This is a genomic window from Streptomyces sp. CHD11, from assembly GCF_018638295.1.
In the GTDB taxonomy this organism is placed as follows: Bacteria; Actinomycetota; Actinomycetes; order Streptomycetales; family Streptomycetaceae; genus Streptomyces.
Map to the genome: position 1 here is coordinate 284332 of NZ_JABTTS010000002.1, position 57671 is coordinate 342002.

Consider the following 57671-nt stretch of genomic DNA (forward strand, 5'->3'; position numbering starts at 1 on the left):
AACCCCAGCCGAGCACCAGCACCCGCGCGGCGCCGTCCGGGTCGTCGACCTCCACGTCGGGTACGTCGATGCCGTCGATCTTGGCCTGCCGGGTGCGGACCATGAAGTCGTGGTTGGCCGGGTCGTAGGAGATGTTGCCCGTGCCGTCCTGCTTCTCGATGCCGCCGATCCGGTGTTCCAGACCCGGCGTGCCCGGGACCGCCCACGGGCGCGCCAGGGTCCGGGGATCGCGCTTGTACGGCCAGAACACCTCCGCACCGTCGTCCAGGGTGTGGTTCGGGCCCTGGGCGAACTGCACCCTCAGGTCGGGCAGCTCCTCCAGGTCGGGGATCCGCCACGGCTCCGATCCGTTGGCCAGATACCCGTCGGACAGCAGGAACACCGGGGTGCGGTAGGCCAGCGCGATCCGGGCCGCCTCCAGGGCGGCGTCGAAGCAGTCGGCCGGGGTGCGCGGGGCGACGACCGGGACCGGCGCCTCGCCGTTGCGCCCGTACATCGCCTGCAGCAGGTCCGCCTGCTCCGTCTTGGTCGGCAGGCCGGTGGACGGGCCGCCGCGCTGGATGTCCACGATCAGCAGCGGCAGCTCCAGGGACACCGCGAGACCGATCGTCTCCGACTTCAGCGCCACACCCGGACCGGACGTCGTCGTCACCGCGAGCGACCCCCCGAAGGCCGCACCCAGCGCCGCCCCGATCCCGGCGATCTCGTCCTCCGCCTGGAAGGTCCGCACACCGAAGTTCTTGTGCCGGCTCAGCTCGTGCAGGATGTCGGAGGCCGGGGTGATCGGATACGAGCCCAGGAACAGCGGCAGGTCCGCCTGCCGGGACGCGGCGACCAATCCGTAGGACAGGGCCAGGTTGCCCGAGATGTTGCGGTAGACACCGGCCGGGAACGCCTTCGCCGCCGGGGCCACCTCGTAGGAGACCGCGAAGTCCTCGGTGGTCTCGCCGAAGTTCCAGCCCGCACGGTAGGCCGCGATATTGGCCGCCGCGATGTCGGGCTTCTTCGCGAACTTCGTCCGCAGGAACTTCTCCGTGCCCTCGGTCGGCCGGTGGTACATCCAGCTCAGCAGACCGAGTGCGAACATGTTCTTGCTGCGCTCGGCCTCCTTACGGGTGAGGTCGAACTCCTTCAGCGCCTCCACGGTCAGCGTGGTCAGCGGAACCGGATGCAGGTGGTACCCGTCCAGCGAGCCGTCCTCCAGGGGACTGGTCCCGTAGCCGACCTTCTGCATCGCCCGCTTGGTGAACTCGTCCGTGTTGACGATGATCTCCGCGCCGCGCGGCAGATCGCCGACGTTGGCCTTGAGCGCGGCCGGGTTCATCGCCACCAGCACGTTGGGGGCGTCGCCGGGCGTGAGGATGTCGTGGTCGGCGAAATGGAGCTGGAAGGACGAGACGCCCGGCAGGGTGCCGGCAGGGGCGCGGATCTCGGCCGGAAAGTTCGGCAGGGTGGAAAGATCATTGCCGAAGGACGCGGTCTCGGAGGTGAAACGGTCACCGGTGAGCTGCATCCCGTCACCCGAGTCCCCCGCGAACCTGATGATCACTCGGTCGAGGCGGCGGACGTCCTTCGCACCCGCCGCATTGCGCTGCTCTCCTACGACTGCTCCGTCGGCCTGCTCCGCAGTGCTGCTGACCTGACTGGTCACTGAACTGGACCTCCTCGAGGCGGCTGTCCGGGACGGCCTTCCCGCAGGCCTTCCCCGCATAAACCCTACGTCCGTAAGGGTCGCCTTCCTTGGGTCATTCGCATGTTGGACACGACTTCGAGACGTCCTCGAGCCCGCGGCGGGACACCGCTCGAGGGGAGTTCTAGGAGTTGAGATAGGTGAGGACGGCCAGCACCCGCCGGTGGTCGCCGTCGCTCGGGGACAGCCCCAGCTTCAGGAAGATGTTGCTGACGTGCTTCTCCACGGCGCCGTCGCTGACCACCAGCTGCCTCGCGACCGCCGAGTTCGTCCGCCCCTCGGCCATCAGGCCCAGCACCTCCCGCTCGCGCGGGGTGAGCCCCGCGAGCACGTCCTGCTTGCGGCTGCGGCCCAGCAGCTGCGCGACGACCTCCGGGTCCAGTGCCGTGCCACCCTCGGCCACCCGCACCACCGCGTCCACGAACTCGCGTACCTCGGCCACCCGGTCCTTCAGCAGATAGCCGACGCCCCGGCTGGAACCGGCCAGCAGCTCCGTGGCGTAGCGCTCCTCCACGTACTGCGACAGCACCAGCACCCCGACCCCCGGATGCGACTTGCGCAGTTGCACCGCGGCCCGCACTCCCTCGTCCGTGTGCGTCGGCGGCATCCGTACGTCCGCCACCACCACGTCCGGGAGCATGTTCCGCCCGTCCAGCTCGGCGATGGTCTTGATCAGCGCCTCTCCGTCACCGACACCGGCCACGACGTCGTGTCCCCGGTCGGTCAGCAGCCGCGTCAGACCCTCCCGCAGCAGCACCGAATCCTCGGCGATGACCACCCGCACCCTGTCCTCCACGTCCCTCGGCCCCCACACCCCGCTCCCGGGCCGCCCTCCTGGCGGGCCCGGTCAACAGGTCCAGCATTCCAGCATCCGGCGGGGGATGGGCCGGGGCGACGCGATCGGGGGTGCCGTCGAGGCACGTCGTCCGTCCGGTGCGTCCCGCCGGTCCCCGTCTCAGTTCCGCATCCGGTCGCCATGGCCGCCATCCGGCCCGGTCCGGGTCCCGCTCCGGTCCTGGTCCGGGTCCCTCGCGGGTCCCGGTTCCGGTCCCGGTCCGGGGCCGCGTGCGGTTCCGGTTCCGGTCCTGCGCATCCGCTCCCGGCCCACCGCCCGGCGGTCCCGCTCACGGATCTCGGGGCGCGGTCAGCGGGTCCACTCCGCGCGCCACGGCAGCTCGGCCGTCACCCGGGTCGGGCCGCCGGCCGGCGAGTCCACCACCAGGATTCCGTCCACCGCCTTCAGCCGTTCCGCCAGGCCCGACAGTCCGGAACCCCGGGAGGTGTCGGCACCGCCCACCCCGTTGTCGACGACCTGGAGCATCAGCCGGTTCTCCGTCCGCCACACCTCCACGGCCGCACCGGTCGCCCGCGAGTGCTTGCTGACGTTCTGCAGCAGCTCCGAGGCCGTGAAGTAGGCGATGCCCTCGATGGCCGGCGCGGGCCGCTCCGTAAGGTCCACCTCCACCTGCACCGGGACCGTGCAGCGCGAGGCCACCGAGGACAGCGCCGCGTCCAGACCCCGGTCGGTCAGCACCGCGGGATGGATACCGCGGGCCAGGTCCCGCAGCTCCTGCAGCGCCGTCTTCACCTCGCCGTGCGCCTCGTCCACCATCTGCGCCGCGACCTGGGGATCCTCCCGCAGCTTCTCCTTCGCGAGCCCCAGATCCATGGCCAGCGCCACCAGCCGGGCCTGCGCCCCGTCGTGCAGGTCGCGCTCGATGCGCCGCAGGTCCGCCGCCGCCGTGTCCACCACGACCCCGCGGTCCGACTCCAGCTCCACCACCCGCGTCGCCAGCCGGGACGGCCCGAGCAGCCCGTGCACCATCACCCGGTCCACGGTCGTCAGCGCCCGTACGATCCACGGCGTGGCGAGCGTGACCAGCAGACCCACCCCCGCCGTCACCGTGATCTCGAACGGGTTGTCCAGATAGATCTGGTGCCGCTCGTCGCCGTACAGCTGTATGCCGTCCTGCCCGGTGTACATCGGGAAGACCCAGAACCACAGCGGATACGTCAGCAGCGACCAGCCCACCGACCAGAGCGTCACGGTGACGGTGAAGGACAGCACCGCCCACGGCAACTGCAGCACCGCGTACAGCAGGGACCGCCAGGAGACGCCGCTCTTGAGCAGGGCCCCCACCCACGCCATGAACCCCCGCCGCCTCACCCGCAGCGGCTCCGGCTCGCCCACGTCGAGGCCCAGCAGCCCCCGCGCCCGTGCCCGCTCCACCGACCCGAACCCGCGGCAGCCGGCGAGCGCCGCCGCCAGCACCGGGACACCCAGGAACGTCACCAGCAGGCCCGCCCCCAGCGACACCATCGTGACCGCGTAGGTGAACAGCAGGATGCTGATCGGCAGGCTCAGCAGCACATAGCCCAGCTCGCGCCAGGTGCGCCCCTCGACCGGCGCCCGCAGCGCGGCCGGCAGCCGGTGCCGCCGTTCCCCGGCGTTCCCGGGCTGTCCGGGGCGGGTGGGGAGCCCGTAGCCCTGTCCGTACTCCGTGGCCATCGGCGTCGTCCTTAGTCTCGTGCGGAGGCTGTGCTGTCGTACCTCCAGACTGCTCCGCCGCAGGTCCGCGGACCATGGAGTCCGTCGCAGTCTTGGCCGGGGGGTTTTCCCTACCTCCGGCCGCGGGCGGACGCCCTCTCGGCCGTCCGCGTCTGCGGGGCGAGGACACCGGAACGGTCCCGCCACGGCAGCTCCGCCGTCACCGTCGTCGGACCGCCCTCCGGCGAGTCCACGACGAACAGACCGTCCACCGCGCCGAGCCGGTCGGCGAGGCCCCGCAGACCGGACCCGCCCTGCAGGCTCGCGCCGCCACGCCCGTCGTCCCACACCTGGAGGAACAGCCGGCCCTCCGACCGCCACGCGTCGACCGAGGCCGACCGGGCCCCGCTGTGCTTGCTGACGTTCTGCAGCAGCTCCGAGACCGTGAAGTAGGCGATGCCCTCGATGGCGGCGGCGGGACGCTCGTCCAGGTCGGCCGTCACCTTCACCGGCACCGTGCAGCGCGAGGCGACCGACGACAGGGCGGCGTCCAGACCCCGGTCGGTCAGCACCGCGGGATGGATGCCGCGGGCCAGGTCCCGCAGCTCCTGCAGCGCCAGTTTCACCTCACCGTGCGCCTCCTCGACCATGGTGGCCGCGGCGTCGGGATCCTCCAGCAGCTTCTCCTTGGCCAGGCCCAGACCCATCGCCAGGTTCACCAGCCGGGCCTGTGCCCCGTCGTGCAGGTCGCGCTCGATGCGCCGCAGGTCCGCCGCCGCCGTATCGACCACCACACCCCGGTCGGACTCCAGCTCCGCGATGCGCCGCTCCAGCTCGTCGGAGGGCGACAGCAGGCCGCGCACCATCGCCCGGTCCACGTTCGTCAGGGCGCGCACCACGAACGGCAGCACCGGCCACAGGACGAACAGCCCGGTCAGTGTGACGGTGAAGGTGAGCACGGCCCACGGCAGCCGTATCAGCTCGTACAGCACCGTGCGCCAGCCGACCGGGTCCCTCAGCGCCAGCCACAGCCCGGGCCAGAATCCCCCGGCCCCGTGCGGCAGCGGGCTCGGCTCCTCCACCCGCACCCCGAGCAGCCTCCTGGCCCGCGCCCGCTCCAGCCTGCCCAGCTGCCGCGCGCCCAGCAGTCCGGCGGCGAGCAGCGGCAGCCCGATCACCGTGACGGTCAGCCCGGCACCGGTGAACAGCATGGTCACCGTGTAGGTGAAGCCGACCAGCGACACAGGAAGGTTCACCAGGAGATGGGCGATCTCCTTCCAGGTGTGCGCGTCGTAGGCGAAACGGGCCGGCGGGGGGCGGTCGCCGGGCCCGGCCGGGGCCGCGACCGCTGTCACGTGCGCGCCCTGGGGCGGAAAGGGTTCGGTCATGCGCCCAGCCTGCCCGGAGTCGGGGGGCCCGCGCCATGAGGCGGACCGCCCGGACGCACTGAGGAAAACCCCACCCTTGGTATCCCGAGTGGTGACAGGCTGCTTACCGCTCCTTTACGAGGGCCTAGACTCCCGTGCGTACAGATCGTCGAACCGTGGCGTTCGGCGTTCACCGGCACGGATCACGGGCACGGGACGGACAGGGGCCCGGGTGCCGATCCGAGGGAGTGAGGGGCGGACGTGCGGGAAACGACCGTCGTCGCGGCGGACTACTTCCAGTCCTACTCGGTCGTCGGACTGCTCGCCGTCGTCGGCCTGCTGTTCGTCGCCGTCGCCTTCGGAGCGGGACGCCTGCTGCGGCCGGTGGTCCCCACACCCGAGAAGCTCCTGACGTACGAGTGCGGAGTCGACCCCGTCGGCGAGGGCTGGGCCCACACCCAGGTCCGCTACTACGTCTACGCCTTCCTCTATGTGATCTTCGCCGTCGACTCGATCTTCCTCTTCCCCTGGGCCACGGTCTTCGCCGCCGACGGCTACGGCGCGACCACCCTCGTGGAGATGTTCATCTTCCTCGGCTTCCTCGCCGTGGGCCTGCTGTACGCATACAAGAAGGGCGTCCTGACATGGACGTGAACCCTGCCGCCTCCGAACCGGTTCTCCTCCCGGAGCCGAAACGGCTCGGCGCGCTCTCCCGGCTGGCGCCCGAACCGATGAAGGTCGTCCTGAACTGGGGCCGCCGCTACTCGCTCTGGGTCTTCAACTTCGGCCTGGCCTGCTGCGCGATCGAGTTCATCGCCGCGTCGATGGCCCGGCACGACTTCATCCGCCTCGGTGTCATCCCCTTCGCACCGGGACCGCGTCAGGCCGACCTGATGGTCGTCTCCGGCACGGTCACCGACAAGATGGCGCCCGCGGTGAAGCGGCTGTACGAGCAGATGCCCGAGCCGAAGTACGTCATCTCCTTCGGAGCCTGCAGCAACTGCGGCGGGCCGTACTGGGACTCCTACTCCGTCACCAAGGGCGTCGACCAGATCATCCCGGTCGACGTCTACGTCCCCGGCTGCCCGCCCCGGCCCGAGGCGCTGCTCCAGGGGATCCTGAAACTCCAGGAGAAGATCGCGCGCGAGTCCCTCGGGGAGCGGTACGGATCCGCCGGCGGGCGGCCTTCGGCGGCGGCGCTGCGGAGCGGGCTGGTCCGGCCGCCGGCGCCCGCGGCCGGTGAGGGGGAGGACCGGTGACCGCGGCCGGCTGGCTTCCCGCCGATGCCGCGGAGTTGTTCGGTGCCGAGGCCACGGCGGAGGAGTCGTACGGCCTCCTGACCGTCGACGTACCGCCCGCCTCCTGGATCACCGCCCTGGAGACCGCACGCGTCCGCCTCGGCTGCACCTTCTTCGACTGGCTGAGCGCGGTCGACGAACCCGGCACGGGTTTCCGCGTCGCTGCCCATGTCGCCGCCCTGCACCCCGTACGGCGCCTGCTGCTGCGCACCACGGTGCCGCACGACGCCCCGGTGCTGCCGTCCGCCGTGGACGTCTACGCGGGCGCCGCCTGGCACGAACGGGAGACGCACGAGATGTTCGGCGTCGGCTTCACCGACCACCCTGGCCTGGACCACCTCCTGCTGCCGGACACCTTCGAGGGCCACCCCCTGCGCAAGGACTTCGTCCTCGCCGCCCGGGTCGCCAAGGCCTGGCCCGGCGCCAAGGAGCCCGGTGAATCCGAGCACGGCGGTCCCAGGCGCCGCCAGATGCTGCCCCCCGGCGTGCCCGACCCCAACGAATGGGGCCCGCTGAAGGGCCAGCTCCCCCCGGCCCCCTCCCGCCCGGCCCGAGGCACGGCCAGAACGGCCGCGGGCGCGACCCGCACCCCCACCGACCGCCCACCCCGCCGCGCGCGTTCGGCGGCGGAGGGTTCCGCGAGTCAGGCGTCTGGACCGGAGTCGGCGTCTGGACCGGAGTCGGCGGTTGCGCCGGAGTCCGGGGTTGCGTCGCGTCGTGACCGTCCGGCGGCCGAAGGCTCCGCGAGCCCGTCGGCGGAGGCGTCCTCACCCGAGCCGCCCGCCCCCTCCCGCCCTCCCGCCCGACGTGCGCGGAGTGCGAGTGAGGGATCGGCGTCGCAGCGTTCCGGTACGCCTGCCGCCGGAGGCCCTCGCCGGGCGCGCAGCGCCTCCGAAGGGTCGGCGAGTCAACGCGCGGCGTCGGACGAGGCCCCACCGGCCGGTGACGAGCCCACTCCCACGCCCACCGACACCGGTGGGCCGGACGCGAGTCCCCCGGCCGGCCCCCGCAGCCCGGACGCCCCCTGGCACCACGCCCGTCCGGCGTTCACGGAACCGGCGGTGGAGTCCGCCGCCCCTCCCGAGGCCGCGCCGGCCCCCGGGACCGGTGCCGGACCCGGGGACGATGACGCAACCGATCCCGCGCAGGCGCGCCCGGCGGGAGGGACCCCCGGGCCCGGCGCCGGACGGGCCACCCGGGACGAGGCGCCCCCCGAGCGCGGTGCCCGGCCGGGGACCGCGGCCTCCGCCGCCGGCACGGAGCAGGAAGACAGCACCGGTCCCGACACCGACGCCGATGCCGATGCCGGTCCCGACACCGACGCCGATGCCGGTCCCGACACCGATGCCGACACCGATGCCGGTCCCGACACCGATGCCGACACCGACACCGACGCCGGTCCCGATCCCCGCTCCGGAGCCGGGACTCAGTCCGAGCCCGAGCCCGGGTCCGGGACCGGTACCGGGACCGGTATCACCCCCGACGATCCCTCAGGAGGCCCGCGGTGAACGACGTGCTCGACGTCGCCCTGCGACTCCTCGTCGTGTTCGTCGTCTTCCTCACCTTCCCGCTGATCGTGGGTCAGACCGAGCACAAGGTGATGGCCCACATGCAGGGGCGCCTCGGCCCGATGTACGCCGGCGGCTTCCACGGCTGGGCCCAGCTCGTCGCCGACGGCGTGAAGTTCGTGCAGAAGGAGGACGTGGTCCCGGCCGGCGCGGACCGCCGCGTCTTCCAGATCGCCCCTGCCGTCGCCCTTCTGCCGTACCTCCTCGTCCTGCTCGCCATCCCGGTCGGCCCGGGAGAGGGCGCGGTCGGCCAGGTGATCGACGCGGGCGTGTTCTTCGTCCTGGCGGTCATGGGTGTCGGCGTCCTCGGCTCGCTCATGGCCGGCTGGGCCTCCGCCAACAAGTTCTCCCTCCTCGGCGGCCTGCGCACGGCCGCCCAGCTGCTCGCCTACGAACTCCCGATGCTGCTCACCGCCGCCTCCGTGGCGATGGCGGCCGGCACCGTCTCCCTCATCGGCATCCTCGACGCCTTCGAGTGGTGGTGGGTCCCCTGGCAGATCACCGGCGCGCTCGTCTTCTTCATCGCCGGCCTCGCCGAACTCCAGCGCCCTCCCTTCGACGCGCCGGTCGCCGACTCGGAGATCATCTTCGGTGCGTACACCGAGTACACCGGTCTGCGCTTCGCTCTCTTCCTCCTCGCCGAGTACGCCGGAATCGTCGTCCTGTGCGGCCTGACCACCGTTCTCTTCCTGGGCGGCTGGCACGGCCCCTGGGGCGCCGACGGACTCGGCTGGGTCTGGACCCTGCTGAAGACCGCGGTCCTCGCCTTCGTCATCATCTGGCTCCGCGTCACCTACCCCCGGCTGCGCGAGGACCAGCTCCAGAAACTCTCCTGGACCTTCCTCGTCCCCCTCTCCCTCGCCCAGATCGCCCTCACCGGCATCGTCAAGGTGGTGTTCCTCTGATGGCCCCGATCCCCGGCTCCGGTCTGGCCAAGGGCCTTGCCGTCACCCTGCGGACGATGACGAAGAAGTCCGTCACCGCCCCGTACCCGGACACCCAGCCCGAACTGCCGCCCCGCTCCCGCGGTGTGATCGGCCTGTTCGAGGAGAACTGCACGGTCTGCATGCTGTGCGCCCGTGAGTGCCCGGACTGGTGCATCTACATCGACTCCCACAAGGAGACGGTCCCGCCGGCGGCCCCCGGCGGCCGTGAGCGCAGCCGCAACGTCCTCGACCGCTTCGCCATCGACTTCTCCCTGTGCATGTACTGCGGTATCTGCATCGAGGTCTGCCCTTTCGACGCTCTCTTCTGGTCCCCGGAGTTCGAGTACGCCGAGACCGACATCCGCGACCTCACCCACGAACGCGACAAGCTCCGTGAGTGGATGTGGACCGTCCCGGCCCCGCCCGCGCTCGACGCCGGCGCCGAGGAGCCGAAGGAAGTCGCCGCCGCCCGCAAGACCGCCGACAAACTCGCCGCCGCCCAGGCCGAACCGCAGGAGGAGGAGAAGTCGTGATCCTCGCCGCAGCCGCAGGTACGGCCGCGCACGCCACGACCACCGCCGCCGCCGAGACGCACGGCTTCCTCTCCCCGACCGGAGTGGAGATCGCCTTCCTCCTCGTCGGTCTGGTGACCCTCGGGGCCGCCGTCATCACCGTCACCACCCGGCAGCTGGTACACGCCGCCCTGTGGCTGGTGGTGGCCCTCGGCGGTCTCGCCGTCGAATACCTCCTGCTCACCGCCGAGTTCATTGCCTGGGTGCAGGTCCTGATCTACGTCGGCTCCGTTGTCGTCCTCCTCCTGTTCGGGCTGATGCTCACCCGGGCGCCCATCGGCCGCTCACCGGACGCCGACTCCGGCAACCGGTGGGTCGCCCTCGGGGTGGCCGGCGTCGCCGGCATCGCCCTGGTGTGGGTGGTCGTCGACGCCTTCCGGACCACCTGGATCGACCTGGACGGAGCCCCCGCCGGCTCCACCGAGGTGACCGGCGCGAGCCTCTTCCAGCACTGGGTCCTGCCCTTCGAGGCCCTCTCCGTCCTCCTCCTCGCCGCGCTGGTCGGCGCGATCGTCCTGTCCCGCAAGGCGAAGGCCGGGCAGGCGGCGACCGTCACCGCGTCCTCACCGGCCGCCCCTCCCGGCGCCCCCGGGCCAGGGGAAGCCCGGAGCGACACGGAGGGGACCCGCTGATGCACCTCGCCTATCCCGCCGTGCTGTCCGCCCTCCTCTTCTGCACCGGCCTGTACGGCGTCCTCGCCCGCCGCAACGCGATCCTGGTCCTGATGTCGGTCGAGCTGATGCTCAACGCCGTCAACCTGAACCTGGTCGCCTTCGACGTCTGGCTCAGCCGGGCCGCCGAGGAGACCCTGCACTCCGGCCAGGCCCTGGCCCTGTTCACCATCGCCATCGCCGCCGCGGAGATCGGCATCGGCCTGGCGATCGTCCTCGCCGTGTACCGCAACCGGGGCACCTCGGACATCGACAGGCTCCGTGACACCGCCGAGGACCATGATCCCGACGGCCCCGGCAGCGGCGTGTCCGACGGCGACGCCTCCGCCCCCGGGGCGGCCGCCGAGAAGGCCGAGGCCACCGCGTGACCACGACCACCCTCGCCGTCCTCGTCCCCCTCCTTCCGTTCCTCGGCGCTGTCGCCGGACTGCTCCTGGGCCGCACCGCCCCCGGATTCGTCCGTCCGCTCGCCGTGCTGCCGGCGCTCGCCTCCCTCGTCCTGGCCGCCCTGGTCGCCGAGCGCCAGGGTGGCGACGGGGCCGTCGACGCCGCCACCGAACTCACGCCGACCGGCTCGGTCCCGATCGAACTAGCCCTCCACATCGACGGCTTCGCCGCCCTGACCGCCGTCCTGGTCACCGTCGTCGCCACCTGCGTGCAGATCTACTCGACGGGCTACCTGCGCGACGACCCGCGTTACCCCTCCTACGCCGCTCTCGTCTCCCTGTTCACCTCCGCGATGATCCTGGTCGTCTACTCCGGCGACCTGATGGTCCTGCTGGTCGGCTGGGAAGTCATGGGCATCTGCTCCTACTTCCTCGTCGGCCACTACTGGGAGACCCCCGAGGCCCGCGCCGCCTCCCTCAAGGCATTCCTGGTCACCAAGCTCGGGGACGTCCCCTTCCTCATCGGCCTGTTCGCCCTGGCCACCGAGGCCGGATCGTTCCGCATCACCCGGATCCTGGACGCCGTCGCCGACGGAGGCATCGAACACCCCACGCTGATCGCCCTGCTGCTCCTGGCGGGCGTGGCCGGCAAGTCGGCGCAGTTCCCGTTGCACACCTGGCTCCCCGACGCGATGGCGGGCCCCACGCCCGTCTCCGCGCTCATCCACGCCGCGACCATGGTCGCGGCCGGTGTCTACTTCATCGCCCGCCTCCTTCCGCTCTTCGAGGCCTCACAGGCCGCGATGACCGTCCTCGCGGTCATGGCCGCCGTGACGATGGCCGGCTCCGCGCTCGCCGCTCTCGCCCAGGACGACATCAAACGCGTCCTCGCCTACTCGACGATCGGTCAGCTCGGCTACATGACCGGCGCCCTCGCCGTCGCCGACCGCGAAGCCGCCGTCTTCCACCTCCTGTCCCACGGCGCCTTCAAGGCGCTGCTGTTCCTCGCGGCCGGCGTGATCATCCACGCCGCCGGCACCAACTCGCTGGCCGCCATGTCCCGTATGAGCCGCCTGCGCGACCGCGTCCCCGACGCCTACTGGACGATGACCGTGGCGCTGCTGGCGCTCGCCGCGATGCCGCCGTTCAGCGGCTTCTTCTCCAAGGAGTCCGTCCTCGGTGCCGCCGAACACGTCGTCACCGGCCACACCGGGCACACCGGGCACACTTCCGCGGCGGCGGGCTGGATCGTCCTCCTCGCCGGCCTCGTCACCGCCCTGCTCACCGCCGCGTACGCGACACGGCTGTGGCTCCTGGCCTTCCGGGGCAGCGGTCCCGAAGCCCCCGACCACGGCAGGCAGCCGCTGACGATGACCGTGGTGCTGTGGGTGCTCGCCGTCCCGTCCCTCGCGCTCGGCGGACTCGCCTTCCGCGTACTGCCCGACTGGTTCGACGGCCACGGCCTGGCCCCGACCCTCACCACCTCCGTGCTCGGCACGGGCGTGGCCCTGGTCGGCGGCATCATCACCTACGCCACCTGGCGGCACACCACCGCACACGCGGACCGCGTCCCCCTGGGTGCCGTCGCCGCCCACCCCGAAGCCGACGCCGCACTGGTCGAGGCGGAGGCCATCGCCAGCCACGAACCGGCCTACGGGGACATCGCCTACGCACCCGACCCCTCGGACCCGGGCCGGCTGCTGCTCGGCCCGCTGCACCGTCCCGCGGCCGCCGGCTTCCACCTGGACGCCCTGTACACGGCCCTTTTCGTCCGCCCGGTCCGGGCCGGCGCGAGTGTCGTACGGTTCCTCGACCGCGAGGTCGTCGAGACCTACGTACGCGGCGCGGGCACACTGCCCCGCTGGCTCGGTGCCGCCGTACGACGGGCCCAGACCGGCAATCTGCAGACCTATGTGAGCGCGCTGCTCGCCGGCACCGTCGTCCTCACGGTCGCCGTCGTCCTCGCCGCCACGGGAGCGTGAGCAGGCGTGATCGATATCAACGAGTCCGTGATGCAGTTCCTTCTGGCGTTCCTCGTCGTCGGACCGCTCCTCGGCGCCGTCGCCGCTCTGCTGCCGGCCCCGCCGGGGCTGAAGGGGAAGTCGCCCGGACAGGCCGTGCTCCGCCACGGCGTGACCGTCACCGGCGCGATCCTCGTCGCGGCGGTCATTCTCGCGCTCGGCTTCGACCACGACCAGCCGTCGACGATGCAGGCCACGACCGACATCAGCTGGATCCCCGCACTCGACGTGCGCATCCACCTCGGCACCGACGGCATCTCGCTCCCCCTTCTGGTCCTGACCGCGCTGCTGACCTTCCTCAGCGCCCTCTACTCGTACTTCAAACCGCCGGCCGGGCCGTCCCCGAAGGCCTTCGTCGCCCTCCTGCTGGTCCTCGAGTCCGGCACGCTCGCGGCCTTCGCCGTCCTCGACCTGATCCTGTTCTTCCTCGCCTTCGAGATGGTCCTCATCCCGATGTACTTCCTCATCGCCCGCTGGGGCGGCGAGGGCCGGGCCGAGGCCGCCTGGAAGTTCATCCTCTACACGCTGCTCGGCTCCGTGGTCATGCTGCTCGGCCTGCTCCTGATCGGAATCAAGGCGGGCACATTCGACATGGTGGCACTCGCCACTGACAACGGCCGGTCGCTGACCGCGTCCGTGCAGGTCATCGCCGTTCTGGCGATCGGGATCGGGCTCGCGGTCAAGACTCCGATGTGGCCGCTGCACAGCTGGCTGCCCGACGCCCACACCGCCGCGCCGACCGTCGGGTCCGTCCTGCTGGCCGGTGTGCTGCTGAAGATGGGCACCTACGGGTTCGTACGCATCCTGCTGCCCGCCGCACCGGACGGATTCAGCACCTTCGCGCCCTATCTCGCCGCCTTCGCCGTCGTCGGCATCATCTACGGATCCCTGGCCTGTCTGGCGCTGGTCAGACGGGGCGCGAACGGCGACCTCAAGCGGCTCATCGCCTACTCCTCCGTCGGCCATATGGGCTTCGTCCTCCTCGGCATCGCCACCATGACCCCGGCCGGCGTCAACGGCGCCCTGTTCGCCAACGTCGCCCACGGGCTCATCACCGGCCTGCTGTTCTTCCTGGTCGGCGGCCTCAAGGACCGCACCGGCAGCACCGACCTCGACACCCTCGCCAAGGAGGCGGGCGCCGCTCTCTACGGCAGGGCCCCCCGCCTCGGTGCCCTGCTCGCCTTCGCCGCCGTCGCCTCCCTCGGACTGCCCGGCCTCGCCGGCTTCTGGGGCGAGATGCTCGCCCTGTTCGGCGCCTTCGAACCCGCCGAAGGGCTCAGCCGGCCCGCCTTCCTCACCTTCATGGCGATCGGCGCGTTCGGAACCCTGCTGACGGCCGCGTACCTGCTGATCATGGTCCGCCGGGTCTGCATGGGCGCCGTGCCCCAGGACGCCCCGGCTCTCACCGACGTGCGCTCCTACGAGTTCGCCGCCTGGACCCCGCTCGTCGTCCTCACCGTCGTCGCCGGCCTGTGGCCGAAGGCCCTCCTCGGGCTGACCGACCCGGCCGTGCAGCAGCTCCTCGCAGGAGGCACCCGATGAGCTCCCTGGTCCAGTCCGTCGACTGGCTGGCCATCGCGCCCCCGGCCATCGCGGCGGTCGTCGGACTCGTCGTCCTCGTCGCGGACCTCTTCGCCGGCGAAACGAGGAAACCGCTCCTGGGCTGGATCTCGGTGGCCGGACTGGCCGCGGCCACCCTCATGCTGCTGCCCCTCCTGGACGCCGACCGCAGCACCTTCTGCCTGGTCGGCGACACCGGCGTATGCAGCTACACCGCGGACCGCTTCACCCTCGTCATCCAGTTCCTGGTGCTCGGCGGCGCCCTGCTGACCGCGCTCCTGTCCGTCACCACCCTGAAGGACGAGGGCAAACGCCTCCCCGAGGGCGAGTACTGGTTCCTGTTCCTCTCCTCCGCGGCCGGCGCCGCCCTCCTGCCCGCCTCCCGCGATCTCGCGACGCTCGTCGTCGCCCTGGAGGTCGCCTCCCTGCCCGCCTTCGCCCTGGTCGGCCTGCGGCAGGGCGACCGGAAGTCCTCCGAAGCCGCCCTGAAGTTCTTCCTGTCCTCCGTCACCGCCACCGCGGTCAGTCTGCTGGGCATCAGCTTCGTCTACGCCGCCACCGGAACCCTCCACCTCACCCTGGTCGCCGAGCGGATCCAGACCGTCGACGGGCAGTTCCACACCCTCGCCCAGACCGGTGTCGTCCTCACCCTCGTCGGTTTCGCCTTCAAGACCGCCGCCGTCCCCTTCCACTTCTGGGTCCCCGACACCTACGTGGGCGCCCCCCTGCCGATCGCCGCCTACCTGTCGGTCATCGGCAAGGCGGTCGGCTTCTCCGGCCTGATCCTCGTCACGGTCGTCGCCCTGCCGTCGTACGCCGACGTGTGGGGTCCCGCCCTCGCCGTCCTGGCCGCCCTCACCATGACCGTCGGGAACGTGGGCGCACTGAGGCAGCAGACCACGCGCGCACACAGCGCGGTACGCCTCCTCGCCTGGTCCTCCGTCGGCCAGGCCGGCTACCTGCTGGTGCCGATCGCCGCCGCCGCGTACTCCGACGACCCGGAGAAGTCGATCGGCGCCACTCTCGCCTACGCCCTCATGTACGGCGCCGTGAACCTGGGGGCCTTCGCGGTGGCCGCCCTCGTCGGCCGCGCACACCGGCTCAACCGGGTCGCCGACTACCGCGGCCTGTACGCCTCCCATCCGCTCGCCGCGCTCCTCCTGGGCTTTTTCCTGCTCTGCCTCGCCGGCCTCCCGCCGGGCATCATCGGCCTCTTCGCCAAGGTGACGGTGTTCGCCGCGGCCGTGGACGCCGGCCTCGGCTGGCTCGCCGTCGTCATGGCCGTCAACGTCGTCATCGCGCTGGTGTACTACCTCCAGTGGACCGCGCTGCTGTTCCGCACCCCCGAGGGCGGGCCGGTCCGCCACCGCCTCCCCGCCCCGCTCACCGCCGCGATCGCCCTGACCGGCGTCATCGGCATCGCCCTGTCCGGCGCACCCCAGCTGGTCCTCCGCTTCACCGACACCGGACTGTTCTGACCGCAACGGACCGCAACGGACCGCATCCGACGCGGCGCATCGGAGGGCGTCCCGTACCCGCGCGCACGGCCGTCGGAAGCCCCCGCGCGACTGCCTTCCCCGACCGACACGGAGCGTCCGTCACCCGGTCGGTTGACACGCGCCACCGCGCGCACAAGGGAACTAGTGCCCTTCGTCTGGCGTTGACCGATGCGGGAGGGTCCACTGGACGTGGCACACCACGAACACCAGTGGCAGCGCAGGTCAGAAGGAAGATCAGCAGACAAGGGTCCCCCTGCCGCACGACTTGGAGGGCGTACCGTGCACCGCCGGCACAACGGGCTCAGGACCGCAGTCCTCCTCGGGGGACTGTCCGCGCTCATCATCGTCATCGGCAGCTTCTTCGGCCGTACGGGGCTCGTCGTCGCCGTCCTGATCGCCCTGGGCACCAACGCGTACGCGTACTGGAACAGCGACAAGCTGGCCCTGCGCGCGATGCGTGCCCGCCCGGTGAGCGAGTTCGAGGCCCCGAAGCTCTACCGCATGGTCCGGGAGCTCTCCACCCAGGCCCGCCAGCCCATGCCCCGTCTGTACATCTCCCCGACGGAGGCGCCCAACGCCTTCGCCACCGGCCGCAACCCGCGCAACGCCGCGGTGTGCTGCACCGAAGGCATCCTCCGCCTGCTCGACGAGCGCGAGCTGCGCGGCGTCATCGGCCATGAGCTCAGTCATGTCTACAACCGTGACATCCTGATCTCCTCGGTCGCCGGAGCCCTCGCCTCCGTGATCATGTTCCTGGTCAACTTCGCCTGGCTGATCCCGATCGGCCGTTCGAGCGACGACGACGGCCCCGGCCTCCTCGGCATGCTGCTGATCATGATCCTGGGCCCGCTCGCGGCGTCCCTCATCCAGCTGGCCATCAGCCGCTCCCGGGAGTACGAAGCGGACGCCTCGGGCGCCCAGCTCACCGGCGATCCGCTCGCCCTCGCAAGCGCCCTGCGCAAACTGGAACACGGGACGAAGCAGCTTCCGCTGCCTCCCGAGCCCCGTATCGAGACGGCCAGTCATATGATGATCGCTAACCCGTTCCGTCCGGGGCAGGGTCTTACGAAGATGTTCTCCACCCACCCGCCGATGGCGGAACGCATCGCCCGGCTAGAGAAGATGGCAGGTCACCACCAGTGAAGACCATCCTGAATCTCATATGGCTCGTCCTGAGCGGCTTCTGGCTGTTCCTCGGCTACGTGGTCGCCGGCGCGCTGCTCTGCATCACGATCATCGGCATCCCCTTCGGCGTCGCCGCGTTCCGGATCGGTGTCTACGCCCTCTGGCCCTTCGGCTACACGACGGTCGAACGCCGGGACGCGGGAGCCCCTTCCTTCGTCGTCAACGTGCTGTGGCTGCTCCTGGCCGGCTGGTGGCTGGCGCTCGGCCACATCCTCACCGGCATCGCCCTCTGTGTGACGATCATCGGAATTCCGCTCGGCATCGCCAACTTCAAGCTGATCCCGGTCTCCTTGTTCCCGCTGGGCCGCGAAATCGTGCGGACGGACCAGGCGTTCACGTCCACGTCGCGCTGATAGGCGGGCCGGCCGGTCCGCCATCGACCGGGGAGTTGTCCACAGCCCCGAGGCTGTCCACAGGCCCGCACGCCCGTCGGTCGTTGCACGCAGGATGAGCCCATGACCGAGCACGAGCAGTGGCTGACACCAGCCGGCGGAGAAGCCCCGCACCACACCCCCACCTGGCCGGCCTTCCCTCCCCGAGCCCGTCGACGCGGCCCCGCCGCCACCCTCCGGAGCCGGCCCGCCCCCGGGCAGCCCCCGCTCCCGACGAGCCGTCCGCTCCACACCCCGGGACACACCCTCGCTCCCGTCGGAGCACGACGAAGGCGCGTGCCCGGCCCCCCGGTCCGGCACCCGGCACCCGTGACACCGACACCGCCCGTACGCCCCGACCCGGCCGGCGCCACCGCCGACGACCGCCGTCCCGCGCGCACCGGTCGGCGCCGCCCACCGGCCGTCGGGGCCCGCCACGCGTCGGCTACCGCCCGCCACCCAACCTCCGCAGCGCGTAAGCCGCCACACCCACCGTCAGCACTCCCGCCCCCACGCCCACCGAGACCCACGGCAGCGAGAACGCCAGCACCAGGCACCCGGTGAGCCCCACCGCCGGCAGCACGCGCGCCCTGGGCCCCGCCCCGAGTGTCCAGGCCGACGCATTGGCCACCGCGTAGTACACCAGCACGCCGAAGGAGGAGAATCCGATCGCACCCCGCACGTCCACCGTGGCGGCCAGCACGGCGACCACAGCGCCCACCACGAGCTCCGCCCGGTGCGGCACCCCGAACCGCGGATGCACGGCGGCCAGGGAGCCCGGGAGATGGCGATCCCGGGCCATGGCGAGCGTCGTCCGCGAGACGCCGAGGATCAGGGCGAGCAGCGAACCCAGCGCGGCCACCGCCGCGCCCACCCGCACCACCGGCGCCAGCCCGGGTACTCCGGCGGCCCGCACCGCGTCGGCGAGCGGCGCGGTGGCCTCGCCCAGACCCTCCGGCCCCAGAACGGAGAGAACAGCCATGGCGACAGCCGCGTACACGACCAGAGCGATGCCGAGAGCCGTCGGAATCGCCCGGGGGATGGTGCGTTCCGGATCCCGGACCTCCTCGCCGAGAGTCGCGATACGGGCGTACCCGGCGAAGGCGAAGAACAGCAGCCCGCCCGCCTGAAGCACCCCGCCGGCACCTCCCGACACCCCGATGCCGACCCGCCCGGCACCGGCCTCACCCGACGTCAGACACGCGACCACCACGGAAGCGAGGACCGCCAGCACCACACCCACGATCACCCGGGTCAGCCACGCGGACCTCTGGACACCGCCGTAGTTCACCGCGGTCAGCAGCACCACGGCGGCGACGGCCACCGCATGCGCCTGCCCCGGCCAGCCGTACGTGCCGACGGTGAGCGCCATCGCCGCACAGGAGGCCGTCTTCCCGACGATGAACGCCCAGCCCGCGAGGTAGCCCCAGAAGTCCCCGAGCCGCTCTCTCCCGTACACGTACGTGCCGCCCGAGGCCGGATACCGGGCGGCGAGGCGCGCCGACGCCGTGGCGTTGCAGTAGGCGACTGCGGCGGCGAGCGCCAGTGCGGGAAGCAGTCCGGAACCGGCCGCGTGCGCGGCGGGCGCCAGGGCCGCGAAGATCCCGGCTCCCACCATCGAACCGAGACCGATGATCACGGCATCCCCGACACCGAGCGTGCGAGGCAGTGAGGGAGGACCGGCGGAGTCTGGCATGACGCCGCAGCCTACTGATCAGGTGCAACCATCACATGTACGTGTGACGTCTGTCAGGGTGCAAGGACGACGGGAAATGGGCAGGGGCTCGACCATGACGATCATCAGCTGGATCATCCTCGGACTGCTGGCCGGGGCGATAGCCAAGTTCCTGTTGCCCGGCCGCGACCCGGGCGGCCTCATCGGCACGACCCTGATCGGTGTCGCCGGCGCCTTCATCGGCGGCTGGGTGTCGGCCCGCCTGCTCGACCACCCGATCACCAAGGACTTCTACGACGGCACCACCTGGGTCGCCGCGATCGGCGGCTCACTCGTCCTCCTGATCGCCTACCGCATCCTGTTCGGCCACTCGCGCGACTGACCCGCGCCGTACGCGGCGGTGCGACAGCAGGCGGACGAGGGGTGGGCGAGCGCCCGCACGAGGCGCCCGCCCCCCTCGTCAATACCGTCGGCTCTACCGGTAGTTCACGAACTGCAGCGCGAATTCGAAGTCCTTGCCCTTGAGAAGGGCGATGACGGTCTGGAGGTCGTCGCGGCTCTTCGAGCTGACGCGCAGCTCGTCACCCTGCACCTGAGCCTTCACACCCTTCGGGCCCTCGTCCCGGATGACCTTCGCGACCTTCTTCGCGTTGTCCTGGGAGATGCCCTCCTCGATCGACGCGAAGATCTTGTACTCCTTGCCCGAGAGCTGCGGCTCACCCGCGTCCAGGGCCTTCAGGGAGATGCCCCGCTTGATCAGCTTGGACTGGAAGACGTCGAGAACGGCCTTCACCCGGTCCTCGGAGTTCGCCTCCATGAGGATCTTCTCCCCGGACCATGAGATCGAGGCACCGACGCCCTTGAAGTCGTAGCGCTGCGAGATCTCCTTGGCGGTCTGGTTGAGGGCGTTGTCGACCTCCTGCCGCTCGACCTTCGAGACGATGTCGAAACTGGAGTCGGCCATGTCCTGTGGCTCCTTGGATCGGGGTGCGTATCGGGCTGCGCACCGACTGCGTACCGGATGCGTTCCGGCGTGTGCGGGACGGCTCCGAGCGCGGCATCGGCCCGGACCGCATCGGCCCAGCCTAGTCATCCCCCCGTCCCGGGGTGGCGATCAATCAGGTGGCGAAGCACCCCTGTCCATCGGGTATTGTTTACGTCGTTGCCACGGAGCGCCGCCGCAAGGCGGTTCGAGGGCAGCAACCCCGGCGGTGTGCCCGAGCGGCCAAAGGGAGCAGACTGTAAATCTGCCGGCTCAGCCTTCCCAGGTTCGAATCCTGGCGCCGCCACACTGGGGAAGAGACCCCTTCCGGACTGCGGAAACGCAGTCCGGAAGGGGTCTCTTCGTGTTCGCGGGCGCCGGCCCCGGGGCAGACTGGCCGTATGTCGTCCCGTCGCCGTTCGTGTCCCGTGTGCCGTCGTGAGATCGCTGTCGTCGCCGGACGGTACGCGCGGCACGACCCGCCCGGTGCGCGGGGGAGCGGGGACCTGACGTCCTGCCCCGGATCGCGCAGACAGGCTCCGATCGGGGCGGAGCAACCGTCGCTGGACGGCTACACGGTGCCGGAGTTCCCGGGGCAGATGTCTCTCTTCTGACCCCGGGCGGCGTTCAGTTGCCCGCCACCGACTTCACGGCCACCGACACCGGCGCGGTGCCGCTGATCAGTTCCAGCGTCAGTCCGGTCGTCGCCGGCGTGTCCACCAGTTCCGCCAGGACGGCGGCCACATCGTCACGGGGGACCGCGCCACGACCCGTGTGGGCCTCCAGGCGGACCAGGCCGGTGCCGGCGTCGTCGGTGAGCCGGCCCGGGCGCAGGATCGTCCAGTCCAGGCCGTCCAGTCCGCGTACGTACGCGTCCGCCTCGCCCTTGGCGCGCAGGTACACGTCGAAGACTTCGTGGCCCTCGTGGGCCGCGTCCGCGCCCATGGACGACACGATCACGAAGCGCCGTACGCCCGCGCGGACGGCCGCGTCGGCGAAGAGTACCGCCGCGGCCTTGTCCACCGACTCCTTGCGCTCCACCTCACTGCCCGGGCCGGCGCCCGCCGCGAACACCGCCGCGTCCGCGCCCTCGAGTCGCGCCGCGACCTCGTCCACCGACGCCGACTCCAGGTCCAGGACGACCGGCTCGGCGCCCAGCCGGCGGAGTTCGTCAGCCTGTTCGGGTTTGCGGATGATGCCTGCCGCCTCGTCCCCGCGCGCGGCGAGCAACCGCTCCAGCCGCAGCGCGATCTGACCATGACCACCAGCGATGACAATGCGCATGTCTCCGACCGTACGCCGGAGCGACCGCGTTCGCGCCGTGACTCCCGCGACGCGCCGTGCGGTGCCCGCCCGCACCCGGCCGCGGAGGCCCGATCGGTGCTGCCCGCAGCGCCCTACGCGGGGCCCCGTGCCTGACGGGGCAGGCCCGGTGCCACCGTGCCCGTCGGATCGCGGTACTCCCGTACGGCACTCGTCCGCGCCACCACCCGCCCACCGTGGATCACGATCCGGCTGTAGGCCGGCGACAGCGCGTCCGGGAGTCCGGCGCCGCGGACCGCCAGCAGTTCGGCCGGGAAGCCCGCCTCCACGCGGACCTCGGGCAGCCCGAGGGCCGCCCGCGCCGACGTGCTGACGGCGGCATAGGCGTCCTCGGCGGACAGGCCCTGGCACGAGGCCAGCAGGTACGCCGCCTCCAGCGGATCGCCGCGGCCGACCGGGTTCGACACGTCCCTCAGGGCGCCGCTCCCGGCGGCCACCCGCACTCCGGCCGAGCGCAGCAGCCGTACCGGGGCCACGCCGCGGCCGTCGACCGAGCCGCAGCCGCCCTGGGGGAGGCACACCACCGTCACCCCGGCTGCCGCGAGCCGGTCCGCGGTCCGGGCGGCCGGCTCGGCCGGCAGGGTGGCGAGAGCGCCACACGGACCGAGGGTGACCCCCGGCCGCAGCCCGCCGGCCATGGCCGCGAAGCGGGCCAGCCGGGCGGGGTCGGCGGCGTCCGTGTGCAGGTCGACGGGACACCCGTGTTCGGAGGCGACCTCCAGGACCGCCTCCACATATCCCGTGGGGTCGGGGTCGAGGTCCGGGCAGCCGCCCACCACGGACGCGCCCATCTTCAGCGCGTCACGCAGCACGGCGAGCCCGTCCGCCCCCGCCACCCCGGTCAGCACCCGCGGCACCGCCACCGTCGTCAGCACGGCCAGCCCGCGCAGTGAGCGTTCCGCCCGCAGGACGGCGGTCAGCGCGCCCAGACCGGCCAGGTCACCCACCCTCACATGGGCCCGCACCGCCGTCGCGCCGTGACCGAGCTGGAGCAGGGCCGCCTCCGTCGCGCGGCGCTGGACGTCCTCGGAGTCGTACGAAACCGGTCCGCCGGTGTCGGCGGACAGAGCGGTGTCGGCGTGGGCGTGGGGCTCGGCGGGGGCGGGCAGCAGCAGATAGCCGGTGAGATCGACCCGGGTGGCGGACACCCGCGTGCTGCCCGCCGCCAGGCTGCCGGCCGTACCGACCGCCTCGATGCGCCCGCCGCCCAGCCGTACGTCCACGGTCCGGCCGTCGGTCAGCCGCGCGCCGCACAGCAGCAGGGGGGCCGGACCGGCCGGCCCCGGATCCGGGAGCGACGGCCACGGGTCGGACGGCGGCTGCGGCTGGCTGTCGGGCATCACACTCCTGGGGCTCCGGCTGCGCACGGGGACATACATCACACTGAGGCAGGTCACGCAGAGTGAGACGAGCCTAGGACGGCCGCCCGCCGGGGGCCGGGAGGAGCGCAATAGTCGTACCGGCGTGGTCCCTCCGACGAGGGGACAAGGGCCCGAAACGGATTTGGGTGAACGGCGGCGGACCGTGTAATGTCTTCATCGCTCGCCCCAATAGCTCAGTCGGCAGAGCGTCTCCATGGTAAGGAGAAGGTCAACGGTTCGATTCCGTTTTGGGGCTCTGGTGCGTGAGGTTCCCGTCGCGAGGCGGGGCCCGATCGCATCAAAGCGGTGTAGCTCAGTCGGTAGAGCAAGCGGCTCATAATCGCTGTGTCACCGGTTCAAGTCCGGTCACCGCTACAGACAGTAGCCGATTGCGGGGTCGGTCCTTCGATCGGCTACTCTTCTTGCGTAAATACAGTCAATCCGTTCGTCAAGGAGCACTCACGTGGCTGCCACCGACGTCCGCCCGAAGATCACGCTGGCCTGCGTGGAGTGCAAGGAGCGGAACTACATCACCAAGAAGAACCGGCGTAACAACCCGGATCGTCTCGAGATGAAGAAGCACTGCCCGCGTTGCAATGCGCACACCGCGCATCGCGAGACGCGATAAAACAGGCTCGTACACGAGGCCGTCCCCCCACTCGGGGGGCGGCCTCGTGTCGTTTCTCCACCGAGGGCCGGCCGCGGGCCCACCGCGGGCCTCCCGCAGGCTCCGCAGCCCGGCCACCGGCAGACCGCAGTCCGTCCTCGTGGCAGACCCCGGGGCCGGCCGCCGGCGGACCGGGCCGGCCTCGGCAGACACAGTCCAGCAGCAGGCAGACACAGGAGGTGCCGCGCGCATGGCGCTCGACCAGTCCTTCGTGGGGCGGAGCTACCCGCCCACCGAGCCCTATGAGGTGGGCCGGGAGAAGATCCGTGAGTTCGCCGAGGCGGTGGGGGACGCCAACCCGGCGTACACGGACGTGGAGGCCGCCAAGGCGCTCGGCCACCCCGATGTGATCGCCCCGCCGACCTTCGTGTTCTCCATCACCTTCAAGGCCGCGGGTCAGGTCGTCGCCGATCCGCGGCTCGGTCTCGACTACAGCCGGGTGGTGCACGGCGATCAGAAGTTCGCCTACACCCGCCCGGTGCGGGCCGGTGACCGGCTCACCGTCACCTCGACCATCGAGACGGTCCGGTTGATGGCGGGCAACGAGGTCCTGGACATCCGCGGTGAGGTGCACGACCAGGACGGCGAGCACGTCGTGACCGCCTGGACCAAGCTGGTGGCCCGCGCGGCCGAGGAGGCGTGAACAACACCATGACGGCGAAGATCTCCCACGCCGACGTCGAGGTGGGCACCGAACTGCCCGCCCGGACGTTCCCCGTGACCCGCGCCACCCTCGTCCAGTACGCGGGTGCCTCCGGCGACTTCAACCCCATTCACTGGAACGAGAGGTTCGCCAAGGAGGTCGGCCTGCCCGACGTCATCGCGCACGGCATGTTCACCATGGCCGAGGCGATCCGGGTGGTGACCGACTGGGTGGGCGACCCGGGCGCGGTCCTCGAGTACGGCGTCCGCTTCATCCGTCCGGTCGTGGTCCCCGACGACGACCAGGGCGCCATCATCGAGGTCAGCGGCAAGGTCGCCGCCAAACTCGACGACCACACGGTCCGTGTGGACCTCACCGCGACCAGCGCGGGCCAGAAGGTCCTGGGCATGTCGCGGGCCGTCGTCCGGCTGGGCTGAGCCGGAGGGGCCGGGGGAGCGGGCCCGCCGGTGCCGTCTCGTAGTCTTGAGCCCGTGCAGGAACTCCACGACGCCCCCCTCGCCCCGCTGACCACCTTCCGGCTGGGCGGGCCCGCGACCCGGCTGGTCACCGCGACCACCGACGACGAGGTGATCGCTGTCGTCCGCGACGCCGACGACAGCGGCACCCCACTGCTGATCATCGGCGGCGGTTCCAACCTGGTCATCGGCGACAAGGGATTCGACGGCACCGCCCTCGTCATCGCCACCCGGGGCCACACCCTGGACGGCACGCACCTGGAGCTGGCGGCCGGCGAGGTGTGGACCGACGCCGTCGCCCGCACCGTGGAGGCGGGCCTCGCCGGGGTGGAGTGCCTGGCCGGCATTCCCGGCTCGGCGGGCGCCACCCCGATCCAGAACGTCGGGGCGTACGGCCAGGAGGTGTCCTCCACCATCACCGAGGTCGTCGCCTACGACCGCAGGACGCGCCAGACGGTCACGCTGAGCAACGAGGAGTGCGCCTTCTCGTACCGTCACAGCCGCTTCAAGTCGGATCCCGAGCGCTATGTCGTGCTGCGCGTCCGCTTCGCCCTGGAGGACGCGGGAGGTCTCTCCGGTCCCGTCCGCTACGCCGAGACGGCCCGTGTCCTCGGAGTGGCCCCGGGGGACCGGGTGCCGCTGACCACGGCCCGCGAGACGGTCCTGAAGCTCCGGGCGGGCAAGGGTATGGTCCTGGATCCCGAGGACCACGACACCTGGTCCGCCGGTTCCTTCTTCACCAACCCGATCCTCGACGACGAGTCGTTCGCCGTGTTCCGTACGCGGGTGCGGGCACGGCTCGGTGATGACGCGGAGCCGCCCGCCTACCCCGCGGGCGAGGGCCGCACCAAGACCTCAGCGGCCTGGCTGATCGACAAGGCCGGCTTCACCAAGGGCTACGGCGACGGCCCCGCCCGCATCTCCACCAAGCACACCCTCGCCCTCACCAACCGCGGGAAGGCGACCACCGAGGACCTGCTGACGCTCGCCCGGGAGGTCGTCGCCGGCGTCCACGCGGCCTTCGGCGTCACGCTGGTCAACGAACCGGTGACGGTGGGCGTCAGCCTCCAGGCCTGACACGGACGACCCGGCCGCCGGACTCCGCTGCCGCGCGGCACACCCGCCGCGAGCATGGGCCCATGCGTACGAACCGGGCCCCTGAGGCCACCCTCGTGCGACGGAGACTGCGCCGGTTCACCGCACGGACCGGCCCGCGCGGGCATCGCGTCGTCCAGCCGCGGCAACATCCGGCGCCACACCTCGCTGCGGGCTCCCGAACCGATCGGCCTCCTGGTGGGGGACCACGACGGGCTGAACCGGCTCGCCGGCCTGTTTCCCCTCGCCGCCTGCTCACGCCACACGATCGTCCTGTCCCCCAGCGCGACGGCGTGCCCCCGGACGAGGGGTACGGCGAGCTCGTCGACCCGCTGCTGGCCCACCACTCCTACTCATGGGCTGTTCCGAGCCGTATCCGCCCTGCGCCCACCTCAAGCGAGCGGGGTGGTGAGCCAGCCGTCCACGCCCGACAGCAGCTTCGCCTTGACGTCCCCCGGCGCCGCCGAGCCCCGGACGGACTGCCGGGCCAGCTCCGCGAGCTCCGCGTCGGTGAAGCCGTGGTGGACGCGAGCGATCTCGTACTGGGCCGCCAGCCGGGAGCCGAACAGCAGGGGGTCGTCCGCGCCCAGCGCCAGGGGCACCCCCGCCTCGAACAGGGTCCGCAGCGGTACGTCCTCGTGCTTCTCGTAGACCCCGAGCGCCACGTTGGATGCCGGACACACCTCGCACGTCACCTGGCGGTCGGCGAGCCGCTTCATCAGCCGCGGATCGTCCGCCGCCCGCACGCCGTGGCCGATCCGGTGCGCGTCCAGGTCGTCCAGGCAGTCCCGGACGGACGCCGGCCCCGCCAGCTCGCCGCCGTGCGGCGCCGACAGCAGCCCTCCCTCCCGCGCGATCGCGAACGCCCGGTCGAAGTCACGGGCCATCCCGCGCCGCTCGTCGTTGGAGAGACCGAACCCGACCACGCCCCGGTCCGCGTAGCGCACCGCCAGCCGGGCCAGGGTGCGGGCGTCCAGCGGGTGCTTCATCCGGTTGGCGGCGACCAGGACCCGCATGCCGATCCCGGTCTCCCGCATCGCCGACTCCACCGCGTCCAGGATGATCTCCAGCGTGGGGATCAGCCCGCCCAGCCGTGGTGCGTACGACGTCGGGTCGACCTGGATCTCCAGCCAGCCGGAGCCGTCGCGCACATCCTCCTCGGCGGCCTCCCGCACCAGCCGCCGGATGTCCTCCGGCTCGCGCAGACACGACCGGGCCGCGTCGTACAGCCGCTGGAAGCGGAACCAGCCGCGCTCGTCCGTGGCCCGCAGTCTCGGCGGCTCCCCGCCGGTCAGCGCGTCGGTCAGCGCCTCGGGCAGGCGGACCCCGTACTTGTCGGCCAGCTCCAGCAGGGTGGCGGGGCGCATGGACCCGGTGAAGTGCAGGTGGAGATGGGCCTTCGGCAGCTCGGAGACATCACGTACACGCGGGGGGGTCGGGGGGTGCCCCCCTGAAAAGCTCAGCATTCCAGGATCCTGCCGCACGTCCCCTCCGTCCCGGTAGCGCTTTCACCTTTCGTGGTCTTGCTCGCACAAACGAACAGGGGCGCTCGGGATGGATCCGGGCGCCCCTGCGAGGTGACGGACGTCAGTCCCGCGCCTCCGCGAGCAGCTTCTGCAGGCGGCTCACGCCCTCCACGAGGTCCTCGTCGCCCAGCGCGTACGACAGCCGCACGTACCCCGGGGTGCCGAACGCCTCACCGGGCACCACCGCGACCTCGGCCTCCTCCAGGATGAGTGCGGCCAGCTCCACCGAGTCCTGCGGCCGCCTGCCCCGGATCTCCTTGCCGATCAGGGCCTTCACCGAGGGGTAGACGTAGAACGCGCCCTCGGGCTCCGGGCAGAGCACGCCGTCGATCTCGTTGAGCATCCGCACGATGGTCTTCCGCCGTCGGTCGAAGGCCTCGCGCATGGCCGCGACGGCGTCCAGGTCGCCGGAGACGGCGGCGAGGGCGGCCACCTGGGCGACGTTGGAGACGTTGGACGTGGCGTGCGACTGGAGATTGGTCGCGGCCTTCACCACATCCTTCGGGCCGACGATCCAGCCGACCCGCCAGCCCGTCATCGCGTAGGTCTTCGCGACACCGTTCACCACGATGCACCTGTCCCGCAGCTCGGGCAGCAGCGCGGGCAGGGAGACGGAGACGGCGTCGCCGTAGACCAGGTGCTCGTAGATCTCGTCCGTGAGCACCCACAGACCGTGCTCCACGGCCCAGCGGCCGATGGCCTCGGTCTCGGCCTCGCCGTAGACCGCGCCGGTCGGGTTCGACGGGGAGACGAAGAGGACGACCTTCGTCTTCTCCGTGCGGGCCGCCTCCAGCTGCTCCACGCTCACGCGGTAGCCGGTGGTCTCGTCGGTGACGACCTCCACCGGGACGCCGCCGGCCAGCCGGATCGACTCCGGGTAGGTCGTCCAGTACGGAGCCGGGACGATGACCTCGTCGCCCGGGTCGAGGATGGCGGCGAAGGCCTCGTAGATGGCCTGCTTTCCGCCGTTGGTGACCAGGATCTGGGACGGGTCCACCTCGTAGCCGGAGTCGCGCAGTGTCTTGGCGGCGATCGCGGACTTCAGCTCGGGCAGACCGCCGGCGGGTGTGTAGCGGTGGTACTTCGGGTTCCGGCAGGCCTCGATCGCGGCCTCGACGATGTAGTCCGGCGTCGGGAAGTCGGGCTCACCTGCGCCGAAGCCGATCACCGGTCGCCCGGCGGCCTTGAGGGCCTTGGCCTTGGCGTCCACGGCGAGGGTGGCGGACTCGGAGATCGAGCCGACGCGGGCGGAGACCCGGCGCTCGGTGGGAGGGGTTGCAGCGCTCATGGGGCCCATCGTTCCAGACCGGAAACCTCACGGGCACGGGGGTTTCACGGACTGACACATGAGCGGGCAGACCGGTGAACACCAGTCCGGATCCACCGCGTCGGCACCCCATGGCCTGGACGATCTTGTGCCGGACGGCGGTCGGGGCCTTCCGGCGCCGGCACCTGTCGTTCGACGCCAAGCCCGGGAACACGTACACTCTCACCTCGTTGGGCTTCAGCGGCCCGCGCTCAGCCGGTGTACACCAAGCATCCGGTCGGATGCGGTACGTTGGGGAACGCACAAAGGGTCGTAGCTCAATTGGTAGAGCACTGGTCTCCAAAACCAGCGGTTGGGGGTTCAAGTCCCTCCGGCCCTGCTACACACTCCGTCGCCAGGATGTGTGCGGATGTACGTACAGCAATGCACCGCCGTGCGGGCTCTCACCGGGCGCGGCACGGCCACGACCCGGAATCAGGTGAGGACGAGTGACGGACGCCGTGGGCTCCATCGACATGCCTGATGCCGAGGACGAGGCGCCGGACTCCAAGAAGAAGACCCGCAAAGGCGGTAAGCGGGCCAAGAAGGGTCCGCTGAAGCGCCTCGCCCTCTTCTACCGCCAGATCGTTGCGGAACTCCGCAAGGTGGTCTGGCCGACCCGTAATCAGCTGACGTCGTACACGACCGCTGTGATCATCTTCGTGGTGCTGATGATCGGCCTGATCACCCTGTTCGACTATGGCCTCAGCAACGCCGCCAAGTACGTCTTCGGCTGATCCCCGAGCGAAGAGCGCCGAGGTACCCGGCGCTCCTTTCGCATGTTCCACCCCTATGTATCCAGGAAGAAGCAGCCACCGTGTCTGACCCGAACGTGAACGACGCCGTTGAGCCTGTGGGCGAAGGGGCCGCTTCCGCAGAGGACGCGCTCGCCGCCGTCGAGGGCGCGGGCGTCGAGGACACCGAGGCCTCTGCCGAGGCCGAGGCTGCCGGCACCACCGCGGACGAGACCTCCGCCACGGACGAGAGCGCCGAGGCGGACGAGACCTCCGCCGACGGGACCACCGAGGCGGACGGGACCACCGAGGCCGTGGAAGCGGCCGAGGAGGCCGAAGAGCCCGAGGACGACCGTGACCCGGTCGAGAAGCTCCGCGAGGAACTGCGGACGCTGCCCGGCGAGTGGTACGTCATCCACACCTACGCGGGCTACGAGAACCGGGTGAAGACCAACCTGGAGCAGCGCGCCGTCTCGCTGAACGTCGAGGACTACATCTTCCAGGCCGAGGTGCCGCAGGAAGAGGTCGTCCAGATCAAGAACGGCGACCGCAAGACGATCAAGCAGAACAAGCTGCCGGGTTACGTCCTGGTCCGTATGGACCTGACGAACGAGTCCTGGGGCGTCGTCCGCAACACCCCCGGCGTGACCGGCTTCGTGGGCAACGCCTACGACCCGTACCCGCTGACGCTGGACGAGATCGTCAAGATGCTCGCCCCGGAGGCCGAGGAGAAGGCCGCCCGTGAGGCCGCCGAGGCCGAGGGCAAGCCGGCTCCGCAGCGCAAGGTCGAGGTCCAGGTGCTGGACTTCGAGGTCGGCGACTCGGTCACCGTCACCGACGGCCCGTTCGCCACGCTCCAGGCGACCATCAACGAGATCAACCCCGACTCCAAGAAGGTCAAGGGCCTGGTGGAGATCTTCGGCCGGGAGACGCCGGTCGAGCTCTCCTTCGACCAGATCCAGAAGAACTAGTCCTCGGACTCAGCCTTTCTGGAACAGCTGGTACACAGCTTCCGAGCAGGTCAGCAGAGTGCTCGCGCACTCGGCTGACCTGCTCGGTTTTCAGCCGCGCATCTGTACCCGTTATCGTTGTGCGGTATGCCTGCGTCCGGGTTGTCCCATGACGTGGGCAGGACCCGAATCGAAAGGACCCGGAGAGCCATGCCTCCCAAGAAGAAGAAGGTCACGGGGCTCATCAAGCTCCAGATCCAGGCCGGTGCCGCGAACCCGGCCCCGCCGGTCGGCCCCGCGCTGGGCCAGCACGGCGTGAACATCATGGAGTTCTGCAAGGCCTACAACGCCGCGACCGAGTCGCAGCGTGGCTGGGTCATCCCGGTGGAGATCACGGTCTACGAGGACCGTTCCTTCACCTTCATCACCAAGACCCCGCCGGCCGCGAAGATGATCCTCAAGGCCGCGGGTGTGGAGAAGGGCTCCGGCGAGCCGCACAAGACCAAGGTCGCGAAGATCACGCGCGACCAGGTCCGTGAGATCGCCACCACCAAGATGCCCGACCTCAACGCCAACGACCTGGACCAGGCGGAGAAGATCATCGCCGGTACCGCCCGTTCCATGGGCGTCACGGTCGAGGGCTGACCTCCACCCCCGTAAGCCAAGCAGCAGTAGTGGCAGGGCCGGCTCGGCCCGGACCACGACTCCTCAGATTCCACAGGAGCTTTCAGTGAGCAAGCGCAGCAAGTCTCTCCGCGCTGCGGACGCCAAGATCGACCGGGAGAAGCAGTACGCCCCGCTCGAGGCCGTCCGTCTCGCCAAGGAGACGTCCACGACCAAGTTCGACGGCACCGTCGAGGTCGCCTTCCGTCTGGGTGTCGACCCGCGCAAGGCCGACCAGATGGTCCGTGGCACCGTGAACCTCCCGCACGGCACCGGCAAGACCGCCCGGGTCCTGGTCTTCGCGACCGGTGACCGTGCCGAGGCCGCGCGTGCCGCGGGCGCCGACATCGTCGGCGCCGACGAGCTGATCGACGAGGTGTCGAAGGGCCGTCTGGACTTCGACGCCGTCGTCGCCACCCCGGACCTCATGGGCAAGGTCGGCCGCCTCGGCCGTGTGCTCGGTCCCCGTGGTCTCATGCCGAACCCCAAGACCGGCACCGTGACCCCGGACGTGACCAAGGCCGTCACCGAGATCAAGGGCGGCAAGATCGAGTTCCGCGTCGACAAGCACGCGAACCTGCACTTCATCATCGGCAAGTCGTCCTTCGACGACACCAAGCTGGTGGAGAACTACGGCGCCGCGCTGGAGGAGATCCTCCGCCTGAAGCCGTCCGCCGCCAAGGGTCGCTACATCAAGAAGGCCGCCATCAGCACCACGATGGGCCCCGGCATTCCGCTCGACCCGAACCGCACCCGCAACCTCCTCGTCGAGGAGGACCCGGCCGCCGTCTGAGCCGGGTGGGCCGGCTGGACCGGTCCGCGCACGCGGTGAACGCCCGCCCCCGGGCCTCTGAGAGGCCCGGGGGCGGGCTTTTCCGTACACCCGTGTCAGTCGGGTGGGTTACCGTTCCCTTGACTTCACAGACGTAGCACAGCGAAACAATCAGGGGTGGGACGCATGGGTATGGCCGTATGGAAGCGCGCGGGTGTCTGTCTGACGGCCGTGGCCGTCGTCGCGGGTGTCGCGGGGTGTCAGGGCGGTGACAGCGACGAGGGCGGCAAGAAGAAGGCCGGCGGCTCGGCGCAGTCCGGCGTCCAGACGCAGACCGAGATGACGGAGGTCCTCCAGGCGGCCTTCAAGAACACCTCGGAGGCCAAGTCCTCCAAGGTGCGGATGACCATGACGATGCCGGCTGACGCATCGGGTGGCGGCTCCATGGAGCTCTCCGGCGTGCAGGGCTGGGATCCCGGTGTCCTGGACGTCACCATGAAGGCGTCCGGCGCCTTGGCGGAAGACGCGGGCGCTGCCGAGCAGAACCGAGTGATCATGCTGGATGACGTTCTGTACATGGACATGGGTGCGAAACAGGCCGCCGAGATGGACGGCAAGCGGTGGATGAAGATGGACTTCGCCGCCATCGCCGAGGCATCCGGCGATGCCGGGGCGCAGCAGCAGATGACCAAGGGCCTGGAGAGCCTGAACCAGGACCCGGCTCAGCAGTTGGCGTTGCTGCTCGAGTCGCCGAGCCTGAAGCATGTCGGCCCGGAGAAGGTCGACGGCGCCCAGACCCAGCACTACAAGGGCACGCTGACCTTCCAGGAGATGGCCGACGCCAACGAGTCCTTCGACCTGCTCTCCGCTAAGGAGCGCGAGGAGATCTTCGCCGCGGCCAAGAAGTCGGGTATGAAGGGGTACGACACCCAGGTCTGGGTCAACGAGGACAACTACCCCGTCAAGATGCTCGTCGGGATGAAAATGCCTCAGGGGACGGTGAACATGACGGCCCACTACTCCGACTACGGCGCCGCGGCCGAGGTCGAGGCGCCGGCGGCCAAGGACACGTTCGACCTCATGGAGATGTTCAAGGAGCTCGAAGGCCTGGGAGCGGGCGCCTAGACCCGGCTCGTTGCCGGAGGCTCCCCGTGCCTTCGGTAAGCCCCGGTCGGCCGATTTGCTCCACGCCGATCCGTTCGCGTACTCTTCCATCGAAGCCAAAGACCGCTGGTCGTTGCCGTGCGCTCATCAGAGAGTGCGGTGGCCGAAGGATCCGCTGAACTGCGGACGACCCGCGCAGGTGTCAGTGGAAGAGTTCCCGGAGATCGCCGCCGCGAGGCGCGAGAAGCCGGTTGAGCTACGCCCCGTGCGCCTGCGCCGGGGCGTTTCGTTTTCCCAGTCCTCCTTCGGGTCCGCGCGGTCCGAATCACCCGGAAGGAGGCCGAGGCTCTATGGCGAGGCCCGACAAGGCTGCCGCGGTTGCCGAGCTGACGGACAAGTTCCGCAGCTCCAACGCCGCCGTGCTGACCGAGTACCGCGGTCTCACCGTGGCGCAGCTCAAGACGCTGCGCCGTTCGCTCGGTGAGAACGCCCAGTACGCCGTGGTGAAGAACACGCTGACCAAGATTGCGGCCAACGAGGCCGGGATCACGCTCGACGACCAGCTCTTCGCTGGCCCGACGGCGGTCGCCTTCGTCACCGGTGACCCGGTGGAGTCGGCGAAGGGTCTTCGTGACTTCGCCAAGGACAACCCGAATCTCGTGATCAAGGGCGGCGTCCTTGACGGCAAGGCGATGTCTGCCGACGAGATCAAGAAGCTTGCGGACCTCGAGTCCCGCGAGGTTCTGCTCTCCAAGCTGGCGGGCGCTTTCAAGGGCAAGCAGACGCAGACTGCTCAGCTCTTCCAGGCGCTCCCGTCGAAGCTCGTCCGCACCGTGGACGCGCTCCGTGCCAAGCAGGACGAGCAGGGCGGTGCCGAGTAATTCGGCTCGCTTTCCGATCCTCGCCGCGTGAACAGCACGCGCTGAGGGTCAAATGCGGGCCCGACGTCTACGCAGTAATGCCGTAAGGCACACGCCCGCGTCACCCCGTACATCCGGCACTGCCGCATTAGTGGAAGGACCGCCATCATGGCGAAGCTCAGCCAGGAAGACCTGCTCGCCCAGTTCGAGGAGATGACCCTCATCGAGCTCTCCGAGTTCGTGAAGGCCTTCGAGGAGAAGTTCGACGTCACCGCCGCCGCGGCCGTCGCCGCTGCCCCGGCCGCCGCTGCCGCCCCGGCCGAGGCCGCTGCCGAGCAGGACGAGTTCGACGTCGTCCTCACGGGTGCCGGCGACAAGAAGATCCAGGTCATCAAGGTCGTGCGTGAGCTGACCTCCCTGGGTCTGAAGGAGGCCAAGGACCTCGTGGACGGCGCCCCGAAGCCCGTCCTCGAGAAGGTCGCCAAGGACGCCGCCGAGAAGGCCGCCGAGTCCCTCAAGGGCGCCGGCGCCTCCGTCGAGGTCAAGTAACACCCCGCGGATCCGGCTGGATCCGCAGCGCGTCCCACGGGACGTGTAACGCTCAAGCGCCGAGGAGCGATCATCCATCCGGGTGGTCGCTCTTCGGCGTACGGGGGGTCCGGCGGCGGCTGCCTTGCCCCCGGGACGGCGGGGGGTAGGGTGATCTTCGTTGTGCCTTCAGGGGTCGCGAGGAGTCGCCCCGTGGCGGAAGGTCGGGGGGCCGGAGGGCCTTGACGAACCGCACGCAGCGCGCAATTCTCAGGACGCGTCGTCACAAGGATCCGAATCCGAGGCATGGATCGACGGCAAAGAGGGCAGTATCACGGTGCGTTGAGGGCAGCGCCTTGTCGCAGGAGTTGAGTACAACGAGGGCCTTTACCCGGTCTCGTACACCGCACTGGACATCAGTGTGCCAAGTGGCTACACTGACCCTTTGCGCTGCCTGTTAGCTGTCCCCTGCCCGTCACCAGGGGCATTCCCTCGCTCGAGCACCGACGATCAGACGATCTCCGACCTGGGCTTTCGCCCCCCTCGGAGGAATCTGTCCCGATGCACAGCGGGGAGCCGGTACGCGCGTAGTGAGTCCGAGCCCTCGGAAGGACCCCCTCTTGGCCGCCTCGCGCAACGCCTCGACCGCGAATACGAACAACGGTGCCAGCACCGCCCCGCTGCGCATCTCCTTTGCAAAGATCAAGGAGCCTCTCGAGGTTCCGAACCTGCTCGCGCTGCAGACCGAGAGCTTCGACTGGCTGCTCGGCAACACCGCCTGGCAGAGTCGGGTCGAGGAGGCTCTCGAGAACGGGCAGGACGTCCCCACCAAGTCCGGTCTGGAGGAGATCTTCGAAGAGATCTCCCCGATCGAGGACTTCTCCGGGTCGATGTCGCTGACCTTCCGCGACCACCGCTTCGAGCCGCCGAAGAACTCCATCGACGAGTGCAAGGAGCGCGACTTCACGTACGCGGCACCGCTCTTCGTCACCGCCGAGTTCACCAACAACGAGACCGGCGAGATCAAGTCCCAGACGGTCTTCATGGGTGACTTCCCGCTCATGACGAACAAGGGCACCTTCGTCATCAACGGCACCGAGCGTGTCGTGGTGTCCCAGCTGGTCCGCTCGCCCGGCGTCTACTTCGACTCCTCCATCGACAAGACGTCCGACAAGGACATCTTCTCCGCCAAGATCATCCCGTCCCGGGGTGCCTGGCTGGAGATGGAGATCGACAAGCGCGACATGGTCGGTGTCCGTATCGACCGCAAGCGCAAGCAGTCCGTCACCGTCCTCCTGAAGGCGCTCGGCTGGACCACCGAGCAGATCCTCGAGGAGTTCGGCGAGTACGAGTCCATGCGCGCCACCCTGGAGAAGGACCACACCCAGGGCCAGGACGACGCGCTGCTCGACATCTACCGCAAGCTGCGTCCGGGCGAGCCCCCCACGCGTGAGGCCGCGCAGACGCTGCTCGAGAACCTGTACTTCAACCCCAAGCGCTACGACCTGGCCAAGGTCGGCCGCTACAAGGTCAACAAGAAGCTCGGCGGGGACGAGCCGCTGGACGCCGGTGTGCTCACCACCGACGACGTCATCGCCACCATCAAGTACCTGGTGAAGCTGCACGCCGGTGAGACCGAGACGGTCGGCGAGTCCGGGCGCTCGATCATCGTCGAGACCGACGACATCGACCACTTCGGCAACCGCCGCATCCGTAACGTCGGCGAGCTGATCCAGAACCAGGTCCGTACGGGTCTCGCCCGTATGGAGCGCGTCGTGCGCGAGCGCATGACCACCCAGGACGTCGAGGCGATCACGCCGCAGACCCTGATCAACATCCGGCCGGTCGTCGCCTCCATCAAGGAGTTCTTCGGCACCAGCCAGCTGTCCCAGTTCATGGACCAGAACAACCCGCTGTCGGGTCTGACGCACAAGCGTCGTCTCAACGCGCTCGGCCCGGGTGGTCTCTCCCGTGAGCGGGCCGGCTTCGAGGTCCGTGACGTGCACCCCTCGCACTACGGCCGCATGTGCCCGATCGAGACGCCGGAAGGCCCGAACATCGGCCTGATCGGCTCGCTCGCCTCCTACGGGCGGATCAACCCGTTCGGCTTCATCGAGACGCCGTACCGCAAGGTCGTCGACGGCCAGGTCACCGACGACGTCGACTACCTGACCGCCGACGAGGAGGACCGCTTCGTCATCGCGCAGGCCAACGCGCCGCTCGGCGACGACATGCGCTTCGTCGAGAACCGCATCCTGGTCCGCCGCCGCGGCGGCGAGGTCGACTACGTCCCCGGTGACGAGGTCGACTACATGGACGTCTCGCCGCGCCAGATGGTGTCGGTCGCGACCGCCATGATCCCGTTCCTCGAGCACGACGACGCCAACCGTGCCCTGATGGGCGCGAACATGATGCGTCAGGCGGTGCCGCTCATCAAGAGCGAGTCCCCGCTGGTCGGCACCGGCATGGAGTACCGCTCCGCCGCCGACGCCGGCGACGTGGTCAAGGCCGAGAAGGCGGGTGTGGTCCAGGAGGTCTCCGCCGACTACATCACCACCGCCAACGACGACGGCACGTACATCACGTACCGCCTGGCCAAGTTCTCCCGGTCCAACCAGGGCACCTCGGTCAACCAGAAGGTCATCGTCGCCGAGGGCGACCGGCTCGTCGAGGGCCAGGTCCTCGCCGACGGTCCGGCCACCGAGAACGGCGAGATGGCGCTCGGCAAGAACCTGCTGGTCGCGTTCATGCCGTGGGAGGGTCACAACTACGAGGACGCGATCATCCTGTCGCAGCGCCTCGTGCAGGACGACGTCCTCTCCTCGATCCACATCGAGGAGCACGAGGTCGACGCCCGTGACACCAAGCTGGGCCCGGAGGAGATCACCCGGGACATCCCGAACGTCTCCGAGGAGGTCCTCGCCGACCTCGACGAGCGCGGCATCATCCGCATCGGTGCCGAGGTCGTCGCCGGCGACATCCTGGTCGGCAAGGTCACGCCCAAGGGTGAGACCGAGCTGACCCCGGAGGAGCGCCTGCTCCGTGCGATCTTCGGTGAGAAGGCCCGTGAGGTCCGTGACACCTCGCTGAAGGTCCCGCACGGCGAGATCGGCAAGGTCATCGGCGTGCGCGTCTTCGACCGCGAGGAGGGCGACGAGCTTCCCCCCGGTGTGAACCAGCTGGTGCGCGTCTACGTCGCGCAGAAGCGCAAGATCACCGACGGTGACAAGCTCGCCGGCCGGCACGGCAACAAGGGGGTCATCTCCAAGATCCTGCCCATCGAGGACATGCCGTTCCTCGAGGACGGGACCCCGGTCGACATCATCCTCAACCCGCTCGGTGTGCCGTCCCGGATGAACCCGGGACAGGTCCTGGAGATCCACCTCGGCTGGCTCGCCAGCCGCGGCTGGGACGTCTCCGGCCTCGCGGACGAGTGGGCCGAGCGGCTCCAGGCCATCGGCGCCGACAAGGTCGAGCCCGGTACCAACGTCGCCACCCCGGTCTTCGACGGTGCGCGCGAGGACGAGCTCGCCGGTCTGCTCCAGCACACCATCCCGAACCGGGACGGCGAGCGCATGGTGCTCCCGACCGGCAAGGCGCGGCTGTACGACGGCCGCTCCGGTGAGCCGTTCCCCGAGCCGATCTCGGTCGGTTACATGTACATCCTGAAGCTGCACCACCTGGTCGACGACAAGCTGCACGCGCGTTCGACCGGTCCGTACTCCATGATCACCCAGCAGCCGCTGGGTGGTAAGGCTCAGTTCGGTGGACAGCGGTTCGGCGAGATGGAGGTGTGGGCACTCGAGGCGTACGGCGCCGCCTACGCGCTCCAGGAGCTGCTGACCATCAAGTCCGACGACGTCACCGGCCGCGTGAAGGTCTACGAGGCCATCGTCAAGGGCGAGAACATCCCCGAGCCCGGCATCCCCGAGTCCTTCAAGGTGCTCATCAAGGAGATGCAGTCCCTGTGCCTGAACGTGGAGGTGCTGTCCAGCGACGGTATGTCCATCGAGATGCGTGACACCGACGAGGACGTCTTCCGCGCTGCGGAGGAGCTCGGCATCGACCTGTCCCGGCGCGAGCCGAGCAGCGTCGAAGAGGTCTGACGGGAGCGGGGCGGCCTGACCGACGTCGGGCCGCCCGCCCCAGGACCCCCGTTTCAGACCCCAAGACTTACAACCCTGAGAGGGATTGACGCATAGTGCTCGACGTCAACTTCTTCGACGAGCTCCGGATCGGTCTGGCCACCGCTGACGACATCCGTCAGTGGAGCCACGGCGAGGTCAAGAAGCCCGAGACGATCAACTACCGCACGCTCAAGCCCGAAAAGGACGGACTCTTCTGCGAGAAGATCTTCGGTCCGACCCGGGACTGGGAGTGCTACTGCGGCAAGTACAAGCGTGTCCGCTTCAAGGGCATCATCTGTGAGCGCTGTGGCGTGGAGGTCACGCGCGCCAAGGTGCGCCGTGAGCGGATGGGCCACATCGAACTGGCCGCGCCCGTCACCCACATCTGGTACTTCAAGGGCGTCCCGTCGCGCCTCGGCTACCTGCTCGACCTCGCCCCGAAGGACCTGGAGAAGGTCATCTACTTCGCGGCGTACATGATCACGTACGTCGACGAGGAGCGCCGCACCCGCGACCTGCCCTCGCTGGAGGCCCATGTCTCCGTCGAGCGCCAGCAGGTCGAGAACCGCCGCGACGCCGACCTCGAGGCCCGCGCCAAGAAGCTCGAGACGGACCTCGCCGAGCTCGAGGCCGAGGGTGCCAAGGCCGACGTGCGCCGCAAGGTGCGCGAGGGCGCCGAGCGTGAGATGAAGCAGCTGCGCGACCGTGCGCAGCGCGAGATCGACCGCCTCGACGAGGTGTGGAACCGGTTCAAGAACCTCAAGGTCCAGGACCTCGAGGGCGACGAACTGCTCTACCGCGAGCTGCGCGACCGCTTCGGCACGTACTTCGACGGATCGATGGGTGCCGCGGCGCTGCAGAAGCGCCTGGAGTCCTTCGACCTCGACGAGGAGGCCGAGCGCCTCCGCGAGATCATCCGCACCGGCAAGGGCCAGAAGAAGACCCGTGCGCTCAAGCGCCTCAAGGTCGTCTCCGCGTTCCTGCAGACCAGCAACAGCCCCAAGGGCATGGTGCTCGACTGCGTGCCGGTCATCCCGCCGGACCTGCGTCCGATGGTGCAGCTGGACGGTGGCCGCTTCGCGACCTCCGACCTGAACGACCTGTACCGCCGTGTCATCAACCGCAACAACCGCCTGAAGCGGCTTCTCGACCTCGGCGCGCCCGAGATCATCGTGAACAACGAGAAGCGCATGCTCCAGGAGGCCGTGGACGCGCTCTTCGACAACGGCCGTCGTGGCCGCCCGGTGACGGGCCCCGGCAACCGTCCGCTGAAGTCGCTGTCCGACATGCTCAAGGGCAAGCAGGGCCGCTTCCGTCAGAACCTGCTCGGCAAGCGCGTGGACTACTCCGCGCGTTCCGTGATCGTCGTCGGCCCGCAGCTCAAGCTGCACCAGTGCGGTCTGCCGAAGGCGATGGCGCTGGAGCTCTTCAAGCCGTTCGTGATGAAGCGCCTGGTCGACCTGAACCACGCGCAGAACATCAAGAGCGCGAAGCGCATGGTCGAGCGCGGCCGCACGGTCGTGTACGACGTCCTCGAAGAGGTCATCGCGGAGCACCCGGTTCTGCTGAACCGTGCGCCCACGCTGCACCGCCTCGGCATCCAGGCCTTCGAGCCGCAGCTGGTCGAGGGCAAGGCCATCCAGATCCACCCGCTCGTCTGCACCGCGTTCAACGCGGACTTCGACGGTGACCAGATGGCCGTTCACCTGCCGCTCTCCGCGGAGGCGCAGGCCGAGGCCCGCATCCTGATGCTGTCCTCGAACAACATCCTCAAGCCGGCCGACGGCCGTCCGGTGACGATGCCGACCCAGGACATGGTCCTCGGTCTGTTCTTCCTCACCACCGACGGCGAGATGCGCGACCTCAAGGGTGAGGGCCGCTCCTTCGCCTCGGTCGCCGAAGCGATCATGGCCTTCGACGCGGGCGAGCTGTCGCTCCAGTCGAGGATCGACGTCCGCTTCCCGGTCGGCACCATCCCGCCGCGCGGCTGGACCCCGCCGGCGCGGGAGGACGGGGACGACGCCGTCGCGGAGAGGGAGTGGCAGCAGGGTGACAGCTTCCGGCTGAACACCACCCTGGGCCGCGCGCTCTTCAACGAGCTGCTGCCCGAGGACTACCCGTTCGTCGACTACGAGGTCGGCAAGAAGCAGCTCTCGGAGATCGTCAACGACCTCGCCGAGCGCTACCCGAAGGTCATCGTGGCGGCGACGCTCGACAACCTGAAGGCGTCCGGCTTCTTCTGGGCCACCCGGTCCGGCGTCACCGTCGCCATCTCCGACGTCGTCGTTCCCGAGGCGAAGAAGGAGATCGTCAAGGGGTACGAGGCGCAGGACGAGAAGGTCCAGAAGCAGTACGAGCGCGGTCTCATCACCAAGGACGAGCGCACTCAGGAACTCATCAACATCTGGACCAAGGCGACCAACGAGGTCGCCGAGGCGATGAACGAGAACTTCCCGAAGACCAACCCGATCTTCATGATGGTGAACTCGGGCGCACGAGGCAACATGATGCAGATGCGTCAGATCGCCGGTATGCGTGGTCTGGTGTCGAACGCGAAGAACGAGACGATCCCGCGTCCGATCAAGGCGTCGTTCCGTGAGGGTCTGTCCGTGCTGGAGTACTTCATCTCCACGCACGGTGCCCGTAAGGGTCTGGCGGACACCGCTCTGCGTACCGCCGACTCGGGTTACCTCACCCGTCGTCTGGTCGACGTCTCCCAGGACGTCATCATCCGCGAGGAGGACTGCGGCACCGACCGCGGTCTGCGTCTCAAGATCGCCAGCCGGGACGAGACGGGCGTGCTCCGCAAGGAGGGCGACGTCGAGACCTCGGTGTACGCGCGCTGCCTCGCCGAGGACATCGTCGTCGACGGGCAGGTGCTGGCCCCGGCCGGCACCGACCTGGGAGACGTCCTCATCGAGGAGCTCGTCTCCCGCGGCGTCGAGGAGGTCAAGACCCGCTCGGTCCTGACCTGTGAGTCCGCCGTCGGCACCTGCGCGATGTGCTACGGCCGTTCGCTGGCCACCGGCAAGCTGGTCGACATCGGTGAGGCGGTCGGCATCATCGCCGCCCAGTCCATCGGTGAGCCCGGTACCCAGCTGACGATGCGTACCTTCCACACCGGTGGTGTGGCCGGTGACGACATCACCCAGGGTCTGCCGCGTGTCGTCGAGCTCTTCGAGGCCCGTACGCCCAAGGGTGTCGCCCCGATCTCCGAGGCCTCCGGCCGCGTGCGGATCGAGGAGACCGAGAAGACGAAGAAGCTGGTCGTCACCCCGGACGACGGCAGCGACGAGACGGCGTTCCCGATCTCCAAGCGTGCCAAGGTCCTGGTCTCCGAGGGCGAGCACGTCGACGTGGGCCAGCAGCTCACGGTGGGTGCCACCAACCCGCACGACGTGCTGCGCATCCTGGGTCAGCGTGCCGTCCAGGTCCACCTGGTCGGCGAGGTCCAGAAGGTCTACAACTCGCAGGGCGTGTCGATCCACGACAAGCACATCGAGATCATCATCCGGCAGATGCTGCGCAGGGTGACGATCATCGAGTCGGGCGACGCCGAGCTGCTGCCCGGCGAGCTGGTCGAGCGTTCGAAGTTCGAGACCGAGAACCGTCGTGTGGTCCAGGAGAGCGGTCACCCCGCCTCCGGTCGTCCGCAGCTGATGGGTATCACCAAGGCCTCGCTGGCGACGGAGTCCTGGCTGTCGGCCGCCTCCTTCCAGGAGACGACCCGAGTGCTGACGGATGCGGCGATCAACGCCAAGTCCGACAGCCTCATCGGCCTCAAGGAGAACGTCATCATCGGTAAGCTCATCCCGGCCGGTACGGGTCTGTCCCGCTACCGCAACATCCGGGTCGAGCCGACCGAGGAGGCCAAGGCCGCGATGTACTCGGCCGTCGGCTACGACGACATCGACTACTCGCCGTTCGGCACGGGCTCCGGCCAGGCCGTTCCGCTGGAGGACTACGACTACGGTCCGTACAACCAGTAAGCGGGCAGCTTGATCCGAAGGGCGGTCACTCCGTACGGGGTGGCCGCCCTTCGGCGTGCCGGGCCCGTCGGGACGAGCCCGGCGGGGGTCGGTCGTGGATCACGCGGGTGCGACGGGGGTCCGGTGGAACCAAACTCCCGCTACGGTGCGTTCAAGTGGGTGAATACACTTGTCAGAGATTCCTGTCCGGCCCCCCGGGAGGCAGCCGTGTCGTACCCGACCCCGTGGCAGGGCAACAATCCCCTGCAGGGGCCAGGCGCCCCGTCGATGCTGGCCTCGCACGCCGACCGGGAGCGCGCCGTGGACGTCCTGCGGGCCGGGTACGGCGAGGGCAGGCTGGACCACCCCGAATTCGAGAAGCGCGTCGCCCGGGCCTACACCGCCCGCACCATAGCCGAGCTGTCGCTGCTGGTCGCCGATCTGCCGCAGGGCCCGCAGCCCCAGCAGTTCCAGCCGATGGCGGCCGCGGGGCCGGTCCCGGCGACGTTTCTGCCCCGGCCGCAGCCGGCGACGAACGGCAAGGCGATCGCCTCCATGGTCTGCGGCGTCCTGTCCCTGGCCACCGGCGGCCTCACCGGTCTCCCGGCCGTGATCCTCGGCCACATGGCGCAGTCGGAGATCCGCCGCACGGGTGAGGCCGGTGATGGCTTCGTCCTGACCGGGCTGGTGCTCGGCTGGCTGTCGGTCGCCGGCTGGGTGATCTTCCTGAGCTTCTTCGTCCTGCTGGCCGCGATGGTGGGAACGGGCTGACCGGGCCCGGCCCGCCCGGACTGTCGTCCGGACGGGCCGGTCAGCGGGCTGGTCAGCGGGTCGGTCAGCGGGCCGGCTGGAGGTACGGCTGCAGGTGGTGCAACCGGGTGTGGTAGTCCGGGTGCGAGGCCAGCAGCCTGCTCGTCGAGGTCTCCGCGGCCGGCGGTTTCCCGGCCGCGGCGGCGATCATGGCGGCCTCCCGCTGCTCGTGTTCCTCCTGCTGGTGCATCTTCTGCAGTACGGCGGCCAGCATCGGGGCGAAGCCGAGCGCGGCGGCGTGCTGGTCGGCGCGGAGTTCGGCACGGCGGCCGACTGCGGCGAGTGCGTACGGCAGGGCGAGGAACAGCAGCGGCAGCCCGTACAGGGTGCTGATCGAGGCGATGGTGATGCTGCCGACGACGAGGCAGAAGAACGCCACGCCGAGGCAGGAGAACACCCGCGACAGCTGGAACATGAACGCGGTGACCAGGCGCACCAGCTGCCAGGCGAACCGGCCGGGCAGTGCGTACCAGTAGCCGAGCAGTGAGGACCAGGCGTGGCCGCCGACGTGATGGCCCAGCTCGTGGGCCATCACGGCGGCCAGCTCGCCGTTGGGCAGCTGGTGCAGGGCGAACCGGGTGACGCCGACGATGTGCCCGGCCGCGGCGACGGCGTTGAGACTGTCGCTGTCCTCGATCCACAGCTCGTAGGTGCGGCCGTCGACGCCCGCGCGGGAGGTGACCTCGCGCCAGATCGGTTCGAGTTTGGCTCGTTCTTGTGGAGTGGGGTAGCGCAAACGGAGCAGATGGCGCGCGAGGGCGCGTTCCGTCGGGCGGTGGAACATGAGTGCGCCGCTGGCCAGCCAGGCCAGGACGACCACGATGCCGAGGCTGCCGAAGAAGGCCGAGACCAGGCCGACGACGAGGAGGCTGCACAGGAAGTTCGGCAGGTAGAGGAGCAGGTTGCCGAAGGCGGTGGCGTCGGTGTGGCGCTGCTGACCGGAGATGTGGACCCGGCCGTGGTGATCGGTGTCGATGTGGTGCGGGTGCTGCGGGGAGTGGGGCCCGGGAGGCGCGGGCGGGGCGGCCTGCGGCGCCGGGAAGGGGCTCGGGTACTGAGGGGCTAGCGAGGCCGGAGCGGGGGAGGGAGCCGAGGCCGGGGTGGGGTGCTGCTGCGGGTACTGAGGGGGTTGCGCGGTCGCGTCCGGGTACCGCGGGGCCTGCTGGTGAGGGGTCTGCGGGGCCGGGTCCGGGTACCGCGGGTCCGGGGCCGGGTACTGCGGAGCCTGTATGGGGTGTGGCTGCCGGGGAGGGCCGGCAGCGGAGGGCGGGGCGGCCTGCGGGGCCGGGTGCTGAGGGGGCTGGGGGGTCTCGTGCGGGTACGGAGGAGCTTGGGGAGCGGAGGTCGGGTACTGCGGGGCCTCCGGGACCGGAGCCGGGTGCTGCGGGACCTGGTTCGGGTGCGGGTACTGAGAGGTCTGCGGGTACGGAGGGCTCTGCGGGTACGGAGGGCTCTGCGGGTACGGGGGAGCGTCCATACCCGGACGCGGGTACTCGGGAGCGTCCATGCCGGGACGCTGATGCCGCGGGACGTCTGCGCCCGGGCGCGGGGGCCGGGGGCGCTGCGGGGCCTGCTGGTGCTGGGCGGGGATGTGCGGCCGGGGAACGGCCGGGGGCGACGGCTGAGGTTCGGGCGAGGGTGCGGACGGGGCTCTGGGGGCGGGCGGCGGCTGTTCGGGGCGGCGGCCGGTCGGCTCCGGGTGCTCCGCGGGGGTCGGCGGTGGCTTGGTCATGGTTCTTCCTTCGCTGTGACGTGATCGGTGGCGGGCCCGTGGGTCAGCCGATCAGCAGGGAGGCCGGCAGCAGGAGCGTGCCGGCGCAGAAGGCGATGAGGCCGGTACGGATCCACTGGTGCTTGCGCCAGGCGATCCGGCTCGTCTCCGTGAGCGCCGCCGTCAGACCGGCCACCGGGTCGGCCGCGGTGTCGGTGAGCGCGGTGTCCAGCAGACCCGCCCGCGCGGCCCGCCGGATGTCCCCGAAGTACGACAGCGGCTGCCCCCGGAACCAGGTCCCGCTGCGGTAGCGGGGCAGTACCGCCAGGAGCAGCGCGCACAGGGAGAGGCCGAGGGACGCGGTCCCGGCCCACCACAGCGTGGCGCCGGTCGCCGAGAGGGAGCCCGGTGACCAGTCCCGGCCGGCGAGCAGTCCGCTGAACACGCCCGCGGTGATGCCGAGCGCGGCGACCAGGACGGCCGCCTTGCTGTCGGCGCGGGCTATCTCGGTGCGCAGGTCCCCCAGCAGTCGCTCGCCCACCTGTGCGCGGTACGCGGAGGAGGGTGCGCGCGTGGGGTCCGGAGCGGGGCCGGGGGTGTCCGGGGTCGCTGTCGTCGTGGGGGTGGGTGCCGGCGGCGCCGGGTCGGCCGTCATGGTCCGTCCTCCCCGGCGGCGGGGTCCCGCGGGGCGCCGTGCGGCGGCTCCCCCGGGGGTGTTCCGGTGTCGGCCCGGTCGGCGGGGGGAGTGGTGGGAGCGGTGGGGGGCGTGGGCGGGGCCTGGCCGGGGGCGGTGGGTGTGGTGCCGTAGCCCGGCGGCGGCTGCCACGCGGGCGTGGCGGGTGCGGGCTGCGGGGTGTACGGCGTGGCGGGGACGGTGGGCGTGTAGGGCGGTGGCACGGGGCTCGCGTACGGTCCGGCCGGAACGGCGGGCGGGGTGTACGGCGCCGGGGGCGGGGTGTACGGCGCTGCCGGGCCGGGAGCCGTGGGGGGCGGAGCCGGTGTGTGGGCGGTGGGTGGCGCTCCCGGCGTGTGCGGCACGGCGGGAGCGGGGTTCGTGGGGGGCGGCGGTGCGCCCGCGCCCGCGATCGGGGCGCCGCCCGGATCCGTGCCGGGGTCCGGAGCGGGCGGGGTGCCCGGGGGGCCGTCCGCCGGCGGCAGCAGGGACGGGTTCTGGGGAACGCCCGGGAGACGCTGGTTGAGGATGTCGCTCACGGTGCGCAGCGCCAGCTGCTTGGGCCCCTCCAGCTCGAACTTCTCCGCGCCCTCGCTCCCCAGCAGCTCCTTCACCAGCTCCATCTGCGCCTGGATCATCCGGAGCTGGTCGTCGCGCATGCTGGTCATCACGAGCCGCGAGTCCTCCGGGTGCTGGGCGAGATGGAGCGCCCAGGACTGCACACCGCCCTGCGAGAGATGCCACTGGTAGAACTTGATCTTCTCGGCTTCCAGCTGCTGCAGCTCCAGCGCCTGCCGGCCCTCGAGCATCATCTGGTCGTGCTGCCAGCGCTGCTGTTGAAGGGCCAGCTCCTGCTGCCGGCTCCCGTACGCCATGGCCCGCTCGATCTGGAGTTCGTCCTGTTGCCGGTGGCGGTGATCCGTCTCGACGTCGACCCGCATGCCCTGCTGCGCCGTGCGGACGTGCTCGGTCGCGGAGTGGTCGATGGCCTGGAGCCGCTGCTGGTGGTCGATGTTCGCCTGGTCGCGGCGCACCCGCAGTGTCCAGGTGGCCTGGAGTCCCGCCGCAGCGCCCAGCGGTCCGAGGAGCGTGACCGCCCGCAGCAGTTCCCGCTCGGCCGCCCCGCTGTCGGCGATGGCGAAGCCGCGGGTGACCGGCCGGGCCGCCTGCTGCAACTCGCCGATGAGCATGGTGGGCACGTCCCTGATGCCGCTGGCCACGAACCGTCCCGGGTCCAGCACCTGCCAGGAGACGTCCACCTCGGCCGTGAACTCCAGGGCGTCGTTGTCGCTGGGCAGGGTGAAGGCGTCGGTGAAGGGGTGGACGCCCATGTCCACCTCGTACACCGCGGTGTACCGGCGGGCGGCGATCTCACTGCGGTTCGGTCTGGTCGGCGGCGGATAGGCCTCGTACCCGCCCTTCGGGGTGGAGAAGACCAGTGCGTGGTCGATGCGGACCACGTGCTTGATGGACAGCTCGAACCGGGACAGCTGCCGCACGGTGAGCACCGGGTCGATCAGCCGGGTGTGCCGGTCGCCGGACTGCTGCCACTCGTACGGACGGCGGAAGGAAGGCATGGCGCGTCTTTCGTCAGCGTGGGAAGCGGGGCGGGAGCGTGCTCAGGAGTCGGGTGGTGACCTCGGGCGGGGGGTTGCCGTCCTCGCCCGGCATGGTGCGCAGGAGATGGGTCAGCCGCTGGTGCTCCGTCGGTGTGGTGACGAGCGTCGGGAGCAGCGCGGCGAGGGCCCATTCGACGGTCGTGGACCGGCTCGCGATCAGCACCCAGTCGCGCAGGACCTCCAGCGCGTGCCCGGTGTAGTGCGGGTCGCCGAGGGTCTCCCGCCACAGGCGCGCGATGCCCCGGGCGGCGGTCCGGTCGTCGTCGGCCGAGGCACGGGCGTACCAGCTCAGGACCAGCGGAGTGCCGTACCGCCGGTCGTCGCCCTCGGTACGGCGGCAGGCGTTGACGAAGCCGCCGAGGGAGAGGTCGCGCACGGCCCGCTCGTCGTCGAGGCGGGCCAGCAGGCCGGCGAGGACCTCCTCGTCGGCCGGTGACAGCAGCAGCAGTTCCACGGCCTCGGCGAGTTCCCGCGCCATCTCCACGTCGAAGTCGTCCGGATCGCCGAAGTGCCGGTACAGCGCCCGGGTGGCGTCGCGCAGTGCGGCGAGGGCCTGGGCGGGCCGCTCGGGGCCGATCAGCGCGTACGCCCGGACGGCCACCCAGCGCAGCCGCCGGTCCTCGGCCGTGGACCAGGCGTCGAGGATGCGCGGGATGTTGGGGGTGCCGATGTGGTGGGCCAGGGTGAGCGAGTTGACCGCGACGAGCCGGTGCCGGAACAGGTTGGAGGTCGCCCACGGCTCTATGACCAGTGCCATCGCGGAGGGCAGGTCGGTACGGGCGAGGACGGCGACGGTGGAGGCGGCCCGGGTGCGGACCAGGGGCCGGCCGTCGTCGGCGAGGTGACGCAGCCAGGCGACCAGCGCGGGCCGGGCCGACGGATGGCCGGTCCACACCTCCCGCAGCAGCACCAGGGAGGCCCGCTCGTCGTGGAAGGCGGCCTTCGTCTGGGTCACCGGGCCCCACTCGGTGTGTTCCTCGGCCTCGTGGCGCTCGGCGCGGGCGAGCTGGAGCCGTTTGCCGATGTGGGTGCCGAAGACGGGGATCACGGGCACCGTGGCCCGGTTCTCCGTCTGCTGCAGCAGGCCGTAGAGCAGGTCGCTGAGCTCGGCGGTGAGCGCGTACGGGCCGTCGTCGAACGCGGCGAGCGCGATGAGGAACGCCTTGTCGCGCAGGTGTACGACGGACTCGTCCTCCTCGAACCACTCCTGGACCTGGTTCTCCAGTGAGACGAGCGAGAAGTCGGCGACCGCCTGTTCGGTGACCTCGCCCGCCGCGTACCGGCCGAGGAGCTGGGCGAAGGCGGCGACCTCGCGCAGCTGGTGACCGTGGTCCAGGAACTCCTTGACCTCAGGGAGTCCCAGCAGGCGTTCGACGGTCTCCTCGGGGGAGCGGACGCGCAGATGTGCGGCCAGTACGTCCTCGGCGGTGGGCGGCCGCCAGTCGGCGGCGGCGACGTCGTCCTCCAGGACGGCGGTGGGGCCGACGGTGATCACCGCGTAGGCGTCCTGCTCGGCGAGCCGGTCCGCGGCACTCAGCAGATGGGTCTCGCGCAGGGCGTTGCCGCGCCGGGTCACGAGGTCGCACAGGACGTAGCCGCGGGCGCGGGCGGTCCCGACGGCGGAGTCCGGCCCCGTGCCTGTGCCGGTACGTGCGGCCGTGTCGCCGTCGCCGTCCCGGGCGGTGAACCTCTCGGGGAGGGAGCCGGGTGTGGTGTCGCGGTCCAGGGCCAGTACGGAGGTGGCGCCGACCCGGTGCAGCAGCATCAGGGCGGCCGTGCGCCGGCCGGTGAAGCGGGCGCCGGACAGCACCAGGACGCGGTCGCGGCGCAGCCGGTCCACCAGACTCTCGAAGAAGGTGTCGCCGACGGTGACGAAGGAGGCGGCGAGCCGTTCCAGGGTGGCGCGCGGGATCTCGCCCGCGGCGGAGGCGACCGTGGACAGTCCCGGGATGGACCAGTGGTGGACCGTCTTGCTGCCCATCACCACATCGCCGGTGACCCGGCCGCCGGAGACGCCGTGCTGGTCGCCCCCGGTGTAGCCGCCGCCGAACGCGGACCGCGAGCCGACCCTCATGGTGCGCGGGCTGTGGTCGACCAGGTCCCGCCGGGCCGACCAGGCGTTCTGCGGCTGGTCGCGCCCCTGGGACTCCTCGGCGGTGCCGTCCTTGGGCGTCTCGTCGGAGGACGGCTCGCCCGGCGCGGCGGCGGCCGCCGAACCGCCGCCCGCCGCTCTGCCGTCGGCCGGGCCCGCGGCCGGCGGTTCCTGGCCGCTCACGGCCGCTCACTCCGTTCCGTCTTGCCGCCCATCACGACGTCTCCCGTGACCTCGCCGCCGGAGACACCGTGCTGGTCACCGGCGACGTAACCGCCGCCGAAGCTCACCGTGCCCCCGCTGATGTCGAGGACGGGGCCCGGCGCCGGGGCTCCCCGATGTGCTGCCGGCGCCGGGCGGCTCTGGTGCGGACCGTCCTGGTGCGACCGGGCGGCCGGCGCCGGGCGGTCCCCCGACCCGCCCGGCGCCTCCCCCGCCCCCCGGTCACCGGGGTCCTCGCAGCCCTCGCTCCGGTCCCCGGAGTTCTCCGGCACGGGACCGTGCAGCCACGCCGTCAGCAGGCCGTTCTTGCTGTCCACCGCCATGCGGTGGAAGCCGGCGGCCGGGACGCCGGGGTGGTCGTGCCGCACGACTCCGGTGTACACGGAGTCCGAGACACACAGGGCGAAGTCGTCCTCGCGTTCCCGCAGGGCCGCGCGGAGCAGGGCGGCGTCCAGCAGGCGGCAGGCGTGGTTCAGGTCGGTACCGACCCAGCCGTCGTGGCGGTCGACGGCCACGTATCCGCCGGCGACGACACCGCGCAGGCGCATCTGCGCGGAGCGGGACGCCATGCGGTTGACGGCCCGCAACTGTGCGGGCACCTCGGTGAGCAGGGCCCGCAGCAGCGCCGTCACCGGGGCGTTCGCGTCGATCAGCTCCATCACAGAGTCACCGCGGTCGGCCCGCGCGCGCAGGGTCTCGTCGATGCCGGCGGCTTCCAGCGCGCGGTCGGTGACGTCGTACAGCATGCGCCGCAGATACGCCTGCTCCACGTCGTCCCGGTCGCTGAACCTCTCGATGTCCAGCAACAGGATCGTGCGGCTCACGGGGTCGGTCATGGTCGCCCTTCGGACGGTGGGGATGGCGGTGCAGGGCAGCAGCGTGCCGGGAGCGGGGGGTGGGGTGTGAGGGCGTATGACCCACTGGAACTGTGACCGTGTGCACAGAACACCGCGTGGGGCGAGTGGGGATCTCCGCTGAGCCGGGTGGGGCGGGGACGGGGGCGGGGGATCGGTGGGTGGGTTCGCCCCCGCCGGCCCTTCCCGTCCCGGACCTGGGGCGCCGCCCCAGACCCCGCTCCTCAGGCGCCGGAGGGGCTGCGTGGGACGCCGGTGGGGCTGATGTTCTCGGGTGGGCGCTGGGGGGAGGGAACGGTCGGGGCCGGCTGGTCGGTGGCGGCGATGCGGCGGAGGAGGTCGGGGCGGAGGATCAGCAGTGTGCGGCGGCCGGTGGAGACGGCTTCCTTCTCGCGCAGCTCCCGCAGCAGACGCTGCACCATCTCCCGCGACGCGCCGACCGACCCCGCGAGCTCCTGCTTGCTGAGCGGTACGGCGAGCTCGACGCCCTCGTCGGTACGGCGGCCGTGGCTGCGGGCCAGGTCGAGCAGCAGTACCGCGAAGCGCTGGCGCACACTCATCGACGCGAACTCGAGGCGCCGCCGGTCCGCCGCCCGGGTGCGGTCCGCCGTGAGGCCGAGGAGGGCGAAGGACACCGCCGGGGAGTGGCCCAGGAAGTCCTTGAAGCGCAGGTGTTCCACGGCCACCGCCCGCACCGGCTCCAGCGCGGTCACGGTCGCCGACCGGGGGCGCCCGGTCAGCGCGGCCGACTCGCCGACGACGTCACCGGCGCCGCGCAGGGCGAGCAGCGCCTCGTAGCCGTTGGCCGCAGCGGCCGTGACTTTCGTCCAGCCCTGGACCAGCAGCAGGACGTGCGAGGACGGTTCGCGCTGGTGCAGCAGAACGACCCGCGGGGCGAAGTGCAGCTCGCGGCCGAGCGAGAGCAGTGCGGTCCTTTCCTGGCTCTCCAGACGGGCCAGGAAAGGCACCCGGTCCTCCAGACGGCTGTCGTCCGGTCCGTACGGCGCCGATGTCATCAGCTGAACCCCCCGTTCGTCTGCGGCGGACGGATCAAAGTACTGAGCGACGCACCTGTAAAGGGCTGGATCCGGCCAACACGGCAAATCGGCCACAAGGGGGCCGTCGATCGGCGGCGGACGGCCGGGAAGCGGAAGGCCGGCCGGCCGCGGGGGAGGGAGGGGGCGCGGGGCGGCCGGGGCGCGACCGGAGGCCCGGTGCGCGGTTACGGACGGTCCGCGAGGGTGACGGAAATCCGGCAGGGCGAAGTGGGAAGAGTCCGGCTTCCCGGGCGTCGCTCCATTTGTTTTGACCGGAGTCCGTGAGGTAGGTACGCTCAGACCTTGTGCCTGGGGTGTGCCCTGGCCTCCGTGCGTGCCATCACACCGCACCGGGGGCTGCGAAACGGCCACCGTGATTCAGCGCCTTCTTCTGCTTTGCGGCGGGAGTCCGCAGGATTCGACACACCCGACCGCGTGGGTCGGTGACGTTCCAGGTTAGCTTCACCATTCGGCACACAGAAACCGGAGAAGTAGTGCCTACGATCCAGCAGCTGGTCCGGAAGGGCCGGCAGGACAAGGTCGAGAAGAACAAGACGCCCGCACTCGAGGGTTCGCCCCAGCGTCGTGGCGTCTGCACGCGTGTGTTCACGACCACCCCGAAGAAGCCGAACTCGGCCCTGCGTAAGGTCGCGCGTGTGCGTCTGACCAGCGGGATCGAGGTCACTGCTTACATTCCGGGTGAGGGGCACAACCTGCAGGAGCACTCCATCGTGCTCGTGCGCGGCGGCCGTGTGAAGGACCTGCCGGGTGTTCGCTACAAGATCATCCGCGGTTCCCTCGACACCCAGGGTGTCAAGAACCGCAAGCAGGCCCGCAGCCGCTACGGCGCCAAGAAGGAGAAGTAAGAATGCCTCGTAAGGGCCCCGCCCCGAAGCGCCCGGTCATCATCGACCCGGTCTACGGTTCTCCTCTGGTGACCTCCCTGATCAACAAGGTGCTGCTGAACGGCAAGCGCTCCACCGCCGAGCGCATCGTGTACGGCGCCATGGAGGGCCTGCGCGAGAAGACCGGCAACGACCCGGTCATCACGCTGAAGCGCGCTCTCGAGAACATCAAGCCGACCCTCGAGGTCAAGTCCCGCCGCGTCGGTGGCGCCACGTACCAGGTGCCGATCGAGGTCAAGCCCGGTCGTGCCAACACCCTGGCGCTGCGCTGGCTGGTCGGTTACTCCCGCGCCCGTCGCGAGAAGACCATGACCGAGCGTCTGCTCAACGAGCTTCTCGACGCCTCCAACGGCCTCGGCGCCGCTGTGAAGAAGCGCGAGGACACGCACAAGATGGCCGAGTCCAACAAGGCCTTCGCGCACTACCGCTGGTAGTCGCTACCCACATCGAGACCGAGAGAAGACTGAAGCCTTATGGCTACCACTTCACTTGACCTGGCCAAGGTCCGCAACATCGGGATCATGGCCCACATCGACGCGGGCAAGACGACCACCACCGAGCGGATCCTGTTCTACACCGGCGTGTCGTACAAGATCGGTGAGGTCCACGACGGCGCCGCCACGATGGACTGGATGGAGCAGGAGCAGGAGCGTGGCATCACGATCACGTCTGCTGCGACCACCTGTCACTGGCCGCTCGAGGACAACGACTACACGATCAACATCATCGACACCCCGGGCCACGTCGACTTCACCGTCGAGGTGGAGCGTTCCCTGCGTGTGCTCGACGGTGCCGTGACCGTGTTCGACGGTGTCGCCGGTGTCGAGCCGCAGTCCGAGACGGTGTGGCGTCAGGCCGACCGCTACGGCGTGCCCCGTATCTGCTTCGTCAACAAGCTGGACCGTACCGGCGCCGAGTTCCACCGCTGCGTGGAGATGATCTCGGACCGTCTGGGCGCCCAGCCGCTGGTCATGCAGCTCCCGATCGGTGCCGAGGCCGACTTCAAGGGCGTTGTCGACCTGGTGACGATGAAGGCCTTCGTGTGGTCCGCCGAGGCGGCCAAGGGCGAGATGTACGACATCGTCGACATCCCGGCCACGCACACCGAGGCCGCCGAGGAATGGCGCGGCAAGCTGCTCGAGGCTGTCGCCGAGAACGACGAAGAGATCATGGAGCTGTACCTGGAGGGCCAGGAGCCCACCACGGAGCAGCTGTACGCCGCGGTCCGTCGCATCACCATCGCCTCCGGCAAGTCCGAGGAGACCACCGTCACCCCGGTGTTCTGCGGCACCGCGTTCAAGAACAAGGGCGTTCAGCCCCTGCTCGACGCGGTCGTGCGCTACCTGCCGACCCCGCTCGACGTGGAGGCCATCGAGGGCCACGACGTCAAGGACCCCGAGGTCGTCGTCAAGCGCAAGCCGTCGGAGGACGAGCCGCTCGCCGCGCTCGCCTTCAAGATCATGAGCGACCCGCACCTCGGCAAGCTCACCTTCGTCCGGGTCTACTCGGGCCGCCTGCAGTCCGGCACCGCGGTGCTGAACTCCGTGAAGGGCAAGAAGGAGCGCATCGGCAAGATCTACCGCATGCACGCCAACAAGCGTGAGGAGATCGAGTCGGTGGGCGCCGGCGACATCGTCGCCGTCATGGGCCTGAAGCAGACCACCACCGGTGAGACGCTGTCCGACGACAAGAGCCCGGTCATCCTGGAGTCCATGGACTTCCCGGCGCCGGTCATCCAGGTCGCCATCGAGCCCAAGTCGAAGGGTGACCAGGAGAAGCTGGGCGTCGCGATCCAGCGCCTGGCCGAGGAGGACCCGTCCTTCCAGGTTCACTCGGACGAGGAGACGGGCCAGACCATCATCGGTGGTATGGGCGAGCTGCACCTCGAGGTGCTGGTCGACCGTATGCGCCGTGAGTTCAAGGTCGAGGCCAACGTCGGTAAGCCGCAGGTCGCCTACCGTGAGACGATTCGCAAGACCGTCGAGCGCGTGGACTACACCCACAAGAAGCAGACCGGTGGTACCGGTCAGTTCGCCAAGGTGCAGATCGCGATCGAGCCGATCGAGGGCGGCGACGCCTCCTACGAGTTCGTGAACAAGGTGACCGGTGGCCGCATCCCGAAGGAGTACATTCCTTCGGTGGACGCCGGTGCGCAGGAGGCCATGCAGTTCGGCATCCTGGCCGGCTACGAGATGACGGGCGTCCGCGTCACGCTCATCGACGGTGGCTACCACGAGGTCGACTCCTCCGAGCTCGCCTTCAAGATCGCCGGATCGCAGGCCTTCAAGGAGGCCGCGCGCAAGGCTTCGCCCGTGCTCCTGGAGCCGATGATGGCCGTCGAGGTCACCACGCCCGAGGACTACATGGGTGAGGTCATCGGCGACATCAACTCCCGCCGTGGCCAGATCCAGGCCATGGAGGAGCGGGCGGGTGCCCGCGTCGTGAAGGGCCTCGTGCCCCTCTCGGAGATGTTCGGCTACGTCGGCGACCTGCGCAGCAAGACGTCCGGCCGTGCCAGCTACTCCATGCAGTTCGACTCCTACGCCGAGGTTCCGCGGAACGTCGCCGAGGAGATCATCGCGAAGGCCAAGGGCGAGTAAGGGGCTCCGTTCAACGGACTCCGTATCCACGCTTTAGGCTTGACCCCGGAGCCTGCAAGCGGGCATTCCGCCGCCACCCTGGCGGAATGCCCCGGGCCCGGGTTTCCCAGCAAAGATCCCTGGCGCCGTTCAAGTAAGGCGTACAGAACCACTCCACAGGAGGACCCCAGTGGCGAAGGCGAAGTTCGAGCGGACTAAGCCGCACGTCAACATCGGCACCATCGGTCACATCGACCACGGTAAGACGACCCTCACGGCCGCCATTACCAAGGTGCTGCACGACGCGTACCCGGACCTGAACGAGGCCTCGGCCTTCGACCAGATCGACAAGGCTCCCGAAGAGCGCCAGCGCGGTATCACGATCTCGATCTCGCACGTCGAGTACCAGACCGAGCAGCGTCACTACGCCCACGTCGACTGCCCCGGTCACGCGGACTACATCAAGAACATGATCACGGGTGCGGCGCAGATGGACGGCGCCATCCTCGTGGTCGCCGCCACCGACGGCCCGATGCCGCAGACCAAGGAGCACGTGCTCCTGGCCCGCCAGGTCGGCGTTCCGTACATCGTCGTCGCCCTGAACAAGGCCGACATGGTGGACGACGAGGAGATCCTGGAGCTCGTCGAGCTCGAGGTCCGCGAGCTGCTCTCCGAGTACGAGTTCCCGGGCGACGACCTGCCGGTCGTCAAGGTCTCGGCGCTCAAGGCCCTCGAGGGCGACAAGGAGTGGGGCAACTCCGTCCTCGAGCTGATGAAGGCCGTGGACGAGAACATCCCGCAGCCCGAGCGTGACGTCGACAAGCCGTTCCTGATGCCGATCGAGGACGTCTTCACGATCACCGGTCGTGGCACCGTCGTCACCGGTCGTATCGAGCGCGGTATCCTCAAGGTCAACGAGACCGTTGACATCGTGGGTATCAAGCAGGAGAAGACCACCACCACGGTCACCGGCATCGAGATGTTCCGGAAGCTCCTCGACGAGGGCCAGGCCGGTGAGAACGTCGGTCTGCTCCTCCGTGGCATCAAGCGCGAGGACGTCGAGCGCGGCCAGGTCATCATCAAGCCGGGCTCGGTCACCCCGCACACCGAGTTCGAGGCCCAGGCCTACATCCTGTCGAAGGACGAGGGTGGCCGTCACACCCCCTTCTTCAACAACTACCGCCCGCAGTTCTACTTCCGTACGACGGACGTGACCGGCGTGGTGACCCTCCCCGAGGGCACCGAGATGGTCATGCCGGGTGACAACACCGAGATGAAGGTGGAGCTCATCCAGCCCGTCGCCATGGAGGAGGGCCTGAAGTTCGCCATCCGTGAGGGTGGCCGGACCGTGGGCGCCGGCCAGGTCACCAAGATCAACAAGTGAGCTTGCTGATCTGACCTGGTAGCTCCTGCTTGCGAGCACCTGAGAGGGCCCGTACGACTTCGGTCGTACGGGCCCTTTCGCTGCGCGGGCGTCAATTCCGCTGTCGATCGGTCACTCGATCGCGGGAATGGTGGGCCATATGCGTGCGGCACATGTCATTCCGTCCATAGCTTCGCCTCATGGTCAGCTCATCCCATGAGGCCCTGCACCGGATCTTCCAGCAGGAACCGGGCCTCTTCTCGCGCGTCGCCAGGAATCTGGGCGTCGCCTTCCCCCCACCCGTGTCCGCCTCGGAACTCTCCACCGACCTCACGGAGACCCGGCCGCTGGAGCGGCGGGTGGACACGCTGCTGCGCATGGACACTCATGGAACAAGGCCTGGGCACGACGCAGGCCGCGGATCTCTGGAGGCATCTCATGGCCGTCGACCTCTCCTTCTTCCAGTCACAGACCGCCCAGCAGCTCCGTGCCGAGGGCGAGGCGAAGGGTCAGGTGAAGGGCCGGGCTGAGGCTGTTCTGGTCCTTCTGGGGCACCGGGGTGTCGAGCTCGGCGAAGAGGACCGGGAGCGCATCGCCGGCTGTGGTGACCCCGAGGTCTTGGACGTGTGGCTGAAGAGGGCTCTCACGGCGAGGTCGGCGGCCGAGGTGTTCGCGCCGGCCGATGAGACGGGGACCGCGGACTGACGGACCTCTCCCTCTTCCCGTCGCAGACTGCGCTGCAGCTCAGGGCGGAGGGATACGCCACGTACCTGGCAGCCTCCTGCGTCCCGGTTTCCGATGAGGACCGGGAACGCATCGCAGGCTGCTGGGACATCGACACACTGAACGTCTGGTTCACCCGGGCCGTCACGGCGGCGTCGGCAGCCGAGGTCTTCGAGAGCAGGGCGGACTGAGTCCGGTCACCGGGCGGTGCGACGCCGGAGGCGTCGCCGTCGGGGCGGGTGCTCACAGGGACGGGTAGCCAGGTCATCGGGAGCAACAGGTGAGCGTGCTGACCTGACCCGGTAGCTCCTGCCTCCGGGCATGCCCGGTGTGGTGACGGGTAGGGCCCCTCCGTACGGGGGGTCGTGCCCCTGGTGGTGGAACGGAGGGTGGTCGGAAGTGATCCGAAAGCTGCAGGCCGTCGCGCTGGACTGTGCTGATCCGGTGCGGCTCGCCGAGTTCTATGCGGGACTGCTCGGCGGCCGGGTGGTCGCGGACCCGGAGGAGCCCCAGTGGGTCGAGGTGCACGGTTTTGAAGGGACTCCGCTGGCGTTTCAGCGTGCGGACGGCTACCGGCCGCCCGCATGGCCCGACCAGGAACGTCCGCAGCAGCTCCACCTGGACTTCGACGTCGACGACCTCGACGCGGAGGAGGAGCGGGCGCTCGCCCTCGGTGCGACCGTGCTGGAGCGGACGGACCAGATCCGCCCGGGGGCCAACT

At 70.2% G+C, this 57671-nt stretch carries 50 protein-coding genes, 4 tRNA genes and 1 pseudogene (2 of these 55 only partly in view); 39 read left to right on the forward strand and 16 right to left on the reverse strand.

What is annotated here, in order from left to right:
* The 4 genes from HTV45_RS03030 to HTV45_RS03045 all read right to left on the reverse strand — a co-directional run.
* Nucleotides 1–1651 carry the 5' portion of a 2-oxoacid:acceptor oxidoreductase subunit alpha gene (locus tag HTV45_RS03030; RefSeq protein WP_215204006.1) on the reverse strand. The gene continues 281 nt to the left of window position 1, outside the view, so 1651 of the gene's 1932 nt are visible here — the first part of the coding sequence; its start codon is at nucleotides 1649–1651; its stop codon lies beyond the left edge, outside the window.
* Between the two features lie 163 nt (nucleotides 1652–1814).
* The gene (locus HTV45_RS03035) at nucleotides 1815–2474 is read right to left on the reverse strand and encodes a response regulator transcription factor (protein WP_308309096.1); all 660 of its coding nucleotides are present in this window, start codon (nucleotides 2472–2474) and stop codon (nucleotides 1815–1817) included.
* A 360-nt stretch (nucleotides 2475–2834) separates the two neighbouring features.
* The gene (locus tag HTV45_RS03040) at nucleotides 2835–4199 is read right to left on the reverse strand and encodes a sensor histidine kinase (protein ID WP_215204008.1); all 1365 of its coding nucleotides are present in this window, start codon (nucleotides 4197–4199) and stop codon (nucleotides 2835–2837) included.
* Nucleotides 4200–4309: 110 nt separating this feature from the next.
* Entirely contained in the window at nucleotides 4310–5566 is a 1257-nt protein-coding gene (locus HTV45_RS03045) for a sensor histidine kinase (protein ID WP_215204009.1), read from the reverse strand.
* Between the two features lie 240 nt (nucleotides 5567–5806).
* Between HTV45_RS03045 and HTV45_RS03050 the strand changes: the two genes are divergently transcribed.
* The 12 genes from HTV45_RS03050 (at nucleotide 5807) to HTV45_RS03105 (ending at nucleotide 17584) form a co-directional block, all read left to right on the forward strand.
* Nucleotides 5807–6199: an NADH-quinone oxidoreductase subunit A gene (locus tag HTV45_RS03050; protein WP_030860845.1), complete on the forward strand. Its 393-nt coding sequence runs from the start codon at nucleotides 5807–5809 to the stop codon at nucleotides 6197–6199.
* On the forward strand, nucleotides 6190–6804 hold the full coding sequence (locus tag HTV45_RS03055; RefSeq protein ID WP_215204010.1) for an NADH-quinone oxidoreductase subunit B: 615 nt from the start codon (nucleotides 6190–6192) through the stop codon (nucleotides 6802–6804). The genes HTV45_RS03050 and HTV45_RS03055 overlap by 10 nt, the downstream gene beginning before the upstream one ends.
* The gene (locus HTV45_RS03060; RefSeq protein ID WP_215204011.1) at nucleotides 6801–8351 is read left to right on the forward strand and encodes an NADH-quinone oxidoreductase subunit C; all 1551 of its coding nucleotides are present in this window, start codon (nucleotides 6801–6803) and stop codon (nucleotides 8349–8351) included. Before HTV45_RS03055 ends, HTV45_RS03060 begins: the two co-directional genes overlap by 4 nt.
* Nucleotides 8348–9316: a complex I subunit 1 family protein gene (locus tag HTV45_RS03065; RefSeq protein ID WP_215204012.1), complete on the forward strand. Its 969-nt coding sequence runs from the start codon at nucleotides 8348–8350 to the stop codon at nucleotides 9314–9316. The genes HTV45_RS03060 and HTV45_RS03065 overlap by 4 nt, the downstream gene beginning before the upstream one ends.
* Complete coding sequence (locus tag HTV45_RS03070) at nucleotides 9316–9870, forward strand: NADH-quinone oxidoreductase subunit I (protein WP_215204013.1); 555 nt, start codon at nucleotides 9316–9318, stop codon at nucleotides 9868–9870. The genes HTV45_RS03065 and HTV45_RS03070 overlap by 1 nt, the downstream gene beginning before the upstream one ends.
* Nucleotides 9867–10541, forward strand: coding sequence for an NADH-quinone oxidoreductase subunit J (locus HTV45_RS03075; protein WP_215204014.1), 675 nt, complete (start codon nucleotides 9867–9869; stop codon nucleotides 10539–10541). Before HTV45_RS03070 ends, HTV45_RS03075 begins: the two co-directional genes overlap by 4 nt.
* A complete protein-coding gene (nuoK, locus tag HTV45_RS03080; protein WP_215204015.1) occupies nucleotides 10541–10948 on the forward strand; it encodes an NADH-quinone oxidoreductase subunit NuoK in 408 nt (135 codons plus the stop codon). Before HTV45_RS03075 ends, nuoK begins: the two co-directional genes overlap by 1 nt.
* Nucleotides 10945–12948, forward strand: coding sequence for an NADH-quinone oxidoreductase subunit L (locus HTV45_RS03085; protein ID WP_215204016.1), 2004 nt, complete (start codon nucleotides 10945–10947; stop codon nucleotides 12946–12948). Before nuoK ends, HTV45_RS03085 begins: the two co-directional genes overlap by 4 nt.
* Before the next feature lie 6 nt (nucleotides 12949–12954).
* Nucleotides 12955–14529 carry a NuoM family protein gene (locus HTV45_RS03090; protein ID WP_215204017.1) on the forward strand — a complete coding sequence of 525 codons (1575 nt, stop codon included), beginning with the start codon at nucleotides 12955–12957 and terminating at the stop codon, nucleotides 14527–14529.
* Complete coding sequence (locus HTV45_RS03095) at nucleotides 14526–16025, forward strand: NADH-quinone oxidoreductase subunit N (protein ID WP_215204018.1); 1500 nt, start codon at nucleotides 14526–14528, stop codon at nucleotides 16023–16025. The genes HTV45_RS03090 and HTV45_RS03095 overlap by 4 nt, the downstream gene beginning before the upstream one ends.
* 300 nt (nucleotides 16026–16325) lie before the next feature.
* Nucleotides 16326–17189 (forward strand): zinc metalloprotease HtpX, encoded by an 864-nt coding sequence (htpX, locus tag HTV45_RS03100; protein ID WP_215204019.1) that lies wholly within the window; start codon nucleotides 16326–16328, stop codon nucleotides 17187–17189.
* On the forward strand, nucleotides 17186–17584 hold the full coding sequence (locus tag HTV45_RS03105) for a YccF domain-containing protein (RefSeq protein WP_215204020.1): 399 nt from the start codon (nucleotides 17186–17188) through the stop codon (nucleotides 17582–17584). Before htpX ends, HTV45_RS03105 begins: the two co-directional genes overlap by 4 nt.
* 463 nt (nucleotides 17585–18047) lie before the next feature.
* Here the strand turns inward: HTV45_RS03105 and HTV45_RS03110 are convergent, their stop codons facing one another.
* Complete coding sequence (locus HTV45_RS03110) at nucleotides 18048–19298, reverse strand: APC family permease (protein WP_215204021.1); 1251 nt, start codon at nucleotides 19296–19298, stop codon at nucleotides 18048–18050.
* A 94-nt stretch (nucleotides 19299–19392) separates the two neighbouring features.
* Between HTV45_RS03110 and HTV45_RS03115 the strand changes: the two genes are divergently transcribed.
* Entirely contained in the window at nucleotides 19393–19659 is a 267-nt protein-coding gene (locus HTV45_RS03115; RefSeq protein WP_215204022.1) for a GlsB/YeaQ/YmgE family stress response membrane protein, read from the forward strand.
* A 93-nt stretch (nucleotides 19660–19752) separates the two neighbouring features.
* Here the strand turns inward: HTV45_RS03115 and HTV45_RS03120 are convergent, their stop codons facing one another.
* Nucleotides 19753–20241: a YajQ family cyclic di-GMP-binding protein gene (locus tag HTV45_RS03120; protein WP_215204023.1), complete on the reverse strand. Its 489-nt coding sequence runs from the start codon at nucleotides 20239–20241 to the stop codon at nucleotides 19753–19755.
* 243 nt (nucleotides 20242–20484) lie between these two features.
* Between HTV45_RS03120 and HTV45_RS03125 the strand changes: the two genes are divergently transcribed.
* Nucleotides 20485–20566: transfer RNA gene (locus HTV45_RS03125), tRNA-Tyr, on the forward strand.
* Between the two features lie 94 nt (nucleotides 20567–20660).
* Nucleotides 20661–20873: a hypothetical protein gene (locus tag HTV45_RS33860; protein ID WP_251691035.1), complete on the forward strand. Its 213-nt coding sequence runs from the start codon at nucleotides 20661–20663 to the stop codon at nucleotides 20871–20873.
* 13 nt (nucleotides 20874–20886) lie between these two features.
* On the opposite strand, the gene HTV45_RS03130 is transcribed toward HTV45_RS33860, so the two are convergent.
* Nucleotides 20887–21543 (reverse strand): NAD(P)H-binding protein, encoded by a 657-nt coding sequence (locus HTV45_RS03130; protein WP_215204024.1) that lies wholly within the window; start codon nucleotides 21541–21543, stop codon nucleotides 20887–20889.
* Nucleotides 21544–21656: 113 nt separating this feature from the next.
* The gene (locus HTV45_RS03135) at nucleotides 21657–22922 is read right to left on the reverse strand and encodes an amidohydrolase family protein (protein WP_215204025.1); all 1266 of its coding nucleotides are present in this window, start codon (nucleotides 22920–22922) and stop codon (nucleotides 21657–21659) included.
* Between the two features lie 204 nt (nucleotides 22923–23126).
* Between HTV45_RS03135 and HTV45_RS03140 the strand changes: the two genes are divergently transcribed.
* The 7 genes and pseudogenes from HTV45_RS03140 to HTV45_RS33865 all read left to right on the forward strand — a co-directional run.
* Nucleotides 23127–23199: transfer RNA gene (locus tag HTV45_RS03140), tRNA-Thr, on the forward strand.
* Between the two features lie 46 nt (nucleotides 23200–23245).
* Nucleotides 23246–23318, forward strand: a tRNA-Met gene (locus tag HTV45_RS03145).
* Between the two features lie 88 nt (nucleotides 23319–23406).
* Nucleotides 23407–23571, forward strand: a complete 165-nt coding sequence (gene rpmG, locus HTV45_RS03150) for a 50S ribosomal protein L33 (protein WP_003948671.1) — start codon at nucleotides 23407–23409, stop codon at nucleotides 23569–23571.
* Nucleotides 23572–23800: 229 nt separating this feature from the next.
* A complete protein-coding gene (locus tag HTV45_RS03155) occupies nucleotides 23801–24253 on the forward strand; it encodes a MaoC family dehydratase N-terminal domain-containing protein (RefSeq protein WP_215204026.1) in 453 nt (150 codons plus the stop codon).
* An 8-nt stretch (nucleotides 24254–24261) separates the two neighbouring features.
* Nucleotides 24262–24690, forward strand: a complete 429-nt coding sequence (locus HTV45_RS03160) for a MaoC family dehydratase (RefSeq protein WP_215204109.1) — start codon at nucleotides 24262–24264, stop codon at nucleotides 24688–24690.
* Between the two features lie 54 nt (nucleotides 24691–24744).
* On the forward strand, nucleotides 24745–25806 hold the full coding sequence (locus HTV45_RS03165; protein WP_215204027.1) for a UDP-N-acetylmuramate dehydrogenase: 1062 nt from the start codon (nucleotides 24745–24747) through the stop codon (nucleotides 25804–25806).
* A gap of 95 nt (nucleotides 25807–25901) precedes the next feature.
* Nucleotides 25902–26174, forward strand: a pseudogene (locus tag HTV45_RS33865) (hypothetical protein); the annotation flags it as partial.
* A 42-nt stretch (nucleotides 26175–26216) separates the two neighbouring features.
* Here HTV45_RS33865 and HTV45_RS03170 read toward each other — a convergent pair.
* Both HTV45_RS03170 and HTV45_RS03175 read right to left on the reverse strand, forming a co-directional pair.
* The gene (locus HTV45_RS03170) at nucleotides 26217–27290 is read right to left on the reverse strand and encodes an adenosine deaminase (protein ID WP_215204028.1); all 1074 of its coding nucleotides are present in this window, start codon (nucleotides 27288–27290) and stop codon (nucleotides 26217–26219) included.
* A gap of 121 nt (nucleotides 27291–27411) precedes the next feature.
* Nucleotides 27412–28638 (reverse strand): pyridoxal phosphate-dependent aminotransferase, encoded by a 1227-nt coding sequence (locus HTV45_RS03175; RefSeq protein WP_215204029.1) that lies wholly within the window; start codon nucleotides 28636–28638, stop codon nucleotides 27412–27414.
* A 285-nt stretch (nucleotides 28639–28923) separates the two neighbouring features.
* Here HTV45_RS03175 and HTV45_RS03180 point away from each other — a divergent pair.
* The 11 genes from HTV45_RS03180 (at nucleotide 28924) to HTV45_RS03230 (ending at nucleotide 43133) form a co-directional block, all read left to right on the forward strand.
* Nucleotides 28924–28996: transfer RNA gene (locus HTV45_RS03180), tRNA-Trp, on the forward strand.
* A gap of 109 nt (nucleotides 28997–29105) precedes the next feature.
* Nucleotides 29106–29393 (forward strand): preprotein translocase subunit SecE, encoded by a 288-nt coding sequence (gene secE, locus HTV45_RS03185; RefSeq protein WP_103541662.1) that lies wholly within the window; start codon nucleotides 29106–29108, stop codon nucleotides 29391–29393.
* Between the two features lie 80 nt (nucleotides 29394–29473).
* The gene (gene nusG / locus HTV45_RS03190; RefSeq protein WP_215204030.1) at nucleotides 29474–30361 is read left to right on the forward strand and encodes a transcription termination/antitermination protein NusG; all 888 of its coding nucleotides are present in this window, start codon (nucleotides 29474–29476) and stop codon (nucleotides 30359–30361) included.
* A gap of 189 nt (nucleotides 30362–30550) precedes the next feature.
* A complete protein-coding gene (gene rplK / locus HTV45_RS03195; RefSeq protein WP_003974315.1) occupies nucleotides 30551–30985 on the forward strand; it encodes a 50S ribosomal protein L11 in 435 nt (144 codons plus the stop codon).
* A gap of 85 nt (nucleotides 30986–31070) precedes the next feature.
* On the forward strand, nucleotides 31071–31796 hold the full coding sequence (rplA, locus tag HTV45_RS03200) for a 50S ribosomal protein L1 (protein ID WP_215204031.1): 726 nt from the start codon (nucleotides 31071–31073) through the stop codon (nucleotides 31794–31796).
* 165 nt (nucleotides 31797–31961) lie between these two features.
* Nucleotides 31962–32900, forward strand: coding sequence for a hypothetical protein (locus HTV45_RS03205; RefSeq protein ID WP_215204032.1), 939 nt, complete (start codon nucleotides 31962–31964; stop codon nucleotides 32898–32900).
* 329 nt (nucleotides 32901–33229) lie between these two features.
* Nucleotides 33230–33760, forward strand: a complete 531-nt coding sequence (rplJ, locus tag HTV45_RS03210) for a 50S ribosomal protein L10 (protein ID WP_004927352.1) — start codon at nucleotides 33230–33232, stop codon at nucleotides 33758–33760.
* A gap of 147 nt (nucleotides 33761–33907) precedes the next feature.
* On the forward strand, nucleotides 33908–34288 hold the full coding sequence (gene rplL / locus HTV45_RS03215) for a 50S ribosomal protein L7/L12 (RefSeq protein WP_215204033.1): 381 nt from the start codon (nucleotides 33908–33910) through the stop codon (nucleotides 34286–34288).
* Between the two features lie 599 nt (nucleotides 34289–34887).
* Complete coding sequence (gene rpoB / locus HTV45_RS03220; protein WP_215204034.1) at nucleotides 34888–38373, forward strand: DNA-directed RNA polymerase subunit beta; 3486 nt, start codon at nucleotides 34888–34890, stop codon at nucleotides 38371–38373.
* A gap of 95 nt (nucleotides 38374–38468) precedes the next feature.
* Nucleotides 38469–42383, forward strand: coding sequence for a DNA-directed RNA polymerase subunit beta' (locus tag HTV45_RS03225; RefSeq protein ID WP_215204035.1), 3915 nt, complete (start codon nucleotides 38469–38471; stop codon nucleotides 42381–42383).
* 207 nt (nucleotides 42384–42590) lie between these two features.
* On the forward strand, nucleotides 42591–43133 hold the full coding sequence (locus tag HTV45_RS03230) for a DUF1707 and DUF4190 domain-containing protein (protein ID WP_215204036.1): 543 nt from the start codon (nucleotides 42591–42593) through the stop codon (nucleotides 43131–43133).
* Between the two features lie 64 nt (nucleotides 43134–43197).
* Here HTV45_RS03230 and HTV45_RS34755 read toward each other — a convergent pair whose 3' ends face one another.
* The 6 genes from HTV45_RS34755 to HTV45_RS03260 form a co-directional block, all read right to left on the reverse strand.
* On the reverse strand, nucleotides 43198–44679 hold the full coding sequence (locus HTV45_RS34755) for a M48 family metalloprotease (protein WP_285899602.1): 1482 nt from the start codon (nucleotides 44677–44679) through the stop codon (nucleotides 43198–43200).
* 268 nt (nucleotides 44680–44947) lie between these two features.
* Nucleotides 44948–45538, reverse strand: a complete 591-nt coding sequence (locus HTV45_RS03240) for a Pycsar system effector family protein (RefSeq protein WP_251691039.1) — start codon at nucleotides 45536–45538, stop codon at nucleotides 44948–44950.
* Nucleotides 45535–47133, reverse strand: a complete 1599-nt coding sequence (locus HTV45_RS03245) for a hypothetical protein (RefSeq protein WP_215204037.1) — start codon at nucleotides 47131–47133, stop codon at nucleotides 45535–45537. The genes HTV45_RS03240 and HTV45_RS03245 overlap by 4 nt, the downstream gene beginning before the upstream one ends.
* Nucleotides 47134–47146: 13 nt before the next feature.
* Nucleotides 47147–49450, reverse strand: a complete 2304-nt coding sequence (locus HTV45_RS03250) for a hypothetical protein (protein WP_215204038.1) — start codon at nucleotides 49448–49450, stop codon at nucleotides 47147–47149.
* On the reverse strand, nucleotides 49447–50325 hold the full coding sequence (locus HTV45_RS03255) for a hypothetical protein (protein WP_215204039.1): 879 nt from the start codon (nucleotides 50323–50325) through the stop codon (nucleotides 49447–49449). Before HTV45_RS03255 ends, HTV45_RS03250 begins: the two co-directional genes overlap by 4 nt.
* Nucleotides 50326–50567: 242 nt before the next feature.
* Nucleotides 50568–51359, reverse strand: coding sequence for a Crp/Fnr family transcriptional regulator (locus HTV45_RS03260; RefSeq protein ID WP_215204040.1), 792 nt, complete (start codon nucleotides 51357–51359; stop codon nucleotides 50568–50570).
* Nucleotides 51360–51874: 515 nt separating this feature from the next.
* On the opposite strand from HTV45_RS03260, the gene rpsL reads away from it, so the two are divergent.
* The 6 genes from rpsL to HTV45_RS03290 form a co-directional block, all read left to right on the forward strand.
* Nucleotides 51875–52246 carry a 30S ribosomal protein S12 gene (rpsL, locus tag HTV45_RS03265; RefSeq protein WP_003948652.1) on the forward strand — a complete coding sequence of 124 codons (372 nt, stop codon included), beginning with the start codon at nucleotides 51875–51877 and terminating at the stop codon, nucleotides 52244–52246.
* Nucleotides 52247–52248: 2 nt separating this feature from the next.
* Complete coding sequence (rpsG, locus tag HTV45_RS03270; protein ID WP_003974303.1) at nucleotides 52249–52719, forward strand: 30S ribosomal protein S7; 471 nt, start codon at nucleotides 52249–52251, stop codon at nucleotides 52717–52719.
* Between the two features lie 39 nt (nucleotides 52720–52758).
* The gene (fusA, locus tag HTV45_RS03275; protein ID WP_215204041.1) at nucleotides 52759–54885 is read left to right on the forward strand and encodes an elongation factor G; all 2127 of its coding nucleotides are present in this window, start codon (nucleotides 52759–52761) and stop codon (nucleotides 54883–54885) included.
* 169 nt (nucleotides 54886–55054) lie between these two features.
* Nucleotides 55055–56248, forward strand: a complete 1194-nt coding sequence (gene tuf, locus HTV45_RS03280; protein ID WP_215204042.1) for an elongation factor Tu — start codon at nucleotides 55055–55057, stop codon at nucleotides 56246–56248.
* A gap of 417 nt (nucleotides 56249–56665) precedes the next feature.
* Complete coding sequence (locus HTV45_RS34955) at nucleotides 56666–56932, forward strand: hypothetical protein (protein WP_308309075.1); 267 nt, start codon at nucleotides 56666–56668, stop codon at nucleotides 56930–56932.
* A gap of 417 nt (nucleotides 56933–57349) precedes the next feature.
* Nucleotides 57350–57671: the 5' portion of a VOC family protein gene (locus tag HTV45_RS03290; protein ID WP_215204043.1), read on the forward strand. Its footprint extends 53 nt past the window's final position; 322 of the gene's 375 nt are visible here — the first part of the coding sequence; its start codon is at nucleotides 57350–57352; the stop codon falls past the right edge of the window.

What these genes read in the sequence shown, in the direction of transcription:
- HTV45_RS03040 (WP_215204008.1), bottom strand. Translation starts at nt 4,199, where the DNA reads ATGGCCACGGAGTACGGACAGGGCTACGGGCTCCCCACCCGCCCCGGA.
- HTV45_RS03045 (WP_215204009.1), bottom strand. Translation starts at nt 5,566, where the DNA reads ATGACCGAACCCTTTCCGCCCCAGGGCGCGCACGTGACAGCGGTCGCG.
- HTV45_RS03055 (WP_215204010.1), top strand. Translation starts at nt 6,190, where the DNA reads ATGGACGTGAACCCTGCCGCCTCCGAACCGGTTCTCCTCCCGGAGCCG.
- HTV45_RS03070 (WP_215204013.1), top strand. Translation starts at nt 9,316, where the DNA reads ATGGCCCCGATCCCCGGCTCCGGTCTGGCCAAGGGCCTTGCCGTCACC.
- nuoK (WP_215204015.1), top strand. Translation starts at nt 10,541, where the DNA reads ATGCACCTCGCCTATCCCGCCGTGCTGTCCGCCCTCCTCTTCTGCACC.
- HTV45_RS03095 (WP_215204018.1), top strand. Translation starts at nt 14,526, where the DNA reads ATGAGCTCCCTGGTCCAGTCCGTCGACTGGCTGGCCATCGCGCCCCCG.
- HTV45_RS03110 (WP_215204021.1), bottom strand. Translation starts at nt 19,298, where the DNA reads ATGCCAGACTCCGCCGGTCCTCCCTCACTGCCTCGCACGCTCGGTGTC.
- HTV45_RS03115 (WP_215204022.1), top strand. Translation starts at nt 19,393, where the DNA reads ATGACGATCATCAGCTGGATCATCCTCGGACTGCTGGCCGGGGCGATA.
- HTV45_RS03120 (WP_215204023.1), bottom strand. Translation starts at nt 20,241, where the DNA reads ATGGCCGACTCCAGTTTCGACATCGTCTCGAAGGTCGAGCGGCAGGAG.
- HTV45_RS33860 (WP_251691035.1), top strand. Translation starts at nt 20,661, where the DNA reads ATGTCGTCCCGTCGCCGTTCGTGTCCCGTGTGCCGTCGTGAGATCGCT.
- HTV45_RS03130 (WP_215204024.1), bottom strand. Translation starts at nt 21,543, where the DNA reads ATGCGCATTGTCATCGCTGGTGGTCATGGTCAGATCGCGCTGCGGCTG.
- HTV45_RS03135 (WP_215204025.1), bottom strand. Translation starts at nt 22,922, where the DNA reads ATGCCCGACAGCCAGCCGCAGCCGCCGTCCGACCCGTGGCCGTCGCTC.
- HTV45_RS03155 (WP_215204026.1), top strand. Translation starts at nt 23,801, where the DNA reads ATGGCGCTCGACCAGTCCTTCGTGGGGCGGAGCTACCCGCCCACCGAG.
- HTV45_RS03160 (WP_215204109.1), top strand. Translation starts at nt 24,262, where the DNA reads ATGACGGCGAAGATCTCCCACGCCGACGTCGAGGTGGGCACCGAACTG.
- HTV45_RS03170 (WP_215204028.1), bottom strand. Translation starts at nt 27,290, where the DNA reads ATGCTGAGCTTTTCAGGGGGGCACCCCCCGACCCCCCCGCGTGTACGT.
- HTV45_RS03175 (WP_215204029.1), bottom strand. Translation starts at nt 28,638, where the DNA reads ATGAGCGCTGCAACCCCTCCCACCGAGCGCCGGGTCTCCGCCCGCGTC.
- rplK (WP_003974315.1), top strand. Translation starts at nt 30,551, where the DNA reads ATGCCTCCCAAGAAGAAGAAGGTCACGGGGCTCATCAAGCTCCAGATC.
- HTV45_RS03205 (WP_215204032.1), top strand. Translation starts at nt 31,962, where the DNA reads ATGGGTATGGCCGTATGGAAGCGCGCGGGTGTCTGTCTGACGGCCGTG.
- rplJ (WP_004927352.1), top strand. Translation starts at nt 33,230, where the DNA reads ATGGCGAGGCCCGACAAGGCTGCCGCGGTTGCCGAGCTGACGGACAAG.
- rplL (WP_215204033.1), top strand. Translation starts at nt 33,908, where the DNA reads ATGGCGAAGCTCAGCCAGGAAGACCTGCTCGCCCAGTTCGAGGAGATG.
- HTV45_RS34755 (WP_285899602.1), bottom strand. Translation starts at nt 44,679, where the DNA reads ATGGACGCTCCCGAGTACCCGCGTCCGGGTATGGACGCTCCCCCGTAC.
- HTV45_RS03240 (WP_251691039.1), bottom strand. Translation starts at nt 45,538, where the DNA reads ATGACGGCCGACCCGGCGCCGCCGGCACCCACCCCCACGACGACAGCG.
- HTV45_RS03245 (WP_215204037.1), bottom strand. Translation starts at nt 47,133, where the DNA reads ATGCCTTCCTTCCGCCGTCCGTACGAGTGGCAGCAGTCCGGCGACCGG.
- HTV45_RS03255 (WP_215204039.1), bottom strand. Translation starts at nt 50,325, where the DNA reads ATGACCGACCCCGTGAGCCGCACGATCCTGTTGCTGGACATCGAGAGG.
- HTV45_RS03260 (WP_215204040.1), bottom strand. Translation starts at nt 51,359, where the DNA reads ATGACATCGGCGCCGTACGGACCGGACGACAGCCGTCTGGAGGACCGG.
- rpsG (WP_003974303.1), top strand. Translation starts at nt 52,249, where the DNA reads ATGCCTCGTAAGGGCCCCGCCCCGAAGCGCCCGGTCATCATCGACCCG.
- fusA (WP_215204041.1), top strand. Translation starts at nt 52,759, where the DNA reads ATGGCTACCACTTCACTTGACCTGGCCAAGGTCCGCAACATCGGGATC.
- HTV45_RS34955 (WP_308309075.1), top strand. Translation starts at nt 56,666, where the DNA reads ATGGCCGTCGACCTCTCCTTCTTCCAGTCACAGACCGCCCAGCAGCTC.